Annotated in this window: 49 protein-coding genes (1 of these 49 running past the window's edge); 27 read left to right on the top strand and 22 right to left on the bottom strand. The window is 43.3% G+C overall.

The window, feature by feature from the left end; translation table 11 throughout:
* Positions 1 to 2,452, bottom strand: the 5' end (the start) of a protein-coding gene (locus tag DRB05_RS05945; RefSeq protein ID WP_128726103.1) for a non-ribosomal peptide synthetase. 7,298 nt of this gene lie to the left of the window's left edge; only the first 2,452 of its 9,750 coding nucleotides appear in the window; the start codon lies at positions 2,450 to 2,452; its stop codon lies beyond the left edge, outside the window.
* A 3-nt stretch (positions 2,453 to 2,455) separates the two neighbouring features.
* Entirely contained in the window at positions 2,456 to 5,452 is a 2,997-nt protein-coding gene (locus tag DRB05_RS05940) for a salicylate synthase (RefSeq protein ID WP_128726102.1), read from the bottom strand.
* A gap of 518 nt (positions 5,453 to 5,970) precedes the next feature.
* Between DRB05_RS05940 and DRB05_RS05935 the strand changes: the two genes are divergently transcribed.
* The 3 genes from DRB05_RS05935 to DRB05_RS05925 are packed head-to-tail and all read left to right on the top strand — an operon-like array spanning position 5,971 to position 10,776.
* On the top strand, positions 5,971 to 7,785 hold the full coding sequence (locus tag DRB05_RS05935; RefSeq protein WP_128726101.1) for an ABC transporter ATP-binding protein: 1,815 nt from the start codon (positions 5,971 to 5,973) through the stop codon (positions 7,783 to 7,785).
* On the top strand, positions 7,786 to 9,537 hold the full coding sequence (locus DRB05_RS05930; protein ID WP_128726100.1) for an ABC transporter ATP-binding protein: 1,752 nt from the start codon (positions 7,786 to 7,788) through the stop codon (positions 9,535 to 9,537).
* Between the two features lie 36 nt (positions 9,538 to 9,573).
* Positions 9,574 to 10,776 (top strand): MFS transporter, encoded by a 1,203-nt coding sequence (locus tag DRB05_RS05925; protein ID WP_128726099.1) that lies wholly within the window; start codon positions 9,574 to 9,576, stop codon positions 10,774 to 10,776.
* Positions 10,777 to 10,901: 125 nt separating this feature from the next.
* Here the strand turns inward: DRB05_RS05925 and DRB05_RS05920 are convergent, their stop codons facing one another.
* From DRB05_RS05920 to DRB05_RS05905, 4 genes are read right to left on the bottom strand one after another with little or no spacing between them, the layout of a single operon-like run.
* Entirely contained in the window at positions 10,902 to 12,140 is a 1,239-nt protein-coding gene (locus DRB05_RS05920) for an ATP-binding protein (RefSeq protein ID WP_128726098.1), read from the bottom strand.
* A gap of 7 nt (positions 12,141 to 12,147) precedes the next feature.
* Complete coding sequence (locus DRB05_RS05915) at positions 12,148 to 12,837, bottom strand: response regulator (RefSeq protein ID WP_128726097.1); 690 nt, start codon at positions 12,835 to 12,837, stop codon at positions 12,148 to 12,150.
* Entirely contained in the window at positions 12,837 to 13,226 is a 390-nt protein-coding gene (locus DRB05_RS05910; protein ID WP_128726096.1) for a DUF3019 domain-containing protein, read from the bottom strand. The genes DRB05_RS05915 and DRB05_RS05910 overlap by 1 nt, the downstream gene beginning before the upstream one ends.
* Positions 13,216 to 14,091 (bottom strand): MipA/OmpV family protein, encoded by an 876-nt coding sequence (locus tag DRB05_RS05905; RefSeq protein ID WP_240036215.1) that lies wholly within the window; start codon positions 14,089 to 14,091, stop codon positions 13,216 to 13,218. The genes DRB05_RS05910 and DRB05_RS05905 overlap by 11 nt, the downstream gene beginning before the upstream one ends.
* Before the next feature lie 228 nt (positions 14,092 to 14,319).
* Here DRB05_RS05905 and DRB05_RS05900 point away from each other — a divergent pair, with 228 nt between their 5' ends.
* Positions 14,320 to 16,320, top strand: a complete 2,001-nt coding sequence (locus DRB05_RS05900; protein WP_128726095.1) for a beta-propeller domain-containing protein — start codon at positions 14,320 to 14,322, stop codon at positions 16,318 to 16,320.
* Between the two features lie 209 nt (positions 16,321 to 16,529).
* Here DRB05_RS05900 and DRB05_RS05895 read toward each other — a convergent pair whose 3' ends face one another.
* On the bottom strand, positions 16,530 to 19,565 hold the full coding sequence (locus DRB05_RS05895; RefSeq protein WP_128726094.1) for a TonB-dependent receptor: 3,036 nt from the start codon (positions 19,563 to 19,565) through the stop codon (positions 16,530 to 16,532).
* 311 nt (positions 19,566 to 19,876) lie between these two features.
* On the opposite strand from DRB05_RS05895, the gene DRB05_RS05890 reads away from it, so the two are divergent.
* From DRB05_RS05890 to DRB05_RS05880, 3 genes are all read left to right on the top strand, one after another.
* Entirely contained in the window at positions 19,877 to 21,982 is a 2,106-nt protein-coding gene (locus tag DRB05_RS05890; protein ID WP_240036214.1) for a winged helix-turn-helix domain-containing protein, read from the top strand.
* 84 nt (positions 21,983 to 22,066) lie between these two features.
* Positions 22,067 to 22,540: a peroxiredoxin gene (locus tag DRB05_RS05885; protein ID WP_128726093.1), complete on the top strand. Its 474-nt coding sequence runs from the start codon at positions 22,067 to 22,069 to the stop codon at positions 22,538 to 22,540.
* A 231-nt stretch (positions 22,541 to 22,771) separates the two neighbouring features.
* Positions 22,772 to 23,518, top strand: a complete 747-nt coding sequence (locus tag DRB05_RS05880; protein WP_128726157.1) for a phytanoyl-CoA dioxygenase family protein — start codon at positions 22,772 to 22,774, stop codon at positions 23,516 to 23,518.
* Positions 23,519 to 23,758: 240 nt separating this feature from the next.
* Here DRB05_RS05880 and DRB05_RS05875 read toward each other — a convergent pair whose 3' ends face one another.
* The 3 genes from DRB05_RS05875 to DRB05_RS05865 form a co-directional block, all read right to left on the bottom strand.
* Positions 23,759 to 24,175, bottom strand: a complete 417-nt coding sequence (locus tag DRB05_RS05875; protein WP_128726092.1) for a hypothetical protein — start codon at positions 24,173 to 24,175, stop codon at positions 23,759 to 23,761.
* Positions 24,176 to 25,038: 863 nt separating this feature from the next.
* Positions 25,039 to 25,479, bottom strand: coding sequence for a GNAT family N-acetyltransferase (locus DRB05_RS05870; protein ID WP_128726156.1), 441 nt, complete (start codon positions 25,477 to 25,479; stop codon positions 25,039 to 25,041).
* Positions 25,480 to 25,642: 163 nt separating this feature from the next.
* A complete protein-coding gene (locus tag DRB05_RS05865) occupies positions 25,643 to 28,387 on the bottom strand; it encodes a methyl-accepting chemotaxis protein (RefSeq protein ID WP_128726091.1) in 2,745 nt (914 codons plus the stop codon).
* A 197-nt stretch (positions 28,388 to 28,584) separates the two neighbouring features.
* On the opposite strand from DRB05_RS05865, the gene DRB05_RS05860 reads away from it, so the two are divergent.
* Positions 28,585 to 29,310: a YebC/PmpR family DNA-binding transcriptional regulator gene (locus DRB05_RS05860; RefSeq protein WP_010375669.1), complete on the top strand. Its 726-nt coding sequence runs from the start codon at positions 28,585 to 28,587 to the stop codon at positions 29,308 to 29,310.
* Positions 29,311 to 29,370: 60 nt separating this feature from the next.
* Here the strand turns inward: DRB05_RS05860 and DRB05_RS05855 are convergent, their stop codons facing one another.
* Positions 29,371 to 30,189: a hypothetical protein gene (locus DRB05_RS05855; protein WP_209319191.1), complete on the bottom strand. Its 819-nt coding sequence runs from the start codon at positions 30,187 to 30,189 to the stop codon at positions 29,371 to 29,373.
* A 173-nt stretch (positions 30,190 to 30,362) separates the two neighbouring features.
* Between DRB05_RS05855 and DRB05_RS05850 the strand changes: the two genes are divergently transcribed.
* The 9 genes from DRB05_RS05850 to DRB05_RS05810 all read left to right on the top strand — a co-directional run bounded on the left by DRB05_RS05850 (position 30,363) and on the right by DRB05_RS05810 (position 34,108).
* Positions 30,363 to 31,289, top strand: coding sequence for a hypothetical protein (locus DRB05_RS05850; RefSeq protein ID WP_128726089.1), 927 nt, complete (start codon positions 30,363 to 30,365; stop codon positions 31,287 to 31,289).
* 18 nt (positions 31,290 to 31,307) lie between these two features.
* A complete protein-coding gene (locus DRB05_RS05845) occupies positions 31,308 to 31,679 on the top strand; it encodes an SH3 domain-containing protein (RefSeq protein ID WP_128726088.1) in 372 nt (123 codons plus the stop codon).
* 568 nt (positions 31,680 to 32,247) lie between these two features.
* Complete coding sequence (locus DRB05_RS05840; RefSeq protein WP_017218756.1) at positions 32,248 to 32,469, top strand: calmodulin; 222 nt, start codon at positions 32,248 to 32,250, stop codon at positions 32,467 to 32,469.
* A 59-nt stretch (positions 32,470 to 32,528) separates the two neighbouring features.
* The gene (locus tag DRB05_RS05835) at positions 32,529 to 32,750 is read left to right on the top strand and encodes an EF-hand domain-containing protein (RefSeq protein ID WP_128726087.1); all 222 of its coding nucleotides are present in this window, start codon (positions 32,529 to 32,531) and stop codon (positions 32,748 to 32,750) included.
* 87 nt (positions 32,751 to 32,837) lie between these two features.
* Positions 32,838 to 33,059, top strand: coding sequence for an EF-hand domain-containing protein (locus DRB05_RS05830; RefSeq protein WP_010375681.1), 222 nt, complete (start codon positions 32,838 to 32,840; stop codon positions 33,057 to 33,059).
* A gap of 68 nt (positions 33,060 to 33,127) precedes the next feature.
* Positions 33,128 to 33,349 carry a calmodulin gene (locus DRB05_RS05825; protein WP_017218753.1) on the top strand — a complete coding sequence of 74 codons (222 nt, stop codon included), beginning with the start codon at positions 33,128 to 33,130 and terminating at the stop codon, positions 33,347 to 33,349.
* A 50-nt stretch (positions 33,350 to 33,399) separates the two neighbouring features.
* Positions 33,400 to 33,621, top strand: coding sequence for an EF-hand domain-containing protein (locus DRB05_RS05820; RefSeq protein ID WP_010375683.1), 222 nt, complete (start codon positions 33,400 to 33,402; stop codon positions 33,619 to 33,621).
* Positions 33,622 to 33,670: 49 nt separating this feature from the next.
* On the top strand, positions 33,671 to 33,892 hold the full coding sequence (locus DRB05_RS05815; RefSeq protein ID WP_010375684.1) for a crotonobetainyl-CoA--carnitine CoA-transferase: 222 nt from the start codon (positions 33,671 to 33,673) through the stop codon (positions 33,890 to 33,892).
* Between the two features lie 9 nt (positions 33,893 to 33,901).
* Complete coding sequence (locus DRB05_RS05810; protein ID WP_128726086.1) at positions 33,902 to 34,108, top strand: EF-hand domain-containing protein; 207 nt, start codon at positions 33,902 to 33,904, stop codon at positions 34,106 to 34,108.
* Between the two features lie 103 nt (positions 34,109 to 34,211).
* Here the strand turns inward: DRB05_RS05810 and DRB05_RS05805 are convergent, their stop codons facing one another.
* Positions 34,212 to 34,727, bottom strand: coding sequence for a hypothetical protein (locus tag DRB05_RS05805; RefSeq protein ID WP_128726085.1), 516 nt, complete (start codon positions 34,725 to 34,727; stop codon positions 34,212 to 34,214).
* A 93-nt stretch (positions 34,728 to 34,820) separates the two neighbouring features.
* Positions 34,821 to 35,264, bottom strand: a complete 444-nt coding sequence (locus DRB05_RS05800) for a GNAT family N-acetyltransferase (RefSeq protein ID WP_128726155.1) — start codon at positions 35,262 to 35,264, stop codon at positions 34,821 to 34,823.
* Between the two features lie 166 nt (positions 35,265 to 35,430).
* Between DRB05_RS05800 and DRB05_RS05795 the strand changes: the two genes are divergently transcribed.
* The 5 genes from DRB05_RS05795 to DRB05_RS05775 all read left to right on the top strand — a co-directional run bounded on the left by DRB05_RS05795 (position 35,431) and on the right by DRB05_RS05775 (position 40,153).
* Entirely contained in the window at positions 35,431 to 36,462 is a 1,032-nt protein-coding gene (locus DRB05_RS05795; protein WP_128726084.1) for a nitronate monooxygenase, read from the top strand.
* A 159-nt stretch (positions 36,463 to 36,621) separates the two neighbouring features.
* A complete protein-coding gene (locus tag DRB05_RS05790; protein WP_128726083.1) occupies positions 36,622 to 37,584 on the top strand; it encodes a phosphatidylinositol transfer protein in 963 nt (320 codons plus the stop codon).
* A gap of 242 nt (positions 37,585 to 37,826) precedes the next feature.
* Positions 37,827 to 38,744, top strand: a complete 918-nt coding sequence (locus tag DRB05_RS05785; RefSeq protein WP_128726082.1) for a triacylglycerol lipase — start codon at positions 37,827 to 37,829, stop codon at positions 38,742 to 38,744.
* Entirely contained in the window at positions 38,741 to 39,589 is an 849-nt protein-coding gene (locus tag DRB05_RS05780; RefSeq protein WP_128726081.1) for a lipase secretion chaperone, read from the top strand. The genes DRB05_RS05785 and DRB05_RS05780 overlap by 4 nt, the downstream gene beginning before the upstream one ends.
* Positions 39,590 to 39,700: 111 nt before the next feature.
* Positions 39,701 to 40,153 (top strand): hypothetical protein, encoded by a 453-nt coding sequence (locus tag DRB05_RS05775; RefSeq protein WP_128726080.1) that lies wholly within the window; start codon positions 39,701 to 39,703, stop codon positions 40,151 to 40,153.
* Between the two features lie 30 nt (positions 40,154 to 40,183).
* On the opposite strand, the gene katG is transcribed toward DRB05_RS05775, so the two are convergent.
* The 3 genes from katG to DRB05_RS05760 all read right to left on the bottom strand — a co-directional run bounded on the left by katG (position 40,184) and on the right by DRB05_RS05760 (position 45,570).
* Positions 40,184 to 42,406, bottom strand: a complete 2,223-nt coding sequence (gene katG / locus DRB05_RS05770; protein WP_162847782.1) for a catalase/peroxidase HPI — start codon at positions 42,404 to 42,406, stop codon at positions 40,184 to 40,186.
* Positions 42,407 to 42,689: 283 nt separating this feature from the next.
* Complete coding sequence (locus DRB05_RS05765; protein WP_128726079.1) at positions 42,690 to 43,463, bottom strand: class I SAM-dependent methyltransferase; 774 nt, start codon at positions 43,461 to 43,463, stop codon at positions 42,690 to 42,692.
* Between the two features lie 88 nt (positions 43,464 to 43,551).
* Entirely contained in the window at positions 43,552 to 45,570 is a 2,019-nt protein-coding gene (locus DRB05_RS05760) for a S9 family peptidase (protein ID WP_128726078.1), read from the bottom strand.
* A 170-nt stretch (positions 45,571 to 45,740) separates the two neighbouring features.
* Between DRB05_RS05760 and DRB05_RS05755 the strand changes: the two genes are divergently transcribed.
* Positions 45,741 to 46,154, top strand: coding sequence for a VOC family protein (locus tag DRB05_RS05755; protein WP_128726077.1), 414 nt, complete (start codon positions 45,741 to 45,743; stop codon positions 46,152 to 46,154).
* Positions 46,155 to 46,472: 318 nt separating this feature from the next.
* Here the strand turns inward: DRB05_RS05755 and DRB05_RS05750 are convergent, their stop codons facing one another.
* The 4 genes from DRB05_RS05750 to DRB05_RS05735 are packed head-to-tail and all read right to left on the bottom strand — an operon-like array spanning position 46,473 to position 50,398.
* On the bottom strand, positions 46,473 to 47,003 hold the full coding sequence (locus DRB05_RS05750; RefSeq protein WP_128726076.1) for a GNAT family protein: 531 nt from the start codon (positions 47,001 to 47,003) through the stop codon (positions 46,473 to 46,475).
* A 47-nt stretch (positions 47,004 to 47,050) separates the two neighbouring features.
* Positions 47,051 to 47,779 (bottom strand): 5-oxoprolinase subunit PxpA, encoded by a 729-nt coding sequence (locus DRB05_RS05745; RefSeq protein WP_128726075.1) that lies wholly within the window; start codon positions 47,777 to 47,779, stop codon positions 47,051 to 47,053.
* 9 nt (positions 47,780 to 47,788) lie between these two features.
* Complete coding sequence (locus DRB05_RS05740) at positions 47,789 to 48,589, bottom strand: DUF1445 domain-containing protein (protein ID WP_128726074.1); 801 nt, start codon at positions 48,587 to 48,589, stop codon at positions 47,789 to 47,791.
* Positions 48,590 to 48,601: 12 nt separating this feature from the next.
* Entirely contained in the window at positions 48,602 to 50,398 is a 1,797-nt protein-coding gene (locus tag DRB05_RS05735) for a glycoside hydrolase family 3 N-terminal domain-containing protein (RefSeq protein WP_128726073.1), read from the bottom strand.
* Positions 50,399 to 50,881: 483 nt separating this feature from the next.
* Here DRB05_RS05735 and DRB05_RS05730 point away from each other — a divergent pair, with 483 nt between their 5' ends.
* From DRB05_RS05730 to DRB05_RS05720, 4 genes are all read left to right on the top strand, one after another.
* Positions 50,882 to 51,226 carry a VOC family protein gene (locus DRB05_RS05730; protein WP_128726072.1) on the top strand — a complete coding sequence of 115 codons (345 nt, stop codon included), beginning with the start codon at positions 50,882 to 50,884 and terminating at the stop codon, positions 51,224 to 51,226.
* Positions 51,227 to 51,760: 534 nt separating this feature from the next.
* Complete coding sequence (locus tag DRB05_RS05725; protein ID WP_240036213.1) at positions 51,761 to 53,986, top strand: EAL domain-containing protein; 2,226 nt, start codon at positions 51,761 to 51,763, stop codon at positions 53,984 to 53,986.
* 276 nt (positions 53,987 to 54,262) lie between these two features.
* The gene (locus DRB05_RS22825; RefSeq protein ID WP_205125721.1) at positions 54,263 to 54,475 is read left to right on the top strand and encodes a hypothetical protein; all 213 of its coding nucleotides are present in this window, start codon (positions 54,263 to 54,265) and stop codon (positions 54,473 to 54,475) included.
* A 109-nt stretch (positions 54,476 to 54,584) separates the two neighbouring features.
* Positions 54,585 to 55,100: a hypothetical protein gene (locus tag DRB05_RS05720; protein WP_128726071.1), complete on the top strand. Its 516-nt coding sequence runs from the start codon at positions 54,585 to 54,587 to the stop codon at positions 55,098 to 55,100.
* A 201-nt stretch (positions 55,101 to 55,301) separates the two neighbouring features.
* Here DRB05_RS05720 and DRB05_RS05715 read toward each other — a convergent pair whose 3' ends face one another.
* Positions 55,302 to 55,733 carry a hypothetical protein gene (locus DRB05_RS05715; protein ID WP_128726070.1) on the bottom strand — a complete coding sequence of 144 codons (432 nt, stop codon included), beginning with the start codon at positions 55,731 to 55,733 and terminating at the stop codon, positions 55,302 to 55,304.
* Between the two features lie 55 nt (positions 55,734 to 55,788).
* Positions 55,789 to 56,745 (bottom strand): glycerophosphodiester phosphodiesterase family protein, encoded by a 957-nt coding sequence (locus DRB05_RS05710; RefSeq protein ID WP_128726069.1) that lies wholly within the window; start codon positions 56,743 to 56,745, stop codon positions 55,789 to 55,791.
* Positions 56,746 to 57,671 lie beyond the last annotated feature (926 nt).

Below are 57,671 nucleotides of genomic sequence, written 5' to 3'. Positions count from 1 at the left end.
AGCCTATCCAATCACCAGATAACATCACCTGCTCAAAGTGCAGCTGACGGCTATCTTGTTCCGCTGTGGTCAAAAGCATATCTAGTAATATCGGAACAGAGTTCCAAATAGTTACCTTGTGTTGGTGTACCAGCTCAAGCCATGCTTGTGCATCACGGCGTTGCTGCTCATCAATAACGACTAGTTGCCCGCCAACACTTAACAAACCAAAAATATCATATACAGAAAGGTCAAAATCAAGCGCTGAAACCCCGAGCACACAGCTATCTTGGTCAATTTGGTAGTCTTTATTGAGCTGATAAATGGTATTAGCAGTGGCCTGATGACTCATTTCAACCCCTTTGGGTTCACCTGTAGAGCCAGAGGTGAATATGATATAGGCGGGATTTGCAGGGTCTGTGATAACAGCTGATTCTAGTGGCTCAGCTAAAAGCGCTTGTTGAATATCAATACATTTTACTGCTGGGTCATGTTCTGGATCGTCACCAATAGCAATTGCTAGCTTGACCTCTGCGGTTCGATGGATCTTTTCTCGCCGTGATTGAGGCTGGTGAGGTCCTATAGGCACATAACAGCCACCGGCTGCCAGTACTCCAAGTATCGCCATGATCTGCTCAGCGCTTCTGGGTAATGTTACGGCTACAGGTTCTGCACCCTTCAGCCCTTGTTGCTTCAAATAAGCGGCTATACGTAGCGCTTTTTCAGCGACGGTACGATAGCTTAACCGTTCGGTGTTGAATATTAACGCAGTCTTATCAGGGTGTACCTGAGCACCTCTAAAAAATGCTTCATGCAATGTATGTGGGGTATAAGGTGCACCGGTGTTATTCGCTGCTTTGCGTTGGATTTGCTGATACTCTGGCAGGTCAATAAGATGTGATGCGTGCCATGCACTGCTATTTGTCGCTAGGTTTTCAAGTAATGCAACATAGCTTGCAAACATGGTATCAATCAGCAACTCTGGGAAAATCTCATCCACAGCATCCCATGCTAGCATCAAACCTTCATCGACTTCATACACTTGATGGTCTAACCAAACTTGTGGTGTTTGCGAGATCATGTAGTTAAATTGACCCAATACCGTGTCTTGTTGCGACAGAAGTGGGGTGCCTAAGTTACAGGCAAATACGATAGGTGCGCTTACACCCTGTGCATAACCGTGTTTTACTAAATCGCGTTGGATTTGAACTGCGGAATAATCACAGTGTGCGACGTTTTGGTGAAATTGGCTTTGTATTGTTTTCGCATGATCAATAAAACCTTTTTCTTCACTAAAATCACAATCTAAAAGCAATAGATTGGTGAAGTCTGCGACTACGTTTTCAATACCTGGGTGCTGAGTTTTGCGATCAAAAAGTGGTAAGTTCAGCGTGAATTTCTTCTCGCCACTAAATTTGGCAAGTACGTACGCATAACTAGTAACGAGCAACATAGCGGGTGTCACTTGATACTGTTGTGCGGTATTTTTAAGCGTCTTCCACTGGTTTTGGCTCAAGGTGTGCAAACGGCGAGAAAATGTTGGTCGAGTGATGGTTCGAGGGTCGCAACGAAGGGGAAGCTGTGGACCAGAGGGGAGGGTTGCTAAACGCGTTTGCCAATAAGCTTTGTCTGCTTCAAACTTATCTTTATTTTGCGCATTTTCATACGCTAAGTACTTTGCGAAGCTCCAGTTTGGATCAGTGTTGAGTGTACCGCCATGATAAAGCACGGCAAGATCTTTTAATAAGATATTTAAGCTCTGTACGTCAGCGATCAGTAGGTCTACATCAAAGTGGATCCGACATTTTCCTTCGGGGAGTAAACTCAACTCCAGCCCTAGGGTTTGACCATACTCAATACCTAATTTTCGATGTGATAGGCGGCTGCGAATTTGCTCTACCGCTTGAGTTGCCTCATCAAGAGTTAGTGACCTAAAGTCGTTAATTGCAAGCCCTGGTGTGGGTAGCTGTGAATGCACTTGCTGGGTACCAGACTCAGTAAACTGTGCACGTAGCATGGGATGATAGTGATAAAGTGCATGCCATGCTTGTTCGAGCCTTAAAGGATCGATATCTTTGTTGTCTACCTCCAGATAGGCGTGACAACCGACGCCACCCAGCTCTTGCTCATCTTGGCGACCAATCCAATAGGCATATTGCACGTCAGTAAGCTCAAACTCTGCGTAGGGGTCTATATCGGGTAGTTTAGGGGCTCCAATAACTTCGACATCAGTATCTGTTTGCATGCATAAAAGCGTTATCCACTCGCTAAGAACTGGTTGTTCAATCAGTTTTGAGAAGGTTACTTTTGCGCCTTGTTTTCGCCACTGGTTGACCAAACGCATCATATGCATTGAGTCTAAGCCAAGCTCAATAAGGTTGGCATCTAGCTTGTCTTCAAGCGGTGTTTTTACAAACGCTTGTACATGTTTTAACAGCTGTTTCTTATTTAGGGGGATCTTTACCTGTGCCATGTGTTAGCTCTGCGCCTCTTCTAACGTTTTTTCATCAATTAGGTAGTTGGCGATGCAACTGAGTTTTTCGATGGTTTCTGTCAATTCACGCTCAGGCTTAGATTGGTCAATGACACCAGCGCCAGCTTGCAGCCATGTAAGGTTATTGGCGCGATAAATTGAACGCAGTACCAAAGCTGAGTCCATAAACCCGTCATTATCTACAATCATTACACAGCCGCTGTACCAATCTCTGCGATTTGGCTCAAGGCGCAATATGGCTTCTATGGCTTCGCGTTTTGGGATCCCTGACGCCGTAACTGCTGGGAAAAGCGCTTGAAATGCATGCCATGGGTTTTTACCATTACTTAGTTGACCACAAACGCGAGAGGCTAGATGTTGTACACTGCCGCGACGGCGCACAGCCATAAATTCACTTACCGCAATTGAACTGGGTTCACATATTTGCTCCAATTCTTCTTGGGCTAATTTTACTGATACAGCGTGCTCCGCTATTTCTTTAGTATCGTTAAGAAGTTCTTCTCGTAGCTGCTGCTCTTCTTGTGGCGAGTTACCAAGTGAGCGAGTACCAGCTAGGGGCTGTGTGCTGATATATCCCTTGTTGCTGGCTTCAAGTAGGGTTTCTGGGCTGAAACCTGCAATTGAAAAGTCGTTTAACTGGTAGAGGAATGAGCGTGCAGGCGAATTATGTAAACGGCCGTAGCGGAAGCTCTTATTCAAACAAATGCTGTCTGGCACATGAATACGGCGAGACAAGATCACTTTTTGATATTGCCTGTTGCAAATTTCTTCGATGGCTTTAGCAACCGATGTTTTGTATTCATCTTTATATTGCGTGTTGATCTGTGGTGTTTGTAGAGGCTTAAGTGCAGCCGCACTTTCCGTTTGTACGCATGATGTATCTGCTTTTAAAACTAATGTTTCAAGCGCTTTGAGGTCAGCCTCAGTTAACGCGCGCAGTATCGCTTTATTTGCTTCAAGGCGTACCTCTAATTCTGGCACAAATAATTGTAAAGACTTTTCATGCTCAGTGCGTGTTTGAATACCGTGAAATACGCTAGCTAGTTCAAACTTGGCTACGCCATATAACCGCCAGTTTTCGAATTGAATACTTTGCAGTGCTTGCGCCATTAGCTCAGGAAAAGGTTTGCCATTAAACTGTTTTGTTTTTTCACCTTGTTGTAAGGTTATTTCGCTGCCGTTGGAATATAGTTCAGCTACTTTGCCAAGGCCAACAGACCAAGCAGACTTACACTCGTATATGGCTTTAAATGGATGACTACTGAGCTCAGAAATCCTCGGTGCTAACTGCATTGAAGTTGACTGGACAGAGATGGTTTTTTCAATATAGGGTATTGGTTTTAATTGGTTCATATTGGGCTCTACATACTCATCTTCAGCACGTTTAATCAGTGCTTTTTTATTGATCTTTCCTATAGCGGTGAGTGGCCAAAAACTGAGTGAAATGATTTGATCTGGATATTTGAAGCGTGCAACTTGCTGTTCTTGCAACAGCTGATAGACCTCACTGAGGGAAACGGGCTGACTAGAAATAATGCAGGCACAACTACGCTCGCCAAGATATGCGTCTGGTACAGGTACTAATATGGCTTCATCAATATAGGGGTGGGAGAGCAGTCGTTGTTCTATTTCTGCGACAGCGATTTTTTCTCCTGCTCGGTTAATCTGTTCTTTGATCCGCCCTTCAACAATTAGGTTACCAGCTTGGTTCACACGCACTAAATCACCCGTACGGTAAAAGCCATCGGTGGTAAAGGCTGTTTGGTTATGTGCTTGTGCTTTGTAGTAACCCGCGATGGTATAAGGACCTTTGGTTTGTAGCTCACCAACATCACCTTGCGCTACGGGGTTGTCTTGTTCGTCAACAATGCGTACTTTATCAAAGTCACAAAGTGGGCGGCCTTGGGTATGCACTACTTCATTTAACGGGTCATCCAAGCGGGTGAAGCACAGTAATCCCTCGGCCATACCAAACACCTGTTGTAGTTGACAACCAAGTACATCGGGCACTTGTATCGCTTGCTCGGCAGTGAACTTAGCACCACCCACTTGTAGCAGTTGCAGGCTACTTATATCGGTGTCATCCCATTGTTTAGCCTCAAGCCATAGTTTTGTTAAAGCGGGTACCAAAGCGGTGTGAGTAACTTTGTGTTGTTCTATAAGTGGAAACGCTTCGTCTGGTCCAGGTGTTGGACATAGCACCACCGTTCCACCCTGACAAAGTGTGCCAATGATCCCGGGGCATGCTAAAGGGAAATTATGGGCGATTGGTAAAACCGCTAAATAAGTGGTTTGCTCATCAAATTGACATAGCTCGGCAGAAGCCTTGGCATTGAAGTAATAATCATTGTGGCTGCGTGGAATAAGTTTAGGTGTACCTGTGGTGCCACCAGAAAGCAACATGAGAGCTGTGGATGTTGGATCGATATTAGAAACCTGCATGTGCTCGGTACTGTCTAACTGAGAAAGGGATGTATATGGAGTGGAGGTTGGTGTATCACTCGCGACCAAGATATGCTCAATACTTGAACATGCGGACACAATACGTTGGGCCATAGCAACATAGTCGTGCCCCAAATAACTGCTTGGTACTATGTATGCCACAGGGTTACTGAGTTCACACAACGCTGCAATATCGGACTCTCGCTGCGCAGGCATGGCCAAAATTGGAATGACACCTAATTGGAACAGTGCGAAGCAACTAATTATAAAATCGAGAGAATTGGGCAGTTGCATCATAACGTGGTCGCCCGCTTTTAAGCCTATATTGCGAAACCCAGCGCTGCGCGTTATCACGCGTTGCTCAAACTGAGCGTAAGTGAGTTCCGTTTCACCTTCTATCAGGGCGACGTTATCTGAAAATTGAGATCGCCAGTCGGCGACAAGGGAACCGAGACTTTGTTGCTGCCAAATATTCTCTTCAATATAGAGGTCTTGCTCAGCCTTCGGCCGGACTGGCGTATCAATTGTTGTTTTCACTATTATTCTCCGGTTATGAAGCACGATCGCGGTTGGTCTTTGAGCCTTAGTAACTGCGAGTGTTATTTGTCATGAAATTTTCTTGCCCAAAAAATATGTTTTTGGACAATTTGTTCCCACCCCAAAAAGTTGTTGTATGCCCCTATCGGTAATTTTTTCGGGGAAATTTGCTTGCATATCAGAGAACTTATACTTACTTCCGATCTGGGGGATATTGAACGGATATGGGGAGAGTTGCTTGGATTGCTGCAGTAGGCTTATCGCTATTTTTTATTGTGATTAGATAAATCACCGTGTGGTAAAAGTTGACGGCATAAACCAGAGATACAAACAAGGAATTTGTTCCGGCCTTTAATGGCTGACTCTGTTGTTCAAGTTTCACGTTTGGTTGATTTAAACCTGATATCTCGAAAAGCTAGCGGATCGGCAAGAGCATATTTGTTTGGTTGCTCCGTGTTAATGTCGCTTCGGGTTAGTTTATACGACCTATTTTTAACCGCATTTAACGGAGTAGGTATATGCGTGTTGAGTCGCATGAAACCGACGGACATTGCAGTCCTTGGTCTATCATTTTTACTATCTGCGCACCTTATAAAGGCAAGATGTTGATAGCTTTTAGCTTAATGGTGTTTGTCACTTTGCTTGAAATCGTGCCTGTGTATTTGTTATTTCTTTCTATCCAAGCCTTACTTAACCCTTTATCGACCTCCATGGAACTATTGTTGTGGATTGCAGCAGGTACTTTTGGCGCGATTTTATTGAAGTCTGGGTGTGCTATGGGCGCCTATTACTTCAGTCACCAAGTCTCTTTTAAAGTGCTCACTGAAGTTAGAATGACACTCGCAAGTCAATTGGCAAATATGTCGTTAATATGGTTCAGTGCTCAAAACCCCGCCGTTTTAAAACAAAATATATTGCAAGATGTTGAGCATATTGAAAACTTTATAGCCCATCAAAGTGTAGAGTTGTTTAACGCAATCCTTACTCCTTTTGTGGTCTTTACGGTGATCGCTTTTATAGACTGGCGGCTTGCTCTCAGCACGGTTGCAGTTGTGCCGTTAGCATTTTTTATTAGTAGTTTATTTATGTATAAAACAGCTGGTCAGTATGAGCGTTTTAGCCTTGTGTCAGAGGATTTGACCACGACACTAAGTGACTATGTTAAAAATATGCCATTGATGAAGCTATATAATTTAGACAGTGAACGATTTGCCGTTTTAAATCGAAAGTTGGGTCAATACCAGAAGTTGGTGCTCGAACTCACCGGCCAAACGGTGCCAGGCTGGACGTTATACACCGCATTGCTGAGTGCATCTTTTGTTTGCTTGTTACCTGCTGCGATTAGTTTACATAGTGCGCAAAGTGTTACTACTGAGCAGGTTGTTTTAAGTATATTACTGGCTGTTGGGATGCTTAATCCAATCATCAAAGTGAGTCGCTTTTTTATGGAGGCAAATGAGCTACTAGCTGGTGTTAAACGGATCACACCTATCTATATGGCGCGCTTTTCTAATTCATCTAGCGCACCTGTTAAAGCCGATAAAAAGTTGCCTCTAATGCAGTTTCATAATGTGGATTTTGCTTACCATTCTCATCAGGTTTTAGCTGATGTGCACTTTAAGCTAGTGCCTAATTCATTGAATATTATAGTCGGTGCATCTGGTAACGGTAAATCTACGCTTGCTATGTTGGCATGTGGTTTATTGTCTCCTTCATCAGGTAAAGTGCAACTATTCGGGCAGGATGTGAATTTACTAAGTGATAGTGTCCGATCGCAGTTTATGAGTGTGGTAACGCAAGAATGCTACTTATTTGAGGGCACGTTACGAGATAATATTTTGTTTGGTCGCAGCCATGTTAGCCCCGATGGACTAGAGCGTGCCATTATGACTGCTCAAATAAAGCACTGGATAAGCCAATTACCTGAAGGTCTCGAAACACAGGTACAAGTGCGTGGACAAAATTTGTCTGGGGGAGAAAAACAACGTATTGCTATTGCACGTGCTTTGTTGGCCGCTCCCCCTTTGGTGATTTTAGATGAAGCTGCGGCGGCAATGGACAATGTGACACAATCCAAATTCTATCAGGCTATTCAAACGTATTATCCAAGCACTACTTTCTTGGTGATCACCCACAAGTATCTTGGCCTTGAAAGTATCGGTCAGATCCTTGTCTTGAAAGAGGGGAAAGTTGTCTCACAGGGAACTCATGACGAGTTGTTATCGAGTTGCGACTATTATCGCCGCAGTTGGTTGCTGCAACACGGCGAAGGAGAGCAACAACGTCTGGTAAACGGCTCGTCAGATTTCCAATCTATAAACTATGAGGCTTAAATGGACAGACAAGCATTATTGAGTATTGCTCGAGTAATAGGACACGCAAGCTCTGGTAAGTGGCGCTTTTATACTGGCGTTGTTTTTCGAGTGTTAGAACGTAGTGTAGCAATTGCACCGTTGCTATTATGTTTCCACTGGCTACAACAGCAGTTTTTAACCACGTCAAAAATGGTGCCTTGGCTTTCGACACCAATGGATTATTTTATGGCTCTAGGTGGTTGCTTTGTAATGCAACTGCTATGTGCATATATAGGCCAATATCAAAGCTTTGTAGGCAGTTATCAGGTTGTCCATGCGTATCGTATTAAATTGATTAATCATGTGCGACAACTGCCTCTCGGACGTATGCGGCGTACTCACAGTAGCGAGTTTTTAGAAATACTCACTGAGGATATAAAAAAAATTGAGAGTATTTTTTCCCATATCGCTCCCGATTTGATTTCTGCTTTGGTGGCACCTGTGATTGGTCTGGTGGTGATGTTATTTATCAATCCTATTTATGCCATTAGTACATTGATACTATTGCCTTTGGCATTTTGGGTGATGGAAGTGTCGAAACGAAAGTTTGTGCAAGTTGCTATGGCTAAGCAGCAATCATATCGCCAAAGTGCCAGCGCCATTACCGATTATATTGAAGCACTAAAAACCCTCAAGTTATATGACCAAGCACAAGTATGGTTGTCCCACCTCGCCAAGCAGTTAGAGAAAACAAAGCAGCATAGCCTACAAGTGGAAATGTGGGGAGCCGGTCCCGTATTAACCTATCGCATCGTGCTAAATATGGCGCTCAGTATGTTTGTGATAATGTTAGCCATAACCTTACCAGAGCACCGTTTTTCAGGTATAGATTTCACCACTATTCTATTTGCCCTGCTGCTAATAAAACTACTCGAGCCCCTTCAAGAAGTTGGCGAATATCTAACGGTTTTACGTCTGGCTATGCAGTCTGAGCGCAAGCTTGAGTCTATTCTAAATGAGCCTGTGCTGGCTGAGCCAGATAATCCCCAATTACCAAGCAATTTTGATATAGAGTTTGAGCGAGTATCGTTTCAACATGGGTCTAAAAAGGTCATAGATGATGTGAGTTTTTGTGTGCCACAAGGCACTACAATGGCCATTGTAGGCGCATCAGGTAGTGGTAAATCAACATTATTAAATTTGTGCGCACGCTTTTTTGACCCTAATTCAGGTTGTGTGAAAATCGGTGGCCTAGATCTTAAAAACATTGGCTCAAAGGGTGTGCATCAGTTAGTTGGTATGGTGTTTCAAGATATCCAGTTAATCGATGCCAGTATTGTTGAAAACATTCGTATTGGTCGGCTTGATGCCAGCGATGAAGAAGTGATAGAGGCGTGTAAAACGGCTAATTGCTTAGAGTTTATCGATAATTTACCAAATGGCATAAATACCCGAGTTGGCGATGGGGGCTTATTGCTGTCTGGTGGCCAAAGGCAGCGTATTGCGATTGCTCGAGCGCTATTAAAAAATGCGCCTATTGTACTGCTTGATGAAGCCACAGCCTCACTCGATCCTATTACTCAATCAGAGGTAATCATCGCCATGAAAAACCTGTTGCAAAATCGTACCGTGGTCACCATTGCACATCGGCTTTCTAGTATAGAAGGGGCTGATAACATTATCGTACTTGAGCAAGGTAAAATAGTGGAGTCGGGGTGTCACCATCGCCTGTTAGCGCATGGAGGGCACTACACGCACCTTTGGAATACACAGTCTATGCAACTTGTGTAAATGGAATACGTACTGGCATTATTAACAGGAAAGTAAATGAATAATTTAGTCAACAATGAGAGGGTGCAAGAGGCGGGTGATGCATTTAGTCTGAAGCCGCTGATGTTTGAGACATTTGTTTGTACTATGGCTGTAATGGGGTTTACTGCGTTAGCAGGTCCTATTGCTCATGTGATTGGGCTCAAAGCTTGGCAAATTGGCGCGGCGATGACAGTTGCTGGGATTGCTTGGGTTATTATGGCACGGTTCTGGGGAAGCCTTAGTGACCGAAAAGGTCGGCGCCCGGTGATACTCTTTGGACTGGCAGGTTTTGTCATTAGCTATGCATCGTTAGCAGCCTTTATCGACTTTGCGATGCAGACCGCAATAGTGCCCGTGCTTGCATTTGCAGGCATAGTGGTTGGACGTGGATTCGCTGGGATGTTTTATGCTGCGGTACCGGCGACCTGTGCTGCTCTAGTCGCGGATCATGTTGTGCCTAAACAACGTGCGGCAGCGATGGCGGGGATTGGTGCGTCAAGTGCAGCTGGTATGGTGATTGGTCCTGGGTTTGTTGGACTGCTTGGGCCTTTTAGCTTAAGCATGCCTTTGTATATTTCAGCAATGTTGCCCCTCATTGCTCTGATTGTTCTTTGGTGGGTACTGCCAAAGTACGAACGACATGTGAAACCCAGCAACAACCGGGTTCGTTTAACGGATGCAAGGTTACGTAGACCTGTTACTGTGGCTTTTATTGCCGCTTTTAGCGTGGCTGTTGCGCAGATCACGGTTGGCTTTTTTGTCCTTGATAGGCTTCAGCTTGATCCTGCTGAAACTGCGCGCGCTGCAGGTATTGCACTCGCGACTGTTGGTGTGGCACTGATTATCGCGCAAGTGGCACTACAGAAGCTTGAATGGCAGCCTGCGCGACTAATTCAATTCGGCGGAGTCATCGCTGCCGCTGGATTTGTTTCTGCGATTTTCGCATCAGCGCCCATCTTGCTCTGGGTTTGCTATGGTGTCGCTGGCTTTGGTATGGGATGGATATATCCGTCTGTCTCTGCTTTGGCTGCCAATTCGGTGGAGGCTGATGAGCAAGGTGCGGCTGCCGGAACGATATCAGCGGCGCAAGGAATGGGTATTGTTATGGGTCCGATTGTTGGAACTGCTATTTATGAAATAGAGATTGGGTTGCCGTATGGACTAATAGCAGGAATGTTATTGGTAGCAGCTCTGACACCAGCTCGTATCCGCACTTAATCGTCCAAAAATTGGGATAGCAACTGTAACTTGCTCTTTAGCCGTTGTTATCCCTTAGGGCTGCGTTGACCTCTATATGCCTCGAATACACGCATATAAGTTTGCAGGTGTGTGTATATTCGGGGTCAAGATGAAGAGCAGGGCAAAGTCAGAGTGAACTTCGCGCCGCCAAGTTCGGAAAACCCAACATGGCAACTGCCGCGATGCCAAGTGGCGATTTTGCGTACGATAGCTAGTCCTAGGCCATAACCACCATTATCTTTGCTGCGACTTTCATCTAAGCGAGAGAACGGAATAAAAACCGATTCCCACTGAGACTTAGGGATCCCATCGCCATCATCCTCGATATGAAGATAAGCGCTTCTTTTGTCACATTCAAGACTAATTTCGATGTTTGAGCGACCGTACTTATCGGCGTTTTGTACAATATTTTGAATGGCTCGAGAGAGGTAGTGAGCGTTACCTGAGACGATAACCTGCGTGCTCTTTTTATTAAGAGTTATTTGTTTATCGGTGAGCTTACTGAGTTTGTTTATCTGCTCGTCGACAAGCGCGCAAAGATCCAGTGGTGTTACTTCAAGTTTATCTACTTCAAATTCAAGGCGTGCGTAAGCCAGCATTTCGTCTATCATGGCTTCCATTTCGACCACATCATCTGCCATATCGTTTGCTTGTTCACGGCTTTGTTCTGGTAGCATGGCGAGAGCAAATTTAAGTCTGGCAAGTGGCGTGCGTAGGTCATGGGAAACGGCATTGACGAGTAACTTTTGGTTTTCAATTAACCTTGCTACTTGAGACGCTAAATCGCGGATCTGCTCGGTTAAATTTGAAATAGCAGAAAACCGGGAATGCCGGGCCGCATTGGGTAGCTGACCTTGAGTGAGGTTTTCGGTGATATATCTCAGTTGCAATAAATCGAGCCACAACGGCCTTATCCACAGCATAAGTAAAAACGCGAGCACGGCATACGAAAGCAGTTTGATAACCCATTCTTTATTAGCAGCGGAAGCCGCTGGCGCTAGTGGCCCCAATTGTAGCAATGAGGTTGAATTTGGTACTTTGAAAGTGAGCCATGCACTACCTTCATCATCAAAACTCGTCAAAATTCCCCCTTGCATTAATGTGCTGGCTTGCTCAGGTAGCCAAGCGACATCATCCATGTCGAGTACTTTCAGGGTTTCTGACTCTTGGGGTAAGTTGTGTGAGGAAATACTCGCTTTGAGCGTGTTGGCGACCGCTTTTGCGTGTCGCAACTCATCGGGCGCAGAATGCACCCAATGAGACCAGATGGCTTCGCTCACTTGATTGATCACGACGATGCTGGTAAACACAGCCAAATAAAGGCTGAGTAATAGCTTTAGCACGAATTCACTAATCCCAAGCAGACTTCGAGCAGAGGTAACCCTTGCCCCACACGGTGATAAGCCTTGCGGGTTGCTCAAGATTGTCGCCAAGTTTTTTTCGCAAACGGCTAATACGTACGTCAACGCTTCTGTCTAATCCGTCGTACTCGCGACCAACAACGTGTTTATAGATATAGTCTCGGCTAAGTGTTTCACCAGCGTGGCCAGCAAGCGTTTTTAGTAAGTCAAATTCATAACTAGTTAGTTCAACTTCATCGCCTGCTAAATAGACCTTACGGTCCGATTTATCTATTTGTAATTCGCCCAAGGTGATCGAATCTGAATGTACCTCATCATTTTGTGTGCGCCTTATAAGTGCGTTCAATCGAGCAAGTAGCACGTAGGGTTCAACAGGTTTGATGATATAGTCGTCAGCGCCAATTTCGAGCCCTTTTACATGGTCGAAGTCGCTATCTTTGGCGGTAAGGAATAGAATCGGCCCTTTAAATTCGCTGCGTGCCGCTTTACAAATAGAGAAGCCGTCAAGGCCAGGAAGCATAATATCTAAAATTAAAATATCAGGTTTCTCGGCTTCTATTGCCTTAATGGCGTTTATACCATTGTGCAATTGAACAACTTCAAAACCGTTATGGATTAAGAACTTAGCGGTTAACTCCGCTAATTTTACATCATCTTCGACAAGTAACACCTTAGCCATTAAAACACACTCCAATCGCTTCTAAGTTTACGTCTATATTGTTGATTGACGCTTGTGTGTACTTCAATATTTTGTTTTGCAACAACGTTATTTTTAGCATCTTTTAGGGTAAAGAGCATGGATTTTGAGAGGTGGATAATTTGTGTTGATTTTGCCTCCTTGGCGTGCTCCCAGCATTGCAATTTTTGTTGCTCTTGAAACAAGCATAAGCTCATTGAGGTCGGCGCGTACCAAGCAAATTTTGCGGTCATTTCACAACGTTGCCCAGCCTGTTTTACCATGCATGTAATCGGTTTTATTTCAAGACTGACATCATTGTTTTTTTTGGTTAAAGCTTGGCTAGACGTGCTGAAAATTATAATTATTATTGAATACAGCCTAAAATTCATATTTTCCCCCGACAAACACCGTCGCGGTATAACTGTCCTCGACAATCGGGCTATCTGTCATTGCATTATCTAGTTGTTGATACTTAGCGTTAAACTTGAATGTCCAAGATTTACTGACAGGGTAAGAGTAGGCAAAACTGATATAAGGTTGAAAGCTTGAACTACCTTTATACCACAGCGCACTATTTGCAATGTCTGCTTTGTCTATGCCGTAATAGTAGTCTATTAATTGTCGGCTCTTCCATTTTAGCCCACCTTTAATAAAGACATAAGTATTTGGGGAGCTGTCAAAACGAAAACGGTAGCTAACGCCAATATCCGCATTGTAGCCCTGATAAGTATTGGTTATATCGGTAAGCCATGATGCACTGACTTTTACTCTATCGTTTACCACCCAATGGGCTAAAACACCACCATCAACGGCCCATTTTCTCGACTCGATTTCATCCAAAGAAATAGCGGTTTGCTCTGCGGCAAATTCACCACCTGGTAATTGCTCGCTGGCGTCAAACCCCATCTTTTGTACGAAGATGTTACTCGGGTGGAACTTCTCAAAATAGGCTTGCTCAGTGTTAAAAGTCCCGATCAGACTGAGATCAAACTTATCGGAGTAATAAAAGGTGTAGCCCAAGGTACCATTATCTAAAAAGAGATGCTCGCCATAGTAACTAACGTAGGGAACGATGACTAAAGGGATATTCTCACCATCGTGAAGTGGGTTTGAGATCACCCCACCGCCAAGTGCAATGCCAAACCGCCATTTGTCGACTGGCGTGCATTCGCTGTCATTTGCATCACATGGCACCGCTGTGGCATTTACCTGAGTGGTAACCAACAAGGCTAAGGCCATTAAAAACTTATTCAACTGGAACTCCGGTATTGGGGTTGGGCTTTGCACTTTTTTTGCAGATATTTTTCTTTGACCAAACGTCTGTCAATTAAAGCACAACATCGCTACTAGTCTAATTTACCAGCCGTCGTACAAATTACCAGAAAGGGTAACATTAAATAACAAAACAAGTTGCGAAGATAACAGAAATTTTTAACTGAAAGTTTAGGCTTAGTTTGCACTTAACTTACAAGGAAACAGATCATGAAATGCAAGATGTGGCTCAGTCTTCCGCTTGCCGCTAGCCTATGCGCATGCGGTGGTAGTAGTGACAACAATGAAGACAAATTACCAGAACTTAACGCCCTGAATAATAGTTCGGCTCCGTTAAAAACGGCCTCTTCAGCTCAGTTTAGTCAGTTTATCAAAAACGGTATTTTCGTTGCCAGTGGTGGATTGAGTAATAGTGATGACTTGGAAAACCCATCAACAACGGATAGTGCGCCTTATTCCGGTACAAACCAACTGGTTGACGGTGTGTCAGAAAGTGATCGAATTAAATTTGATGGTCGATATCTATTTATTGCAGGCTCAACGGGTGTCGCATATCAAGATGCCGACAATAAGACCTTTGTGCGTATCTTGGACACCAATGCTGGCGATGTTCCTACCCAAGTTAATGAGTTAACAGTGTCAGACTCTGAATTTGCCAGCCAAAACCTTTATCTTCAAGACAATCAGCTTGTTAGTGTATTAATGGATTATGAGTATGATTTTGCTGATGATATGTCTGAGCTAGACGTTCAACCTGAGATAAATTATCAAGGAGTGATTGAACTTGCCTTTAGTGACGTTGCATTACCAGCGCAAGCGGAAGTTGAAAAACGTTTTCAAATCGATGGCTCATTAGTTGGTAGTAGGTTAATTGGTGACAAACTTTACGTTATCGCAGACCATACGCTGAGCTATAGTGATTTTAATCCTGCTGATAAAGTAGCAAGTTACAATCGTTTAATGAACACCAACATTAACGATTTATTACCTAAATTTAGAAACTTAACGCAAGGAAGTGCGAAGCCATTAGTGGCTGCAGATGGCTGTTTTTTACCAGCCGATGCCACTGCACAAGATGGCTATAATGGCCTAACAACAGTCACTGAAATTGACATTCGTAACCCTGATGATGTGAAGACAACTTGCGTCAGTACTCGAGCCTTTGGTTTTTATATGTCAGCGACCGCCGTGTACCTATACAATTATGCATTTAACGATAGCGATGATGATGTGAAAACTTCACTCTGGGATCCCTCTGGTATGGTATTACATAAATTGCTGTTAACGGATGAAGGGGTAACATATCAAGCAACAGGCGAGGTTGACGGCCAACTTTCGCGTGTCAGCGATTCTATGGCTGCCACGCGCTTTGATGAAAAAGATGGCGTGTTACGTGTGGTAACGAGTCAGTATGATACGGAGATTGGTAATAGCCATAAATTATATGTACTTAAACCAGAAGGTACAGAACTCAAAACTGTGGCTACGCTACCAAATAGTCAAAACCCAACACCTATTGGTAAAGTTAACCCGGATACTGGGCTTGTGGATGAAGACGTTTATGCAGTGCGTTATTTCAATGATACGGCTTACGTCGTAACCTTTAGGCAGGTTGATCCACTCTATGTCTTAGATTTATCTGATGTATTGCAGCCTAGAATGGTGGGAAGCTTGGAGGTCCCGGGTTTTTCTTCTTATCTGCACCCAGTTGGTGAAGGCTTATTACTGGGGGTAGGCCAGCACATTGGCGACCCTGATGGAAACGTGCAGCCGGGTACCAAAGTCAGTTTGTTTGACGTAGCAAATCCTGCCGAGCCAAAGTTACTCAAAGATCATACTTTTGCAGGGGGGTTTACGCCGCTAGAATACGACTACCGTACATTAGCCATTCTGAAAGACAATGAGTCCGTAACCAGATTCACATTGCCAGTTGTTTACTGGAATACGGAGCAAACGAGCGATAGCGATTACAGTTGGTTTGCGCAAAATGAGCTTGCTGCGTTTGAAATTATCCAAGGTATAGATTCAACGCTCACTTACCGTGGCAGTAGTCGCGCAGCTGTAGCAACTCCTATAGACAATGATAAAGCACTCGGATATACCGAGGCCGATAGAGGGTTAATCCAAGCTGATAAACTACTTTATATCCATGGTAACTATGTCTGGCAGAGCAACTGGTTGACACCAGCCGACAACAGCGGACCACATTAACCTAACTCCCTTTAAATATTAGGTTGTTGTACACTGTTTCGTTGCCAAGCGGTGAACTGTAGCACTGCTTAACACAGCTTCAGAGTTAACGTTACTTTTGCTGAGCCTGTATCAGCGAAACAGTGATTTTGGCCCCGCCTAGCGCGGGGCTTTTTTCATTTAAAGATAAGGGGCTACTCAGTGGTAGCCCCTCGGATCAATGCAGAAGTCTAAAACTGGTATTTTGCGCCTATAAATGCAAAGCGACCAACACCTGAGCCATAGGCACTATCAAAATTACCTGTGCCGCCAACGATAAATGGTCCTTTTTCATCGAATAAGTTGTTCACACCACCATAAAGTGAAAGTGTACGATTACCGTTTAGCGCCATACTATAGTTAACGCTCAAACTGTGAGTGGTAACCGACGGCAGCGCGCCTTGCCATAGCGGTTCTGGGTTGGTTATACAGGTTGTTTCGCCTTTTGCACAGCGCTCATTGTTCTTGGCGATAGCTGTTTGCCAGTCTTCGTATCTCGAGCGGCTCGCTTCGACTGCACCTTTATATTTTGTGCTCCAGCGTACACGCCAATCATCTTTATACCAAGTTAGTGAAATAGCACCTTTGTCTTCGAAAATATCTTCGTTTAGGTAGCCTTCATAAAGATCTTCGTATTGTCCATCGGGACCCGTACTGGTGATTGAGTATTCGATCACGTGTGTCCAATCGGCTTTCACCTTAAAGCTACCGTAATCGCTAGCGTCATACACATATTCTAGTGCGATATCGTAACCTTTAGTGCGGATCTCATCCGTGTTGATGACACGTTGATTAACTTCAAAAATCTGCCCTTCTTCATCGCGTTTAATATCACGACAAAACTCGTTACTGTCACCGAACTCCATCGATGAAGCGTAACAAAACTTTATGATATCTTCATTAGCAAGCGAACTCACCGCATCATCGATTTTGATGTCGTAATAATCTAGCGCAATTCTAAAGTCAGGTGCAAAGGAGGGCGCTAAGGATAAACCAATGGTGATGGTATCTGCGGTTTCCTCAAACAGCTCACTATTCCCTGAGTTAGGTGAGTAGCCGTTATTTTCGTCTTCAAAAGTCCCTTCAGCGGCAATAGCAGCTTGTATTCCCGCATCTTTACGGCAATTGTCGTGGCCTGCATCAGTTGATGTTGCAGTAACACCATCGCAGATATCATCAAAGCTATCATAGTCGCCGCGAGGTGGTGACATCAGCTCTGTTATTGTTGGTGCTCTCATGGCTCGAGCCCAGTTAGCACGAATGGAGTAACCTTCGATTGGCTCGTAAATGAAGCCTGCTTTATAGCTTTGGATTAAGCCTGTATTTGCCCAGCTATAATCAGCGATGCGAGCAGAGATCTCGGCGTTAAGAGATTTTGCCATTGGCGCATCTTTTAATAGTGGCAGCGACAATTCGCCGAAGATTTCATTAACACTTACATCACCTTCAAATGTGGGTACGTAGTTAAATGTTACGCCACCATTTGGTACGTTAGTTGATACGCTTTGCGTGTCCTTTCTATATTCAAAACCAAATGCTGAACCAACGGGGCCGGCTGGAAGTTCAAATAAATCACCAGTAATAAAGCCAGATACGGTCACTTGGTCTATATCAGTCGTAATGGAAGGGTTAGCGCGAATATAATTCGCCGCTTCGGGCGTGATTGAACCTTCGCCGAACAAATTAATTGGTACACAGCCTTCAGCCCGAGCTTGTTCGTCTTTACACTGAACCGTACCATCAACAAGGCGCTCAGCATGCAGAGCCTGCTTGACTCGCGCAACGTAAATTTCGTTGCTACGGCTCTGTTCTTGTTTGAATTTTCCGTAACCTACAGAAACATCCCACTCCCAGTCATCCCAGATGTAGCCGCGTAAGCCACCCCAAGATCTGATAGTCGTTCTTTCATTGCTATTGATGATGTTACCAACCTCGGTGAATAGCCTATCCCATTTTACGCCTTTTGAGCTAGCCTCTGCACGGATCGCTTCTGGCATATATGGATTATCATAAGGGATACGGCCCATGCAGTCTGAACCAAATTTATTACTGTTTGGGTCATAGGTCACAATCGCATCGCACTCATCCTCACTTTCTGGTGATTTAATATTCCGAGAGGTATTACGGCTGTATTGCAGCTGGAAATAAGCTTCTATACCAGAATCAAATTCGTACTCTGTTTTAACTGCTGCGGAGAGGTCTTTGTCGGGCACCTTAAGCATAGTAAATTGGTTGAAGTGGATACCATGAAGCTCTTCTTGCCAATCGTTACGTAAAGTTGTGCCGTCATACCAAAAGCCGGAGTTAGGTTTGGTACTGCTTGATTCATCGAATACACCACCGGGAATTGAGTCGCTCAAGCTAGCCCACTGTGATTTATCAATATCTCTCATGCAATGGTAAGCACTTTTTGTATCAGGATCGTAGTTGGCAGTGAGCATCACGTTACACATACGGTCGTTATCGTAATCCCAGCTGTCTTGCTGCTGAGCACGCTCTCTATCCCAGTAGCTTAGTCCCTTTTCTTCGTCGTAAGTGGCACTGACGAATAGGTAACCTTTGCCATTGTGGTAAGTCGTACCGTAGTCAGCACTTACTGTATACTCCTGAGCGCCGCCTTCAGTACTTTCACCACCTCTGACACTAAAAGTGGCACCCTCTTGGTCTTGCTGTGTAATTATATTTACGACTCCAGCTACGGCATCGGAACCATAGGCTGCTGATGCGCCACCGGTAATGATTTCTATTCTATCAACCATGCCTTTAGGAATGGTTGATAGGCTAACATAGTTGCCTGAATAGCTGTTTGATACTACTCTTCTGCCATCAATTAAAGTCAATGTTCTGCTTACGCCTAATTCGCGTAAGTCTATAGTTGAAAGTCCGGTATTTTGAACACTACCTTGTGAGTTACCGTTCCCCGTTCCTTCACTTACTTGAGGCATTTCTTCATAGAGAATTTCTGAAAGTGAACCAAAGCCTGAATCATTGAGCGATTCAGCCCCCATAGTTGCGATAGGTGTTGACACTGAAAAACTGTCGCGCTTGATACGAGATCCTGTAACGACAATCTTTTCCAATGACTGATCCTCACTTTGCAATTTAGCAACTGTATCACTTTGTTCAACCTGCTGAAGATCGATTTGTTGTTCGTTTGCAGCAGCCGTATTGCTGCAAGCGAGCGCGATAGATAGGGCGAGTAATTTAATATTATTGTTAGGTGACACGGGAGTCCCTCTTTTCTGATTGTTGTTGGTTTTTAGGGCTGACTGAGAAAGATAAATAACCTTGTTTGTTATTTATAATATTTGAGCAACAAAGAAAGCTACTCTTCACTCAGTACACTCTCACTAGAGCTGCAACTGATGCAATAAGTTAGATATCTATTCTTTGACGTTTTTAACTCTATTTAATATCTTTGTGAAAATAAGTAATAAATACAGATTGTTATGATGATTTTTGTCGTGTGTGTAATTTATATCAAGGCGTCTATCGCGTTACTTTTGTCTTTTGGTGACTATTTTAGGTATGATTTACAATGTATTTACTCTTGGTTGGAAAAATGCGTCAAGGCACAACTTACAAGTTATTAGAAGTAAACGTTGATACAATCGGCCACCTGTTATCAAGCGGTAGGCAAACTTGTTGTGTTCAGCCGAAATTTATTGAAGTGCTCACTGTATTGGCGCGTGCTTATCCAAGGGTTGTAACTCGAGAAGAGATTATTGAGCAAGTTTGGGACGGTAACTTGTTTGTTGGAGAAAAGGCCCTTACTAACGCGATTTGGCACCTTCGCAAAACCTTTAAAACACTACTTGCTATTAGTGAAGAGGAGAGAGAGGCGTCCGAGCTAGAGATAATTGAGACGATAAGAAAATCGGGATACAGATTAAAAGTAGCACCAACTTTTACAAACGCTAGGATTAATTCAGATCCACACGATATGCAACGCCCCTCCTTAAAGGCCAAAATAATGGCTGTAGTGACTATCTTACTGTTTGTATTATTTGCTTTTTTTTATTTTTTTGTCGGCCAATCAGCACTTAAACCAACGCCTCAACTTGAAGAGGTAACCGACTACCCAGGGCGGGAGCTTTTTCCTAGTGTTTCACCGAACGAACAGTTTTTGGTATTTGCTTGGCGTAAGCTTGGTAGTCATTCGGGGCTCTATCTAAAGCATTTAGCGCAGCCAGAATTACCCATTAAAGAGTTGACCAATGGCCCCGGAAACGCTTCAGTTTCGGTGTGGAGCCGAGATAATCGCACGCTTTTTTATATCGAGAAGCGAGCAGGCCAGTGTGAGATAAAGTCATTGGATGTTATCACTAAGGTGCAGTCATACATTGCAAATTGCGTTTCGGATACGACAACGACGTTGACTTATTCGGTAAGAAATAATGTGTTGGGATTTATTGCGGACAAAGACCAAACAGGTGAGGCTCGGGTTACGCTATTAAATTTGAATGATCGAACGTCAACGGAGCTCGGTTGTGAAATAGACTGTGAAGGAAGTGAACTTGAAAGTGTAGAGTTTGCACCGAATGCAGCACAAATTGCAATCACTCGTAACTTACCTAATGGACTTGAAAATCTATACTTAAAAGATTTAGAAACAGGCAAAGAAATCAAAATACTAAATGGGCTTGATGATTTAAGGGGAATTAGTTGGCATCCTTCTGGCGATTATTTGGTTATCTCGTCTATTGAGCATGGTACACGTAGCGCATATAAAATTAGTCCTGAAGGCAAAACATTGGGCATCTTGCCTTTTGATGGGTTAAGTTATCCGAGTTTTAGCCGTTCTGGTCGATTGTATTTCCACGATTGGAATATCAAAACTTCTATTATGAAGTTAGATTTAAATGCACAGGTTGCAAGCTCCCCTTTTCCATTGTTACAGTCTCCAGTTAGTTTTCGATACCCTAATTACTCGCCTTTTTCCGAACGTATTGTCTTTGTATCTAACCAATCTGGCTTTGACGAAATCTGGACTTCCAGCTTGACTGGCGATAAACGTGAACAAATGACGACGTTGTCGTTGCAAGCCCTTCATCCTATCTGGTCGCCAGATGGTACAAAAATTATTTTTTTAACAAAGTCTCAGCAAGGAAGCCAACTTCAGCTTTTGGATGTCAATTCTAAGCAGGTCACTCAAATCGATACTGGACTTGAATATCATGGTAAGCCAAGTTGGTCTTCAGATGGAAGCGGTGTCTATGTTTCTGATGGCCGTGACTTGTATCATTTACCACTTAGTTCTGAGAGTGCTCCTGTTAAGCTCACCAAAGGCGATGTTGCTTATGAGCAAGAAGGATTGCTTTACGTGTATCGCGGCGAATTGCAAGAAATGTGGTATATGGATCTGGCAACGGGAGTAGAAACGCTATTATTTAAAAATGCACATTTGGCTTCCAGTGCGAGTTGGTCGGTGTCACACTCTGGTATTTACTACTTATATGTGTGGCGAGGGGACTTTCGCATCAGCTATTTTGACTTTGCTAGTAAAGTGCATAAAGATATCATCCGTGTGCCAGAACGCAGCTTTAGCCGTAGTCGTGGCCTTGCCTTTATTGCGGAAAAACAGTGGTTACTTTTTACAGGCTATGAAACCCCGCAAGTTGACATTAAACAAGTCGAAATGTAGTCACTGATAATAGTTTTTTGGGTGATGTACTACTATAACAAAGGGCCTTGAAGGCGCTTAACTCTTAAATGAAGGAATTAAACAATGATTGAAGTTGGACAAAAATTACCACAAGTCGAATTGAGCGAACTCACCTCTGACGGTATGGTTAATCATGACGTAACAACGTTGTTCGCTGGTAAAAAAGTGGTGCTTTTTGCGGTTCCTGGTGCGTTTACACCAACTTGTTCTGCATCTCATTTACCTGGCTTTGTTGCAAATGCAGATAAATTTGCCGAAAAAGGCATTGATATCATCGCATGTGTATCGGTAAACGATGCTTTTGTAATGAAAGCTTGGGGTGATGCGCAAAACGCAGAAGCAATTATGATGCTTGGAGATGGCGATGCAAGCTTTACCAAGGCGCTAGGACTTGAAATGGATACTGGGCCTTTTGGCGGTGTGCGTTCGCAGCGTTACGCTATGGTTATTGAGGATGGTATCGTGACATCACTCAATGTAGAACAACCTAAACAATTTGAAGTAAGTAAGGCGGAAGCCCTGTTAGACGCCCTATGAACGTTTAGGGAAGCTACACCAGTTCGCTTTGGTTCGCCAAAGAGGCGTTTACCTTAGCGAATGGGTATGAAAAAGAGCGACGACTTTTCTTGTCAAAGGCTAGGGCCAAATGGGTCGCATCAAAAATATACGTTATTGTTGGAGCCGAATACTTTTCGACTCTATTTCAAAACTGTATGGAATCAATTTAGTTACAGGAGCTTGACCGGCAATGCCAGAGGTCAATATGTGATGGTAAAATCAGCACATAATTTTGATAAGTATGGTTATCTAGTAAAGCCTAGTTTTATATCGCCCCGCGAGCTTAACAAAGTCAAGCAAGTCGTTTTAGCATTTCATCATGCGTGGCTGGCTGACAATTATGACTTTTACCAGAGTCGAGCAATCAATTCTGCCTACCTTACTGCACCAAAGTACCTTGATGAACAGCAAAGGCTTACCCTTTTCCAATTCATTGCGTCAGGTTCTCTTGTATCACTAGCTTCGTCCATATTTTCGCGTGAGTTTCGATTTATGAATACTCAGCTATTTTTTAACCCCGCGAACACCACTCAACTCAATTACTGGCACCGAGATCCACAATATCATTTAACCATTGAAGAGCAAAAACAAGCATTGTTGTTAGGGCCTGAAGTTATTCACTTTCGATTGGCACTGGAAGATGAGCCCGGAATAGAATTGATCCCAGGCACTCACAAACGGTGGGACTCACCTCAAGAGTTAAACGTTAGGTTAGAACAATCAGGACATAATAACCATGAATGTTTGCCGGGAAGTAAAGTCATTCCCTTGGTCGCAGGTGATCTCCTTGCATTTTCAGCCAATATGATACATCGCGGTATTTATGGTAAAAATCGTCTAGCATTGGATGTATTATTGTGTGAGAAACGCTCTGAACTTGCACGCTTTGTGAGAGAAGATTGTTTGCCAAGTAACATAATGCTTGCTGAACTGGATTGTTCTGATTTATTTTTTTAGTCTGTGCATATTAAATGAGAAAGAAGCTTTGCAGTGATACCAAAGCTTCTTCCCATACTACGACCTAATCTGCCTTGCCGTACAAGATAAGATTTGAATACATATCTTTGATATTGTTCCAAGTTTTGTATTTCTATACAATCTTTAGACTTTTACCCTGAGCTAACGGTAAGTGTGACGAATGCTTTGATCGCGATAAGCTCTAGAGTATTGATATCAAACTTTATATACACCAAATTCTTAGAATGGATTGCTAGATTGTTTCGAGTAATGTCCCGTGGCACAGTGTTTGGTATTTTCCCATGTGCCATCTTTGTAAAGTACCCTTGTTACACAAGCTGATGCATCATAAAACACGTCATGGTTTTGTCTGCCACTATCACGAAAGTGGCAGTATGAACCGTTCCCGCATTCCCAGTTCCCGGTAGCTGATGCACTATATGACCAAACCACATCGGCAACATCTTTATCTGCAATAAATCTAAATGCAACTGAAGGGCGGTTTGTGTTAGCCATCGCTGAGCAGAAGTCGGGCTCAAAAAACTGTTGTGTACTGGTTCCGCCAATCAAACACTCGACGTGTGCTGCTTCAGCTTGCTGTGAGTAGGTAGTGGTAGCGAGTACAAGTAGTGCACTTGAAATTATTGCTTTTTTCATTTTTATATTCCTTATATTACAAGTTTTTATTGGTTTGTGATGAGCTCTAGAACCTAGAACCTAAGTTATAAATTGCAGTTGCACATTCGTTCATACTTTTCCATGTACCATCTTTGTAAAGTACTCTTTTTACACAGGCCGTAGCGTCGCGAAAAGGTGAATTATCTTCTCCATCGTCATAAAAAACACACTCTGTACGATGTGCGCCACAATCCCATCTACCAGACAGTGGTGTGCTGAATTGCCACGTTATATGCTCTACGGGTTTAGATGGTTCAAATAGAAAATGTACGGACGGTCTCGAGGAAGTTACTTTTTGGCTCCCGCAAAAACCCGGTTTCATTTCCTGGGGGGTACTTGTGGGGCTCACAGCGCACAGTACTTGATCTGCTAGTGCATTAGTCGAACAAATTGCTAATCCGAATAGAGTGGAAGTAAGTAATAACTGTTTTATCATTTTTCTCTCCTTGTTTTTGTTTTGTTACATTTATTTTATTTTGTGCGCAATTGTCAATTTAACTTTAATTTAATGAGCTTGGGCTGGTTGCTTTTTGTACTGGAAAACGGGATTTTAGGTTGAGAAATATCCAATTTAGAGGTGGAGATAAATGTTATTGTGCCTCTTACTTAAATAGTAAATAATTGTAAATAGTCTGCGTTTTTTCTAACGATAAATGGACGGTCTTAATAAAAGTGATTAGCTAAGATAACTAATGTTTGTCAAGCAGGTAGCTTTAGTACGTTTACTATATGCAATGTGGTTATATTGAGTTTTTGCTTTAAATTTCAGTATTTTATTTTTTCTAAGTGCTATGACTAGACAAGAGTAAATGATGGGCCCGTTGTGTAGGCCCATATTTGAATTAAGCTGACGTTAGAAGTCGCATTCGTAGGGTTGGAAAAGGCTTTCCCATATCGTCAGTTGGTGAGCGTTCATATACCTTAAAGCCTTTTGCTTCATAAAAGCCGACGGCTTCTGGGTTTTGCTCATTGACATCAACGAACTGCACATTTTGTGTTTCAAGCGCAAAGTGAAGCAGCTCAGTTCCGACACCTTGTCCTCTGCTTTTCGCGAGTACAAACAACATCTCGATCTTTCGGTCATGTACACCAATAAAACCGACAATATCCGCGTCGCTATTTTTTACACAGTGCAGCGTAACGTTTGGAAACGCCTGTTCAATAATAATAGGTTTAAAATAAGCGATGTCCGCCTCAGTGATAAAATCATGAGTGGCTCGCACAGAGTCTTCCCAAACAGCCAGTAGTTCCTGGTAATCGCTTGGTGTAACTGGACTTATCATCATTTTTCCTTTTGTCTAATAAAACTGTCCAAATGGGGTAAAGCGATAAACAAAAGGGAGACTAACCAGTCGAACGAGCTTAACATACCCGATGCATCAAGGGTACAGCGGGTATACTCAGATAAATTACTTATATGTGGTTGTGTAGATAATGCACCCTTAACTATTCATCTAGTTGAAAAAATGCAACTTGATCGGTAAGGAGCTTGGCTTGATTTTCCATATTTCTACCTGAACGAGATGTTGTTTCAACTAGAGTAACGTTCTGCTGAGTAATATTATCCATTTGTGCGATGGTGGTGGAAACCGCAGCTATCCCTTCAGCTTGCTCTTTCCCCGCGTTATCTATGTCTGCCACCATTTTGCTCACCTCGGCAATTGATTGCATTAGCTCATCGAAAGTCGTACCAGACTCGTATACAAGTTTGCTGCCTTGCGCCACTGCATCAACGCTATTTTTGATCAGTGCTTTGATTTCACGTGCCGCTGATGCGCTACGTTGAGCAAGGTTTCTCACCTCTCCGGCAACCACGGCAAATCCGCGTCCAGCCTCACCAGCCCGGGCTGCTTCAACGGAAGCATTGAGTGCTAAGAGGTTGGTTTGGAAAGCGATTTCGTCAATGACACTGATAATATCAGAGATTTTCGTGCTGTAAGATTCGATTCTACCTACTGCGGTAATGGCATCATCAATCGATGCTTTACCTGAGTGTGCTTTTTCTCTAACAATAGTCGCTTTCTCAGCGGCATTACTTGCGCTACTCGCATTCTTTTTAACCGTAGCGGTAAGCTCTTCCATAGTGGCGGCAGTTTCTTCTAAGCTCGCCGCTTGATTTTCAATGCGGCTATTGAGTTCTTCGTTGTTATTCGCGATTTGTTTAGCCACATCAAACACTTGCTCTGCACCATTGTTTATGGTGTTAACTAAGTCGCTTAATTTATCGAATAAGCCGTTCATTGCTTGTTGTAGCACCGAGAACTCGCCACCTATGTGGTGGGTGATCCTATGCCTTAAATCACCTTGCTCCATTGCCAAGATAGCATCTTTAATATGTTCAACCGCTTGTTTTTGTTCTGTGATATCCGTTGCATATTTAACGACTTTAAAGGGGCGACCTTGTTGATCGAGAATAGGGTTATAAGATGCTTGGATCCATACCTCTTGACCTTGTTTTGCCAGCCTCAAGTATTGTCCTGAGTCGAACTCACCTCGGTTGAGCTTTTGCCAAAATTGCTGGTATTCAGAACTAGTGGCTTGTTCGTGTGTAGCAAAAATACGGTGATGTTTACCTTTGATTTCGTCAAGTGAGTACCCCATCGTATCTAGGAATGGCTCGTTGGCCCATAAAATAGTACCATCCATTGCAAACTCAATGACGGCTTGTGATTTACGAATGGCTTGAAGCTGACCATCAAAATCAGCAGCAATGGCTTTTTGTTCGGTAATATCTGTCGCAAATTTCACGACTTTTAGCGGTTTCCCTTGCTCATCTAAAATTGGGTTGTAAGTGGCACGAATCCAAATTTCTTTGTCACCTTTCCCTCTGCGTTGAAACTCACCTGTTTCAAATTGGCCTTGTTTTAAACGTTGCCAGAATGCTTTGTATTCGCTGCTTTGCGCGTAAAAACTGTCAACGAACATGCTGTGATGTTTGCCAATGACTTCTTCTTTCTTGTAGCCCATTACAGATAAAAAGTTTTCATTTGCTTTTAAAATATTACCTTGCAAATCAAACTCGATAACGGCTTGCGAGCGATTGATGGCTTTGAGTTGCCCGGCAAAGTCGAAAGACGCCAGCTTTGCTTGAGTAATATCCGAGGCATATTTGACGATTTTGCCCAACTGGCCATTTTCGTCATAGATGGGAGTATAGGTTGCTTGAATCCACAGAGTGTTTCCTGATTTCGTTAGGCGTTTAAACTCACCGGATTGATGTTTACCTTGTCGTAAAGCGTGCCAAAAGTCTTGATATTCGCTGCTCTCAGCCTCTTCTTGTGCCACGAATAATCGATGGTGTTGACCTTGTATTTCACTTAATGTGTAACCAACCGCATTTAAAAATAGCCTGTTTGCAGTCTTTATGTTGCCGTAAGGGTCAAACTCAATAACGGCTTGAGTTTGTTTGATGGCATCAACTTGCCCTTGAAAGTCAGCGGCTTTCGATTTTTGTGCGGTGATATCTGAGGCATATTTTACGACTTTGATAGGCCTATTCTGTTCATCAAAAATTGGATTATAAGTGGCTTGGATCCATATCGTTTTACCTGATTTTGTTTGCCTTGCGAATTCACCTTCAAAAAATTCGCCATTATTTAGGCGTTGCCAAAATGCTTCATACTCCGCGCTTGCAGCGTAGTCATCGCTAACGAATAAGCTATGATGCTTACCTTGTATTTCCTCCAAGTCATAACCCATAACTGACAAAAAGTTTTCATTGGCGTCCAGTACTTTACCGTGCATGTCGAATTCGATAACCGCAAAGGACGCTGATAACGCACGTAAATTTGCACTCATGTTGGCGATAGTTGTGAGGTAATCATCGATGTCTGTCGCAATAACTAAAATTCTACCTTCTTGAGTACGCGATAGCTCCAGTAATAACTTCTTCGGCTTGTTGTCACTCGCTGTATTGAGAGAGACTTCTACCTTTACATGTGCTTGGTGCTCAAGTTGAGCGAGCCCACGCTTGAGTGTGGCTGCATCCGTTGAAGTATGACATAGAAAACTTAGAGATTTCAGCTCGTGGCTCGTCGGGTGTCCGAGTAAGCGATTGAAAGCCGAACTACCCTGAACAATATCTGTTTGATAATCCACTTCTAAGTAAGGGGTTGTAGCCTTAAAGTGTTGAAAGAGCGCAGCATCTTGTCCATTTTGCTTTTTTGCTTTTCCCAAGCCAAACATGATCATACGTAAGCCACCCATAGCGGTAAATTTAAACAGTATTAACTATAGTAAAGTTGTTTAGGTTCGCCACAAAATAGTTGCAGAACAAGTATATAATCTTGTTGCTTGAAGCAAATTATCATCACGGATAATAAGGGTATAGCCGTAACTCAAATGTCTTGGTAAAATCTTCGCCAATTTTTATAAAAACGAGCATTAAGATGGGCAGAGCATTTGAAGTCCGCAAAAACGCCATGGCAAAAACGGCGGCGGCAAAAACAAAAGTAAACTCAAAATACGGAAAAGAGATTTACGTTGTTGCTAAAAATGGCGGCGCAGATCCTGAAACGAACTTGTCATTACGTCGTTTAATCGACAAGGCAAAGAAAGATCAAGTTCCTGCACACGTTATTGATAAAGCAATCGAAAAAGCGGCAGGCGGTGCGGGCGAAGATTACACTCCTGCGCGTTACGAAGGTTACGGTCCAGGTAACAGCATGATCATCGTTGACTGTTTAACAGACAACATGAATCGTACTATCAAAGATGTTCGCTTACCGTTTACCAAAACTGGTTCAAACTTAGGTAATCCTGGCTGTGTGGCACATATGTTTGACCACTTTGCGATCTTAGGATTTGCAGGTGATGACGACGAGTCAGTTTTGGAAGCGCTAATGATGGCTGATGTTGATGTTACTGACGTAGAAGTTGAAGACGGCCAAGTTTCTGTTTTCGCACCTCACACTGAGTACTTCAAGGCGAAAACTGCATTGACAGAAGCGTTTGAGGGGATCACTTTTGAGGTCGACGAGATCACTTGGGTTCCGCAAACTCACGTAGAAATCGAAGATCCAGAAGCAATTGAGACATTCGAAAAGCTAATCAACATGCTTGAAGATGTGGATGACGTACAAAACGTTTACCACAATGCGATTGTCAAAAGATAAGCCGCTTATCGATATAGCGCATAAATAGTTAAGGCCGACATCGTTCGGCCTTTTTGTTGCCTAAGCCTTAGGTGTAATAACATTAGTTTTTATCATGGCAACAGGAAACAATAATAGTAACGTTTGCGAGCCAATATAGATGACCCAATTAACATGCCTCGCAATAGGGAAGTAACCATTCCCTTGGTTTGCGAACAGCCAAAATTGACCGATGATAGCATCCGCTAACATAGCTAGGATAAAGCCGATGGCAACTGCGTAGTTGGTTTGTTCATTGAGTTTAATGTTTTGAATAATAAGCCAAAAACCAAAAACACCAAGCAAGGTCACTATTAAGCTATAACTTGCGCTCAACAGCAGAGAGTATTGGCTTATCGTAGGTAGGTACATCATTTGATAGCTAAACAACGATAACGCCATAGACACAACAACCAACACAGTCGCGGTTGCTAATGTTAATGAGAATTCTCGCCTTAAAAACCGAATAAGCAGTCCAAATAAAAGCCCATAACCAAGGGCAAAAAACCAAATAGAGTCGATTAGGTAGTCATGCTTTATGGTTTGATCTTGGCGATGGTAAAGCTCGAAGAGATTGAAGTTGACGATATCTCCGCCAGTACATAAGAGCAGAGCAACCCAACAGAGTTTTATGTCTGTGTGTAAAGTACAGGGACTTACTGCCAGGCTTGTTTGGCGAACATGCCACCCTAATCGCAACACAAGAAGTAGTGAGGCTGAGGGCAAAATCCATTGAAATAAGGCTTGGTGACTTTGCCAAAGTAGGCTGCTGCCAAGCAAAGACGTCACTGTCGCAATACCAAGTAAAAGCAATGTGATGGGTTTATAGTGGACAGTTTGCAGTATATTATTCACGGTCATTCCTTGTTGGCAATCATTTCAATCTGTTTGGAAGCTAGTTTTGGCTACCCTGTGCAAAGTGTAATAATTCTTGACGTAATTGCCTCTTGCTGTATCAATTTACAGTACAATCATTTACAGTATTTGTCTTGCAGATCTATTACATTGCTACTTTTTATAAGGGTAACTCGTTCATGTCTAATCTTAAACTCAATATAGCGCTTTCATGCTCAGTTCTTGCATTGGCTTTTTCTGGGTTTAATGTCATTCAAACCAAATTAGCAACCTCTCCTGTAGCACCACATGCGTATCAGAGCCCTACTCAACAGCCTCACTATAATGCAACTCAATATACGCAGGACACTCAGATTTCAACTGACGAGCCTGAACAAATCGCTAAGTTAATGGCTCGGATCAATAAACTTGAAACGAGGTTACAGGCATTGTCGATGGAAAAGTCAGACTTACTCTCTGAGCAGGCGCCGGATGAGTTTGAGTCTCTAATCTTCTCGTTGATAGAAAAACGTGAACAACAAAAAATCGATGAGATGAAAGCTGAAAACCCAATTTATGGCTTTTATGAAGACTTACCCGAAGACTACGAAATGCGGATCAAGACCGATCCTGAGTACGCGAGTCAAATCAGCAACGATTTAAAGCAGAAAATTCTGAATAGCAGTTTACCAGCGGCGGAACGTTTAGCGGCGATGAGCCAGCTACAAATGAACATGTTTATGCTAAATCGCAATGAATTAGAGCAATATGATTATCAAGCGGTAGAATCTATCCTCAATATGACGCATAACATGAGTGATGAAAAGTTGAGGCTACAGGCGCTTGAGCTCGTGTCGCGCACACCTATCGTTGATGAGCGTTTGTCACAGTCGTTTGTGAAAATGTTAGAACAAGAGCCCAATGATTACGTGAAAAGCCTCGCAGCAGAAGGACTGATGTCACAGTATTTCCAGTCAGGCACGGATCCAAAACAGCAACAACGGATTGCGCAAGATTTGCTTTCTCTCTACGAAAATGCCTCGGATCCCAAGGTTAAAGCCATCCTTAAAAACTTGATGGGTGATGAACGTATGCTAGAAGAGCTAAAACGCCAGTCTAATGGCTGACGTACATGGAGTTAAAACTTGGAAAATAAGCAGTTAGATATCGAATATCAAGTAATCAAGGAACATATCAATGAGTTTCCGACCCCCATCACGTTTAAACAAGGTGCCAGATTGACCGTTGGTGAAGAGTATGAGGGCGAAGAGGGGTGGGACAATTGGTTTTTCTGCGAAACTGAGGAGCAAGTGTCTGGTTGGGTACCTGCTCAAGTGTTTCGCTTAGTCAATCCCAAACAAGGTGTTGCATTAATGGACTATACTGCTCAGGAGTTATCGGTAGTTCAAGGTGAACACTTATTGGGGCATAACCAACTCAATGGTTGGGTGTGGTGCTCAAGTAAAAAGTCAGCGCTGCAAGGTTGGGTACCGCTCCGTAATCTAATACAAATCTAGCGTGTGTTGCTTTTTAGCAACACACCTCTCTTTTCTCTGCTACTTTTTTAAAATACTTCTGTTTTTCGTCAGCTTACTGCCCACTCAGCCACTTCTATAGCAATTTTCCCAAGATGAAATTTGATTTTAATATACTGATTATTAAAGTGTTTTATCGATTTGCTGATTTTCTAGGAAAGATAAGAAAAAATTTTCGATATTTTTATAAAAATTTTTTCTGACTACTCCACTCCATACTGAATGTGAATGCTTTTTGCACGAAACTTAACCGCTTTGGGCGGCACTTACATCCTAGTTTTTTATGGTGTTGCTTTTATGCGACAGTTTAACTTATTGAAAATAAATAAGTTTTAATTTTATCTCCAAATCACCTGTTGCTAAATGGCAACAATCTCACTGAATCCATCCTTAATAAAAATCCACTTTGGTTTTTAACTTGTTGATTTTTATATTCTTTTAAACTTTGGCATCAAAGTTGGAATAGTTATCTCGAAAGCAAAAAACATTCGCTTCAACGCAAACCAACGCAGAGAAGCAGAAACGACAAGTTATATGAGAGGAACTGATTATGAAAACTTTAGCAATCGCACTATCAGCAGCTGTACTTTCTTTCGCATCAGTAGGTGCTCACGCAGACTCTGAGTTTGATAAATACGATGTTGATGGAGATGGCTACATCTCATTAGGCGAATCAAAAGCGAATCCAAATTTAATGGCGCAGTTTAAAGACCTTGACGCCGACCAAGACGGCCAATTAAGCCAGTCTGAGTTTGATAACTTTGAAGGCTAATAACGAGCCGATAACGTAATAGCAGATTTTTAAATATACCCCAAGTTAAGGAAAAGATTATGAAAAACGTACTAGCAGCACTATCAATCGCAGGTTTATCAATGGTTTCAGCATCAGCACTTGCTGGTGATGACTTCGCAAAATTGGATACTGATGGCAACGGCTCAATCAGTGTAACTGAAGCGAGCGTAAGCGCGTCATTGAGTGAGCAATTCGCGGACTTAGACGTTAATGCCGACGGCGAGCTAAGCAAGTCTGAATACGCAAATTACGAAGGCTAATTTGGCACTGGATCGAGTAATGAGTTAAGGAGCTGGGCCGCATGCCTAGCTCATCAGAACAAAATGACACAATTGAAGGGTTAGATTATGAAAAATGTACTAGCAGCACTATCAATCGCAGGGTTATCAATGGTTTCAGCATCAGCATTTGCTGGTGGCGATTTCGAGAAACTAGATACTGATGGCAACGGTTCAATCAGCGTTACTGAAGCAAGCGTAAGCACTTCGTTAACTGAACAGTTTGCAGACTTAGACACGAACGCCGATGGCGAGCTAAGCAAATCTGAGTACGCGAACTACGAAGGTTAATCGCTAGGTGGGCTTAGCGCCCACTGCCTTTGACGCCATAACGAACACGACAGAAGGATTGGACTATCATGAAAAACGTATTAGCAGCACTTTCAATTGCAGGTTTAACATTCGCTTCAGCTTCTGCATTAGCTGGTGAAGATTTCACTAAATATGATACTGACGGTAACGGCACCATCAGCATGACTGAGGCAAAAGTAAATCAGTCGCTTGCAGAGCAATTTACGCAACTAGACAGCAATGCCGACGGTGAGTTAAGCGAGTCTGAATTCGCAAATTACCAAGGCTAATCAAGCCGCCCAAAAGCAAATCATATTTAGGAAATTTTAGGAGCAGAATGATGAAAAATGTACTTATCGCACTATCAATCACAGGTCTAACATTGGCTTCAGCAAATACTATTGCTGGTGAAGATTTCGCAAGCTATGACACAGATGGCAACGGTGCTATTAGCATGAGCGAAGCAAAAGTAAATACAGCGCTTATCGAGCAGTTTAAAGACTTAGATGTAAACGCTGACGGAGAACTAAACGAAACTGAGTTCTCTAACTTTAAAGGTTAATTTGCGACTAGAGCCGCAATGAGAGACGGGCATAGTGAGGAGAATGGCTATGAAACTTAGAACGGTATGTGCAACGACCATAGGTGTATTGGTGAGTACGATGGCACTGGCAGCAACCTTGTCATTTCAAGATGTAGACAAGGACAAAGACGGGCAGATCAGCCAGCAAGAAGCATCAGTATCATCAACACTACTTGGTCAGTTCGAGAAGCTAGATGCAGACAAAAATGGTCAGCTAAGCGCTTCTGAATTCTCTAACTTTAAAGGCTAGGAGGTCACAATGAAAAAGTTAGCAACAGCAATCACAGCCGCCACAGTACTTTTTGCCGGCTCAGCAATGGCAGCAGAATTTAACGATTTTGATTTAGACAAAGATGGCTTTATCTCTAAAAGCGAAGCGTCACTGTCAGAACCTCTTGCTTCAATCTTTGATAAGCTAGACAGCGACGGAGACGGCAAACTGTCTGAGAAAGAATTTAATCAGTAAGCAAGTGGCAATCCAAAGCGCCACGCCTCCCCAAGCTCGACTTTGTAGTCGGGCTTTTTTATTTCGAGCTGCTAGGCTGCTTAAGGTTTAAATGGGGAATGAGCTAACTTAATTCATTGATCCAGCGATGCGTTCTTATCCATTTTTGCATCTTGGGGAAGCCTTCTCTTGGACAAGTCATATCCCAAGCGGTAAGCAGGGGTTGACCAAAAAGGCCACCAGTATTAAAGGCGTCAATCAATGACTCTCTAGCATTTTTGTAGGCTTTTTCATGGAATACAACTTCAATGGGCAAGTTGAGATAGCTAGTAGCAGCAACTGACCAAGCCGTCGCTGCTATTTCTTCACCATGCATTGCCTGTTTTTCGCGCCCATTTTTGAGGCCATTTTTGTACACATCACCATTAAGCTGAGGGCGAAAAATAGGCTCACAAACTGCAATATGTCCGGCTTCATGCAGAATATCCCCCGGGTAAAGCAGCTTTTCATTATCAATGTATAGGGTGCCATTCACTGTTTTTAAACCGGGTAAGAAGGAGTCAGTTTCTACGTCTTTAAACCGAAAAGGTAGATTGATTTCGGTAAGAAAATCACAAATGCGCTTTGTATGCTCATGCATGTTAATTCGGATTCCTTTGAGCAGCTTAACTTACATTGTCAGTAAGTTTAACCTACGTTTCCATTTGCGCAAATTACCGAAGATTACAACTTGTTATAAAGGAAGTTTGATCACCGCTAGCATCTCACCATCCTCTTCATCGATTCCAACTTCTTCAAAGCCAAAGCTTGCGTAAAACGATTTTGCAACGGGGTTGCTCGGTATATAACAGATTTCTATGGTGGTAAGGTTTAGTGTCTGCTTGATTTCTTCGAGTGCGAGGGTGAGTGCTTTACGCCCAATTCCTTGTTGCTGAAATTGTTGATCAACCATAAAGCGCCAAATGGAAATACGTTCTATACTCTCTTGTACCCACATTAGCATCCCAACAGCTTCATCATCGTGATAAATTGCGCGTGTGGTATAGCCATCATTAAATTTTGATTCCACGATGGAAAACATGTTGCAGGCTACCAAATCTTGCTGTCCAGGGCTGACATCTAAATCGCAAATGGCTTCGTAGTTGTGTTTATCAATGGCTCTTAGAGAAATATTCATCATGGCGTCCTTGTATTGTTATAAAAACACTATTTCAAACATGGTTGTTTTGGCAAGAGAAAGTTTGCTTTATTAAACGCACAATCATTGACCGTTAAGCGCTTATTCCTCACACTGGAAAACACCTTCGGCTTTATGTCGTTTTGCCTAAAACAAGGACCTTGTGATGCAGCTCACCGAATTACTTAATATTTCTATACCTATGATCCAAGCGCCGATGGCAGGCGTGCAAAATTGGCGCTTAGCGGCCGCAGCAACAAATGCCGGAATACTCGGTTCAATCCCTTGCGGTATGTTAAGTAAAGAGCAGGTTGTTGCAGAAATTGAACATTTCAAAGTACATGCTTCAGGCTCATATAACCTTAACTTTTTTTGCCATAAAATGCCGGAACTTGACCCTTATCAACAAGGTAATTGGAAGAAAAAGCTGGCTCCATATTACGATGAGCTGGAGTTAACACCTAGCGATGATATGGGAGTCTTAAGACGCCCATTTGATAGGGAAATGGCCGAGGCCATTGCCCCTTATAAACCTCCCGTGATCAGTTTTCATTTTGGTCTTCCTGATGCCGAATTGGTCGAGTTGGTAAAATCGTGGGGGACGACTATTTTATCTTCAGCAACGACCTTGGAAGAGGGGATATGGTTAGCTGAAAATGGTGCTGACATCGTGATAGCACAAGGGATTGAAGCGGGTGGGCATAGAGCAACCTTCACCGAGACAAAACTTGAGTCTCAGCTGCATACTCGTCAATTGGTAACGATCCTCGCTGATGCGTTATCCGTACCTGTAGTGGCTGCAGGTGGTATTGCTTCTCATCATGATGTCACTATGATGCATGAACTGGGTGCATGTGGAACGCAAATAGGCACTTGTTTCTTACTATGTGATGAAGCTAACACTTCTCAGGTACATCGAGAGGCACTCAAATCACTGTCTGAGCCGTCCGCCGTAACCAATGTGTTTTCTGGTCGCCCTGCACGTGGGATTGAAAATCGGTTAATGATAGAGCTGAATTTCATTAATGAAGATGTACCTACTTTCCCATATGCATCAGCCGCTTTGACACCATTACGCGCCGTAGCTGAAAAGCGAGGAAGCGGCGATTTTAGCCCCCTATGGTCCGGGGTTAATCGCCAAGGCTGTATGGAGGTAAGCACTCAAAAAATGGTAGATAATTTATGGAATGTTAAATAATAACTCTTTGATTAACAAATTTGACACATTCTGAGTTTATGCTCTAGCGTTTTATGACAAGGCCAGTTCGTTGCGCCTTGTCCCTTGTTGCCTGAACATGCGTATTTTTATGTTTAGGTGACGTATTCGCTATTGAAAATAATAAACACGGAGTCGTGCATGAGACATTCTATTTTAACAGCAGCGTTATTCGCTTCTTTTTCTTCGCTGGCAACCCCTACTTGCCCAAGTATTACCGCATTAGAAACCCAATATGCAGCACCAAATATGGTCAAGCGTAGCTTTTCTAGCTCGTTTAACAAATACTTATCTTGGCTACCAAGTTATCATATGGTGCATGATCAAGTAACCGCTGCTGGAGCTGTCACTCAGATCACTGCTAAATTTGACTACGGTAGCATCACCCATAAAGACTTGGAATTCGAGTCGGTGGAGTTTTACTACCGTGCTGAGTCGGACACAAATTGGCAGTATCTTGGTGAGCAAACAACCAATGGCGATGGTAAGGCGTTTATCACCTTGCCTGAACTGCCGGCAGGTCAGTATCGTGTATACGCAGGCGTGCCAGCTGATGGGACTGGTGCACAAGGTTATGTCACAGTCGTTGAGCCAGGTACTCAAGCGGTCCTGTTTGATATCGACGGCACGCTAACCGAATCTGATGCCGAGCAAATTGGCGACTATACAGGAATAGATCATGCCGACCCCAAAGATGGCGCTTATGATTTAGTTCGTCACTATCTTGATTTGGGCTATCAACCCGTATTCTTAACAGCCAGAGTGTATTGGTATGCTAAAGGGACGCGCGGTTGGTTGAGTTGGATGGGTTTACCACAAGGCTTTTTACGCACATCACTTAGCAATGAAACCAGCCTGTTTAAAACGGCAGAATATAAAACTGCGGAGATTAATCGCTTAAAAGCGCAGGGTATTGAAGTCGTTCGTGCTTATGGCAATGCCAAAACAGATGCTGAAGCCTTTATCAAAGCAGGGATCCCAGCTTCTGAGGCGTTTACTATTGGTTCTGATGCCGGGCATTACGGTACCACAGCTATTACCGGCAATAGTTATCAAGTGCATTTAGGTGAACTCACAACTTACCCTCACGCTGACTGCTTGTAGACCTTACCTTCGATTGATTCTAATTTTTTAGGAGTTCGCAAAAGGAGCCGTATTTTGGCTTCTTTTGGGGCATTCTGTGTGTACTAACCTCTGGGCCTAGGTACTAACTTACACTCCCATCATTTACGTTTGTTTACGTAATATTCATTAAAATTTCATTTTTTACATTATTCTGGCTTGACCTCTGACCATTGTAATCTAAAGTTTGTTTGTTACTAAATTGTAATAATTGGAGCAAGTACATGAAAAGGTTAATTCTCAGCGCCCTGCTTGGGTTGCTATCGGTCGTCACTTCTCCCGCTCACAGCGGTGAGGAATTAGAGTATCCCGTGGTATTAGTTCACGGTCTGTTTGGCTTTGATAATCTGCTCGGAGTAGATTATTTTTATCGCGTACCACAAGTGATCCAAGATGAAGGTGGGCAGGTTTATGTTGCAGAAGTATCATCAGCCCATAATTCAGAATTGCGTGGTGAACAACTACTAGAGCAAGTTGCGTTGGTTCGAGCATTAACGGGTAAAGGCAAAGTTAATTTGATTGGTCATAGCCAAGGCGCGCAAACTATTCGCTACGTCGCCTCAGTTAAACCTGAGTGGGTGGCCTCGGTGACTAGTGTTGGTGGCGTAAACTGGGGTAGCCGTTTTGCTGATGTTGTTCGTGGTGGAGTAGACAGTGGTTCATTTTCGGAGCAGTTTTTAGCATCGCTTGCTAACGGCCTTGCGGGATTGATTGATTTGTTATCTGGTAAAGCAACCGCACCAAAAGACGCACTCGAAGCGCTAAGTGCTTTGACCACGGCTGGCACATTAGCATTTAACCAAAAATACCCAGAGGGTATACCAAGCAGTTATTGTGGCGAAACCCAAAGTCTAGCAAGCAATGGTGTGCATTATTTTTCATGGAGTGGCAGCAAAGCATGGACCAACGTATTTGACCCTGCTGATAATGCACTCGCACTGTTCTCTCAAGTTTTTGATGAGGCCAACGACGGCCTAGTCTCAGCTTGTTCTAGTAATTTAGGTCAGGTGATCAACAACCAATTCAAAATGAACCATTTAGATCAGGTAAACCACACTATTGGTATTCATCACTTGTTCGAAACAGACCCATTAACCGTTTATCGCCAGCATATTCGCCGCTTAAAAGGTCTGGCGCTATGAAAAAGTGGGGCCTTTTGCTAATCATTTTGACTATGCTGTCGCTGGTTTATATCGAGAGTGAACAGCAAGAGATGCCGCGTCATCTTCCCCGGTTCGCGGTGCTATCAGAGCAGCAAAGTGATGCGCATAAGGTCCCACAACCCACAAGGAGTGCATCTGCAAGCGTACGTTGTGAGACTATTAATAAACAGCATAAGCATCAAATCGACGATTGGCTTTTTGATCTACAAAACAATAACCAAGCCGAGCAGTGGCAAGCTTATCTGGAATTATTACCACAATGCCTTCACGAAGTTGCAGATCTCTACGTGCAATTTAAGCAGGCCTTAATTGATGTGGATACGCATCTTAACCTACAAGAACGTGTTGAGCTGCTACACGCACTGCAGCGGCAATTTTTTACAGATGAAGTGATCGCTATTTGGTTTGAAGGTGATAATGCGTGGGATATGCAAGCTTTGATTCGCTGGCAAATTTTGTCAGACGCATCTATATCTGAGTCGCAAAAGCAGCAATTAATTGAGACGCATGTCAGTGGGCTTCCAAAGCGTGAACAAGTGTTATTTCACACCTCAGCTCAGTTGCACACCCTAAACGCAAACTGGCAGCAAAAACACTATAACGAATTAAGTGCCGAATTTGGTGATGAAGCGGCAACTCGTATTCTTGAAGTCCAGAAGCAGCAAAATCATTGGCGGCAAAAACTACAAAGCTTTATGCTGCAAAAACAAAATATTTTAGCCGAGCTTGGTGATAGCCAAATTGCAAAAGAAAAAGTCGAGTCACTACTCAAACAAACCTTTACGGAGAACGAGCAAAAGCGAGTCGCTGTATTGGTTAAGTGATAATTTTTTAGTTATTGATAAGATGTACAGGCCGGTTACATGGAGCAGCCAAACTTTCAGCCATGAGCCCATCTTGGCAACTGGTAAATACAATCAAACAAGCAGTAAAACATGAAAATTGAACCAAACCTGTGGCAGCTTTATTTACAAGTATATTTTCAACCATTACAGCAAATCGGCTTTGATTCTCGGGGCGCTGTCTTAAGTCTGTGGAATCCACATGGAAAGGTACTCTGTGAAGATAAAAATCAACGCTTATCACGATTTTGGCAAGGGGCTTTACAGCGCGCAAATGTGCCTTATCAGTTGCTGTGGGGCGGTGATCAGCAAATGCAATATCGAGAGTTAAGTGTTTATATAAAGTGTGATTTAGCATCGGGATATCGATGGGCGACACGATTAAATCAACTGGGATTTTATTTCGTCGAAGATAATCAATTGCACCTCTATAACAGTAGCGATAAAGCGCAAAGCGATGTGGTGACGGATAACTTCGTATCTCGGTTTTGCTTTGCCAAAATACCAAAGCAGAACCAAGCCATACAACCAAAAAACAGGGCCTAAACTAGGCCCTGTTTGCTGTACTTCATTGGTTTATTTTAAGTCAAAGCGGTCTAGTTGCATTACCTTCACCCAAGCGGCGATAAAATCGTCTACAAACTTCTGTTTGGCATCGTCCGATGCATAGACTTCGGTAATTGCGCGAAGTTCAGAGTTAGAACCAAAGATTAAATCAACCGGGGTTGCCGTCCATTTTATCTCTCCAGTTTTACGGTCACGACCTTCGTATAAGCCTTCTTGCCCCTCTACCTTTGACCATTTAGTCGACATATCTAGCAGGTTAACAAAGAAGTCGTTGCTCAATTGACCTGGTTTGTCAGTAAATACACCGTGCTCTGTGCCTTTGTAGTTTGCGTCTAAGCTACGTAGGCCGCCTAATAGTACTGTCATTTCAGGTACGGACAGGTCCAGCATATTGGCTTTGTCTACTAACATTTCAGTTGGTGACATAAACGCTTCATCACTGTAATAGTTACGGAACGCGTCTGCTTTTGGCTCCAGATAGCTAAATGATAAGACGTCCGTTTGTGCTTGTGAGGCATCGGTACGGCCCGGCTTAAACGCTACATTTACTTTGTAGCCTGCGTCGTTTGCGGCTTTTTCAACTGCTGCAGAACCACCTAACACAATCAAGTCGGCAATAGAGACCGCTTTTTTGCCAGCACGCTTATTAAAGCGGGTTTGAATATCCGTCAATGTAGCTAGCACTTTGTTGACCTCGTCAGGGTTGTTTACCTCCCAACTTACCTGAGGCTCAAGGCGTAAACGGCCACCGTTTGCACCACCACGCATATCAGTAACTCGGTGGCTAGATGCTGCCGACCATGCCGTTCTGATCAGTTCTTGTTTTGTTAGACCTGAGTTCAAGATTGATTTTTTCAGGGCGCTTATGTCCTTGTTATCAATCATCTTGTAATCCGCTTTTGGAATTGGATCTTGCCAAGTCAGTACTTCGCTTGGTACTTCTGAACCTACATAACGGGCTCTTGGACCCATATCACGGTGAGTCAACTTGAACCAAGCCTTCGCGAACGCCAACTCATATTGCTTTGGATCTTTGCGGAAGCGTTCAATGACCTTACGATATTCAGGGTCAAATTTTAATGCCAAATCCGTGGTGAACATTATTGGTGCGTGGCGTTTACCTTCAATGTGGGCGTCTGGTACTAGATTTGCCGCAGCTTTGTTATCTGGGATCCACTGGGTCGCACCAGCTGGACTTTTGGTCATTACCCAATTGAAGTTCATTAGGTTGTCGAGATAATTGGTTGACCATTGAGTTGGTGTAACCGTCCAAGCCCCTTCTAAACCGCTTGTTGTGGTGTCTGCACCTTTACCCGAGCCGCATTTATTTTTCCAGCCTAGCCCTTGCGCTTCAATTGCTGCAGCGGCTGGTTCTTTACCCACACAATCAGATGGCTTTTTCGCGCCATGTGCTTTACCAAAGGTGTGACCACCCGCGATAAGTGCGACCACTTCTTCGTCGTTCATTGCCATACGGCCAAATGACATGCGAATATCTTTTGCGGCAAGTAGTGGATCTGGTTTACCGTGTGGACCTTCAGGGTTGACATAAATAAGTCCCATTTCTACAGCTGCTAATGGACCTTTTAGCTTACCTTTTTTGTCACGACGCTCGTCTTTTAGGAAAGCATCTTCTGGCCCCCAATAAACTAAATCAGGTTCCCAATCGTCTTGACGGCCACCTGCGAAACCAAAGGTCTTAAAGCCCATTGACTCAAGTGCAACATTGCCTGCTAAGACCATTAAGTCTGCCCAGGATAGGCTACGACCGTACTTTTGTTTAATCGGCCACAATAATCGTCTTGCTTTATCTAGGTTTGCGTTATCTGGCCAGCTGTTTAACGGATCGAAACGTTGTTGACCACCTGCAGAGCCACCACGGCCATCGTGTACACGATAAACTCCGGCACTATGCCATGCCATACGGATCATAAATGGACCATAATGACCCCAGTCAGCAGGCCACCAGTCTTGTGAATCGGTGAGTGTTTGCTCGATGTCTTTTTTGACTTGCTTAAGATCTAGTTTGCTAAATTCAGCGGCATAATCAAAGTTTGCGCCGTAAGGATTGGACTCTGGGCTGTGTTGTCTTAATGGGCTTAGGTTTAGTTGTTCTGGCCACCAAAATTGATTAGTTTTTGCTTCACTCATTGCAGCAAAGCTCTGGGCTGATAGCGTTGTTGTTACTGCGAGCGCGACGGCAGACAACATCGTTCTAGATTTTCTATTCATGGGGTTTTCCCTCGTAATTAAAGTGTGTCTCAAACTGCGTGTTAAACTTTAGTTCACAAATTAAAAAGAGAAAATCCAGAAAAACAAATTGGTGTGTTCGGAAAAATAAATCGATAAAAAATCTATTTTATCAAAGTGTTATATTTGTTTTTTATCGCGAGAATATTTTTGAAGTAAAACTTGAATTTAGTATTTTGCAATAATTAACTTAAAACACAAAACTTTTGTAAAAATTCTCGTAATTGTATTGGGTATGGAAATATATATGGTGGAGTAGTGAGTCCTACTCCGCTTTATTCGCTAATATTGAAAATAGCAATGGTACTTGATGCCCTTTACTCAATAACTGAAAACCGTGTCCGGACACCGCCTCCAAACCTTCAAAGCAGTTATATGGACTGTAAGGGTGCTCATCAAAGTGAGTGATTGTAAGACCTGCTTGCATTAATGACTGCATCACTTCGGCGATTGAGTGCGGCCAAGTCGCAATGGTTTGTTTGGTATCTTGGTGGTTCTCGGTATAGGTTGATTCTTCGCTAATATCCGGCTGAGTTTGTGGGAAGTAAGGGTAGCCCAAATGAAGGTCAATACTTGGGTGAAACTCCACGAGACAAAACTGACCGCCGGGTTTCAATGCGCGGGCAATAGTAGCAGCCCATTGAGATAAATCTTGCAACCAGCAGATGGTGCCATAGGATGCAAAGACAATGTCGAATTGTGTGCTATTCTCAAGCCCAAATTGCGTGATGTCCTGACAGATAAAGCAGGCGTCAAGCCCAGTTTGTTGGGCCAATGTACTTGCTCGGGTAATGGCTTCTGTCGAAAAATCAACGCCAGTCACCTTAGCCCCCAGTCTTGCGAATGACAGGCTATCTAAGCCGAAGTGACATTGTAGGTGAAGCAGACTCTTGCCTGATACATCACCCAGTAGCTCACATTCAATGGGATTGAGTGAAGAGGTACCTTGTAAAAAGCGATCGACGTCATAAAACTCAGAGTCAAAATGTGCCTTGGCTCGTTCTTCCCATGCTGCACGATTGAGAGAGACATAATCCATATTGCATTCCCTATTTTTGTGGATTTGCTTTAATAATAACGAGTAAATAAACCGAGGCAAGACTGCCCCGGCTTGGTTGGGATCCCGTTTATTTCTTCGGATCGTGTTTGTCGAACCACCACTGAATATAAGCCACTTTGTTTAGTAGGTTGGATGGTCTTTTGGTGATTCCGTGTGAGGCATCTGGAATTCTGACCATAGCTGTTTCTACACCCTGTAGCTTAAGCGCTTGATAATACTGCTCAGTTTCTGAGATTGGCGTACGATAATCCGCTTCACCTGTCAGTAGCATGGTTGGGGTTTTTACATTACCGACATAGCTGATAGGAGAGCGTTTCATATAATGTTCCATATGCTCCCATGGTTTTCCTGGGAACCAGTAGTCCGCAAAAAATGGATAGAAATCTGCAGTTAACACAAAGCTATACCAGTTTATCACCGGCTTTGCTACGACTGCTGCTGCGAATCTATCCGTGTGACCGACCGTCCACGCGGTGAGTACGCCGCCACCTGAACCGCCAGTAACAAACAAGCGGTCTTTGTCTATATAGCCCTCGCCGATCAGATGATCCACACCTGTCATTAGGTCGTCAAAATCATGGCTTGGGTAGTTGTGGTGGATAGTTTGAGCAAACTCTTTGCCGTAGGAGTCGCTACCTCGTGGATTCATGTAAAGCACTACGCTGCCTTGGGCGGCAAAAAGTTGTACCTCGGCGCTAAAATGTGGGCCGTAGTTTGCGACTGGGCCACCGTGGATCTCAAGTACCAGCGGATACTTTTTAGATTTATCGAACCCGGGAGGGTAGGCGACCCAAGCTTGAATTGGCAGTTGATCGTGCTTCGACTTTAGCCAAACTTCTTCAACTTTTGCCAGTGTTTTATCGCCAAGGGCATCTTCGTTAAGCTTTGTAATTGGTCTTGGCTCGCCGCGTTTTACAATTGCGACATCGGCAGGGCGCTGGGTATCTGCGAGTGTAAAAGCCACTAATCCGCGGTCACTGATGGCATAGTCACCACCTGAATAGGGGCGACCAAAACTCACACTACCAATGGCATCCGTTATCTGCTCAAAACGCCCTTTTAACGGCTGATAGCCAAGTGTGGTTTTCCCTTCACTGTCGTAACTTACATAGACGCCACGGCTGTTGGCGGCCCAAGTGACAGAGGCAAGGCTTCTATCTAAATCGGCTGCATAGGTTTTGGTTTCGCCTGATTTGAGATCTTTGATATAGAGTAGGCTATTCTCGTAATTGGTTTTTTTATCATCATAACCAAGGTAAGCCAGATAGCGGCCATTAGGTGACACCTCTGGGTGAGTATCTGGGCCTACTCGGTCAGTTACCGCTGTGATTTCAAGCGAGTTTAGGTCTAGCTTATAGACTTCGCTGTTGGTTGGGTTTAATTGGTTATCCTTGTGGCGATTAGCCGAAAAATACAGTGCCTTTGCGTCATCAGCAAAACTCAGTTCACCGCCATGATCAAAGTTGCCTGAGGTTAACTGTTTTGCATTGCCACCGTTGGCATCAATTTTGAAAATATGATTAAAGCCCGGTTCGGTGTAACCAGCACCGTCGGCGCGATAATATACCTCATCGATAAATACGGGTGGTTTTGCCCATTCAGCTCCTTTGGGCTTCCCTGCAACAGATATCGGTGGAGCCTTTTGGCTGGGAACAAACTGGCTAAAGTATAGGCTTTTACCATCTGGAGACCAATGTAGTCCCGATGGTCCGTGAGCTAAATTACTGATTTTGGCAATGGCTCCAGTTGCCAACCATTTCACATAAATTTGGCTGCTACCGTCGCGAGTAGAAATAAAAGCGATGCGATCATTACTAGGCGACAGCACAGGAGAATAATCCATGTGCAATCCAGAGGTAACTGGCTGCATTGCATTGGTAGCAAGGTCTACAGACCAGATATTACCGACTTTTCTATCACTTTTGATATCCATGCGGTTGCGTACGAAGAAGACTTTGTCACCGTCATTGGTGATGTCAATTTGATTAGCATATTCAAGATTAAATATATCGGTTGGCTCAAGAGGTGCGGCTTGCACAGCGCAAGCTGAGCTTGCAATCGCGACGCCTGCTAGAAAGTATTTCATGACTCATCCTGTTTCTAATTATCATTTCCACTATGCGCCATATTGCAGCTTAATCAACTCTTTGCGGTGAACAAATTAAAAATCCATAAAAAAGTACTTTACCTCAACTTAACTTGCGGTTTTATCGTTGCCTCCAGTTAGCGGAATTTACAAAGAAGAGGATGATATGTATGTACTTAGAACACGTAAATTTGGTAGTTAGCGACCTAGAAGAGATGCTCCACTTTTATCGCGCCGCATTTCCTCATTGGAAAGTTAGAAGCAAAGGGCAAGGCGAGTGGTACGGCAAAGCACGAACATGGCTGCATTTTGGAGATGATTATCATTATATAGCGTTTAGCGACCACGGTGAGGGCCAAAACAGGGCACTCGAAGGTCATCAAGTCGGCTTGGCACATTTTGCCTATGTGGTTCAATGTGTCGAGCGTGTCGTCAATAGGTTAACCGAAGCAGGTTATGTAGTCGATAAAGTCGGAGCGCAGCATCCACACCGAAAAAACGTTTACTTTATTGATCCTGCGGGATATGAAATTGAGTTTGTGGAATATATGAGTGATCTGCCTTCTGAGCGCAATAGTGATTAACTTGCTAAGAAGCGTGAGTATTGCCCATGTTATAGCTATAGCGGGTGGTTAGAATGAGGGAGGTCTAGCGTTTTTAAAAACAAATGATCCGCCCTCATTTGGTGAGTACAGCTCTGTGATTACTTAACCTGAGGTTTGGATAAGGAATGAGCTAACTCATTGTTTTTTAATCACCTTAAACTATCTTCTTATCTAGCCAGAGAGTTTTAGGGATAACTAGGCAAATTTACGCACCAATAGCTGGCTATTGGAAGTGAACTCAACGCAGTTAGCGCTAAAACTGGCTGCTAGAAAGGCATTAATTATCCGAAGCTCAGGTTACTTTAGCAACCCAAACTTCTCGTCATTCACCCACTTGCCGTTAATTTGGTAGTTATGTTTTAGCGTGCCTTCGAGCTCAAATCCTAGTTTCTTGAGTAAATGGTGAGAGGCATGATTTCCTTGGGTAACGGTGGCGATGAGCTTGTGGTAATTACATTCATACAAGGCAAAGTCAATGACGGCTCTAGAAGCTTCAAAGGCGTAACCCTTTCCTTGAAATTCGGGGGAAAGCATAAAACCTAACTCAGCCTGTTGAAACGGCGTCCACATACTTAAAAATCCGTGTAGCCCGATTGGGGTCGCTGTGGCCGTTTCTTCAATCACTAAGGTGAGCCAAGTGTTATCTTCTTTGTGCCACTGGCCAAGTCCAGCGCTTAAACCACGGTTGAACTTTTCACGCAGCGTAGCTTCATTGGTAATCTCACCGACAAAACGCATGACATCTGGATGTTGATGAAGTTCTACCCAAAGCGGCCAATCTGTATTAAGTATAGGTCTTAAGGTAAGTCTTTCTGTTGTGAACTGCATGTAAAGTCCTTTCGCTTATTAAACATGTACGGCCAGACTATCACAAATTATTGATTTATCACGTTTCTTATTTCTTCAATTAAGGCAATGCTCGCCTCATTGTCACCATGAACGCATAAGGTGTCGGCGCGTAAGGAAAGCGACTTCCCACTTGCAGTTGTAACACTACTTTGCTGGTGTAATTGCTTAACTTGTGTAAGTAGCGCTGACTTATCATGCACTGCGCCCGGTTCAGAGCGGGGAGTAAGTAAGCCTTCATCGGTGTAGAGTCTATCGGCAAAGGCTTCAAAAATCAGTGATACATTATGGTGGTCGGCGAGTTGTTGGTGGTTGGCTTGTTGCGCAGTGGCTAGTACCATCAACTTAAGCTCACTTGGGTAGCGCGAGATGGCCTTGATAACACAGCTTAATAACGGTTGTGACTTCATCATATCGTTATAAAGTGCACCGTGTGGTTTCACATAGCTTAGCGTCAAGCCTTGCACCTTTGCCATCCCTTCAATTGCGGCAATTTGGTAATGTAAGGCGTTGGTGATTTCTTGCTCAGAAAGCTGCATTGAGCGGCGGCCAAACCCTTGGCGATCTGGGTAGCTTGGATGTGCGCCAAGCGTTACTCGATGCGTGTTGATCAGCTGTAGTGTTTGCGCGAGTACATCAGGATCTCCTGCGTGAAAACCGCAAGCGACATTGGCCATGTCGATATGGGGCATTACATGTTCGTCTAACCCCATTTTCCAGGCGCCAAAGCTCTCACCCAAGTCGCAATTTAATAACATGTTTATTTCCTACTTTGTTACTGCAAGCTCTAAATCTTGTTTATCTGTCACCAATAAATGGTGTGGACTATTCATAATACAAAACTCAGGTGCCGCTTTTGCTATGGCTAACTGAGCTGTCAGACTGGAACCCCAAAAAACCGGAAGCTGCCCCTCTTTACAAGTTAATGGCTCGCCAAAATTAGGCTTGCTAAGATCTTTGATCCCAACCTCACTAGGCTCACCAAAATGAAGTGGTAACGCATAGGGAAGTCGGCTTAGTGTTGCCGCTTGAATGGCACTAATAAGATTTTGCTTGGTTAATGGGCGCATCGCCAGTATTTGATTTGCCTCGTATTTATCTACTGAGTTGCATGGCAAGTTGCTGATGTAGAGTGGTAAAGGTGTGGTTGGGTTCGCCGATGGTGGATTTATTCCATACTGCGCGAGCAAGTTATCAAAAGAAAGATAACTGGCAAAAGCAAAGGTAACTAAATCGTCGCGCCAGTGCTCTTCTATGTTGTGGCATTCTTGGGCGAGCTGGCCATGTTTTAAAATCTGATACTTGGGGAGGTGGTAGCGTATGTCTATATCTTTCCCCAAAGTGTCAAAGTTGAAATTACCCGGCTCGCTGGGCGGAATAATCAGCTTGCAAACGGATTGATTACTCTCACAAAAACGGAAGAATGAATATGCTTCGCTTTGTGGCAAAATAATCACATTACATTGTGTGAACCCAGGCACGAACCCTTTAGTAGGGCCCGTATAATCACCATCCTTGATCATTTTTCTTATTGCATGTGGTGCACTTAAAGAAGCACTGGGATCCATAGATTCCTCCAATTAGTGGTTTACTGTAACAGGCAGTGAACCTTCCGCTTTCGCTATTCCTAAAATCACTTTGGCCAGCGCCGTATAGGCAGGCCCAGTTACTTTTTTATCACGATTTACGTCTACATTATAAGCATAACTTGCTAATACTGCGTTACTAAGAGGTCCAAAGGTACTAATTTCGTATGGTGCTCTTAGGCTGATAAATAGCTGCTTTTTGCCCAGTTTTTGACCGTATTGCAGTAATGCTTTCAGCGCCTCAGGTTGCACATTACGCGCCACACCATGCTCTCGTAACTTTTTCACATCGTCCATGCCGCCAATTTCAACCGCGCTTTGCGGTGGCGATGCATGTGCGGCGATTATCACGTCGGCCTGTTTAATTGCATCATGTGCAATGTCTGGGTCGTAGGCTTGTAGGCTTGTACAAGAAAGTGTGAGCGAGTTTTTACTGTATGTTTGTAATGCTTGCTCAAGTGCAAAACATTTTTGCCTATCTGGCATGATAAGGTGAACAACTTGTGCGTTATCTCTGAGCGGCAATACACCATCGTTTTTTACTTCAGTAATAGCCGCTAGTGCAAGCGCTGCTTCTAAGCGACGATGGCTTGGATTACCCAGTGTTGAATTGGCAATGGCCAAAGAAGCACTTGATTGTGGCAGCTTTGTCTTGAGCTTAGCGATACGCGCCATAGAACTGTTAAGTTGCTCTTGGTTTAGTTTATTGGTATCAAGCGCTTCGGTTAGCTCAGCCATATACTGCTCAAAGCGTTTGATGTCTGCACGATTGCGAATAGCAATAGGCATTAGCGCGATATCCACGCCGGCGTTAAACGTTTCAATGGTTGCATCGACTGGATTAAAAAAGTCGCTGATCCCAGCCATATCTAGCGCATCGGTGACGGTCACGCCTTGGTATCCCAATTCGTGTCTTAGTAGTTGTGTCATGATCTGATAAGACATAGTCGCGGGCCTTATCATGCTCTCACCTTGAGAGTTAACAACTTTACTGCTGTCGAGCGCCGGATATTGAATATGGGCGGTCATTACCATGCCAGGAGGTGATGTTTTGATTATCTCGGCAAAGGGCAATAAATCTTGCTGGTTAATTTTGTCGCGGTCGTGATCAACACGAGGTAGTCCCGTGTGGCTATCAACATGTGTATCACCGTGGCCAGGAAAATGCTTTAGCGCAGAAAGTACACCTGCGGCCTCAAATGCTTTTACCTGAGCTAGACCTAATTCGGCGACCACTTTCGGATTTTCCGAGAATGAACGCACATTGATCACCGGATTGTTCGGGTTGCTGTTCACATCTACCGTTGGGGCGAAGTTTACGTTGATCCCTAAGCTATTTAGCTCCTTTCCAATTGCGCTTGCCACTTTGGTTGCGTAAGTATCGCCCTGTTTTGGATAGGTTGCTCCAATACTCATATTGCCGGTAAACGACGTTGCTTGTTCACGATTAATTCGGGCAACACGGCCACCTTCTTGGTCGATGGCAATAAATAAAGGAAGTTGACTTTTACTTTGTTGTGCTGCACTTTGTAACGCATTGGTTAGACTGACTATTTGCGCTGTGTTTTGCACATTTTCGGCAAACAAAATAGCGCCGCCGATGTCGTATTTACTGATCAACTCGGACAGTTCAGGCGGTAAAGTTGTCATCGCTGCTCTACAATCTCTACTTGGCTTTTTGCTTTCACCGCAGTAATAGCGAAAATCGAGCATAAGCTTTTGTCCAAGCATTTGCGAAGTGGTCAGTGGCACTTGTGCTGCTGTTGCGTGAGCTGAAGTGATGAAACTCATGAATGTGATAGTTCCTAAAGTAGTGAGCAGAGATAATAATCGCACAATCAATAATAAACGCTGAATAAAATTGTCTACACTTTAACATTGATTTAGAAGCGACTACAAAGTGCTTTCTATTAGGGCCTGTTGATCTTTCAAGTTTGTTTTTACAGCAGTTTGATTGGTATTTATACAAGGCAGAGCCAGCGTAGCATAGTCATTCTATGTAAGTCTGGCGATAAAGACTTTGTGCTCCTGCAAAGTCACCTTACCCCACATCCTTGTGGGGCAACACAGAGAAAATGCTAATCAAGCGCTGCCCTTTGGGTTCATCTGAGTGCGCTTTGTTCATTGTTGCTCAACTTTTGCCTAGATTACTAGGCGGCAAGTCGAGCGTCGCGACCAAAACACACTCAGAAGAACAAAAATCAAACAGCAAAGGTCAACATGCCCTAGGCGATAACAGCATAAATTAAACACAGATTTTAAAGGGAGTAAAAAATGAACAACCATATAAACTATGTAGAATTAGCAGCAAAAGACTTAGTAGCAACACAAGCTTTCTTCGAGCGGGTGTTTGATTGGCAATTTGAATCTTACGGGCCTGATTATATTGCGTTTGCAAATTCAGGCCTGGACGGCGGCTTTTTCCGAGCCGATGTGTCTTCTAAACAAGCGCAAGGTGGAGTTCTCGTGGTGTTGTACAGCGACGAATTGGAAGTCGTGCAAAGCAAAGTAGAGCAAGCGGGCGGAGAGATCAGCAAGACTATATTTGAATTTCCTGGCGGTCGTCGCTTTCACTTTATTGAGCCGAGCGGCAATGAGTTTGCGGTATGGTCTAAATAACCTAAGTTTCGATAATTAATGCCTTTCTAGCAGCCAGCTATAGCGCTATCTGCATTGAATTCACTCCCAATAGCCAGCTATTGGTGAGTAATTCTCCTTACCTATAGGAAATAGGTACCTTAGCGAGAGCGGGGCGCAGAAGCTGTATTAACCACAAAACTCTCTGGCAAGGTAAGGAAATAATTCAACATGAGTTTAAAAATAATTAGTTGATACATTCCTTATTCAAATCCCAGCTTAAATAACCAAACTGCGTGTTGTAAAGGCCCTTTACAGCACACGTAAACGCAGAGGTTTTACTGCAATCATCTTTCGTTTTCAGATTAGATAAAAACTTGAATTCGTTGCTATTGTGAACAATAGTTATTAAACACTGATGCTAAACTTCTTTGTGTTTGATACCTGCTTACCACGTAATCAACCTACAGATCAATTTAACCGGTCTAGGTTTAGGGCAGTAGTACTGGTGATAAGGGTTGTTATTTAAAAAACACCACTAGACGCATCATCACCATACTTAGGTTTGATTAGGCAATGAGACGGACATTCTTAGTTGTTGGTACTTTACTCTCCTTAACCATGCTTATGGCCGATAAATTGGGCCTATTTTTGCTGTCACCCGTGACTTTTATCATCATCAGCACTTTAGCTTTTTTGTTTGTAGCACTGCTTTGGTGGCAAGCTCAAGATCCTATAAAAATCACCGTTGATGATGGTTCTACCGTGCCACAAATGGTGTTAGATAGTGATGGCGTTATCCTACAAGCTAATGACCAAATGCAATCCATACTGGGTGTTGGCAGCAACGTATTTGGATTAAAAATTGAGGAATTAATCACCGTGAACGGTAGTGTCAACAGTGAAGGGAAGAGCGTGGCAACGAGCAAGTTCGACGCGCTTGTTACACAAAGCTATGGCAACTGCACGGTTGTTCACAGTGGTAAAGTTATCAGCCCAGTTACTTTACCACTAAAAGTCGCTGATACCGTTACGGGGTATCTCTGTTATTTTAATACTAGCAATAGAGAAAATCGTCTCGCTCAGGCATTGGAAGAAGAAAAAGAATTGCTTGAAGTGACGTTGAGCTCTATTGGTGATGGCGTGATCTGTACAGATGTAAATGGTGTTATCACTTATATTAATCCGGTCACAGAAGCCATTCTCGCGATGTTAAATGAAGAAGTGGTCGGGCGGCGATTTGATGACGTTATGTCTATGTATCATGAAGAGACCAAAGCTTCGATTAATAAATTCCCTGAACTTTGCCTAAAGCAAGGTCATACTATTTGTTTGCCTGAACTCACCTCAATTACCAATCACCTCGGTCTTACCTTTGCAATTCAAGACTCCTTTTCTCCTATTATTGCTAAAGATGGCAGCTACCTTGGCACTGTAATGGTTTTTCAAGACGTTACTGAGTCGAGATTAATGGCGAAAAAAATGAATCACCTTGCCCATCACGATGCATTAACTGGGTTACCCAATCGCTTATTGCTGCATGACCGTTTAGTGCAGGCTTGTAAACGAGCTAAACGCATGAGTCATCAATTTGCGTTGGTCTTTATTGACGTCAACAAGTTCAAAAAAATCAACGACTCACTGGGGCACGATCACGGCGACTTATTACTCAAAGAGATTGCAAGCCGACTAACTCAGCAAATTCGAGGGTGTGACACCGTTGCTAGAATGGGGGGCGATGAATTTGTGTTACTCATTGATGGTATCCGAGATAAAAAATATGTACGTAAGGTGGTGAGTAAGGTCTTGAACAGCGTTAACGGACAATATTGTTTACGCCAAGTTAGCCTTAAAGTCACGGTGAGTGCAGGCGTTGCAATTTACCCCGACGACGGTGACAACACTGAAGCTTTGTTAAAACATGCTGATACTGCAATGTATCGAGCTAAAAAAGCCACACAAACGGAGTTTCAGTTTTATAACGCGCGTTTAGACCATGAGTCAGAGCAGCGTTTGTTGCAAGAAAGTCGGATCATTCAGGGGTTAGAAAATAGAGAGTTTATTCCTTATTTCCAGCCTATTGTTGACGCACACACGCGTAAGATTAAGAAACTTGAAGTACTTGTAAGGTGGCAACAAGACCAACAAATATTGGAACCTAAAGACTTTTTTGAAACGGCATGTGATGGCGACCTGATAGTAGAAATTGGGCAGCAACTCAGAGCACAGGCTTTCCATGCAATGAAGAGATGGTTTTGTGAATACGATAACCTTGTGGTTAGTTTCAACCTTTCGCTTACTGAGCTTACCAATAAAACAGTAATAAAAAACTTTATGGATCAAGCTGTACAGCACCAGCTGTCACCTAGGCAAATTGAAATAGAAATCAAAGAAGTTGATCTGATAGAATTACTTGATAAAGCACCTGAGGTGATGGCAGAACTGGAGCAGTCAGGCGTGCGGATTTCAATTGATCATTTTGGTGTTGGGCATACCAGCATGTTGTACCTACAAAGGCTCACATTTGAAACTATTAAAATTCCACCTGCTTTCCTTGCTACCCCTCAGTCAGTTGCCTCACAAAATGATATTGCAAAATTGATTGTACAGATGGCAAAGAGCTTGGACGTAGAATGTGTAGCGGTAGGTGTTGAAAGCGCGTTGCAAGCCAAGTCTCTTAACCTCAACGGTTGCCACCTTATCCAAGGCAACCACCTTTTTGCTCCCGCCCCAGAGTCCGAGATAACCCCCATTCTCAGTACCCACATGAGCGTAGATAGGCGCAGATTAGGTCAAAACTAGCACTGATTAATTTATCTAAAAATATTGCTAAAACTTTCCCTTCTTTCGTTTATAGGTGTACAAAGCTCAACTCACTTGCTCTGGCAACAACAAAAGAGAAGGGAATGCCATGAGCAACAACACACCTTGTTATAATACCAATTGAATTAATTCTCTAATCAATTTGAAGGGTGAAATAGCATATTAGCTTCGTTAAAAATTTCTCATTTAGAACAACTAAATAGCAAAATTTTTGCCTTGCCTATATGGATATAGGTACCTTAGCGGTAGCAGGACGTGAGAGCGGTGCTACTAAAGCTATTTCCCCGCTTCAAGATAGATCATTTACTTAATACAACTGGTATATCAAACCACCTTATTGTGCTTGCTATCAGTAGTGCGTTATTCCAAACCGAGTTTGATCCACTCCCGCTCACGGTGTATCACGACGTATTCTCGCGGCTATCTCTTGGTCGCGCCAGCGAACTCTCGCTAAGTTATCAGTTTTAAGCGAAATCGTTATTATCCGAGCAATTCTATTTCTTGACTTAAAGTTAACTTGAAGTTGTATGCTCCTCTTAAACGAATGATAGTGAACAAACGGTAAGAGGTAGAGGTAATGCAAAATAGCTTAGATAAAATCGTCAATGATATAAAAGCCAACTGGAGCGGGCTAAATTCAAGCACCACAGTAGCAGTACGTGAGTTACTCAGTGAGCTTACTCAGTCTCCACCGCACGAGCCTTGGCTTGAGAGCATTATGCGTGAAAGGTTGGCATCAAAAACACTCTACCAAGACCCTGAATATGGTTTTATGCTGCTAGTTCATGCCGAAGAAAAGGGCACGTACCGCCCACCTCATGATCATGGCGCAGGTTGGGTATTTTATGCCGTGCAATCTGGCGAAATGGAAATGACAACTTACAAACCCGTTACTACAGCAAGCGGCGAAACCCATCTCGTATCCCGAGGAACAGACACGCTCAAAGCCGGCGATTGCCGAGTGTTTCTACCCGGCGATATCCACGACACCCGATGCTTAACAGATAACTTCGTTCAATATCGTTTAACCAGTTGTGACTTTAAAGAAGAGAAGCGTTCAGGTCGGATGATTCAGTATCTGAGAGCGGTGTAGTGGTTTGCAAAACTCAAGGCGATAGTTGGTTTAATCGCCGTCGTTTACATCTAATCAAGCCGCTTTGAAGGGGCTATGGCTGCTAAGAGCGAGGAACAGGCGGTCGATCTAACTCATTTTTTGGGGCCAGAGTGTAGGAGCGAAGCGACGGAACGGAGGTCCCAGCCGCAACGCGGCGACAACAGCGCCTTGTTATGGCTTTTACTGTTTATTAGCACGTTTCATTTTATCAAATAGTGAATTCGGTTTGTTTGATGCTTTAATTTCAGCACGGCCTAGATTACCCTCTTTAGGCTTAATGTACTTCATTAACACGACAGGCATATTGCTAACATTATTTGCCAACCTTACGAATTCATTAGAAGCTGACTTTGTCGTAAATTCGTACTTAATAGTTACATCTCCGTCCTTTCGAAGTACATCAATTATCTGTATTGATGATGATTTTTCAGATCGAAGTCGACTTACCCAATCAATGCTCTTGGACTTGAGTGTAATTCTTTCTTCGGCTACCCCTGCAGTGCATGGTTTATCATAGAAACCAAGTTTTCCGTCTGGTTGTATACACTTATAAATTTCCGCTGAAACAAGAAATGGAAACAGCAATAGTAATGTTGGAAATATGTGCTTCATATTTAGTTACCTATAAATCTGGTTGTAAGCCATAACGCCCGCGTAATGGCGCGAGCTAGCGAGCGCCCAGATTGACGCGTTTGTTAGCTTGTGTTGCACGAATAAATTTAAGATCACTAGTGATCACTCCAATACCCGATGCGACAACGTCATCGTAGGGTTGGGTGATCGATTCATGTCGAGACCAAAGATAAACATCCGAGCCATAGCTCTGTAACCTTGATGCGAGGCGCTCAGGATAGCCCCAAAAAAACTTTGTCATCGAGGGAGGTATAAAAAGAATGGTGTTCCTACAGGACTCAGGAATTAATCCCGCCCATCCAACTAAAAGATAATCTATTCCGCAACTCTTTACACTACCAACGCTTGCTAACCGTAAAGACGAATCCTTGTTTCGAAACCACTCCATACCTTTTGAAGAGGTAATTACAATATGGTTAGATTTTTTTCCAGCTAGATACTCATATAGAGTTTCGAATGAGCGTATGTCGTTATTCTTTAGGTTTAGCCAAAACTCATGCTTTGGATACCGTTCGTAAAACGCCTCTAACTTGGAAATCCTAAAACCTTTTCCTCTAAATGGGAAAGTCGCACCATCATCAAACGTATATCCATATCCTGCATCAATACTTTTCAACTGCTCAAACGATGTTTTATGTACCGGCCCAGACCCGTTTGTAGCACAATCTAACGTCCAGTCATGAAAAACAACCAGTTGATCATCACGTGTTCTGTGAACATTTAGATGAATTACGTTAGCTCCGGCTGCAACGGAAGAAGCCACAGCTTCTAGTGTATTCTCAACTGAATTGACCCTTGATGCGTTTATTGAAAGGGAGGTACAGCCAGTTTTTTTTAATTTTTCATAATTAACTGCGCTTCCGCCTCCTCGATAGGCCACGATCTCGCCATGTCGCTGTAGGTCAGGAACGAACACATAAGCATTAAAAACTCCTAGAGTAATTATGCAAGACAGAGAAACCAAAAATGTCTTAACTATTTTTATAAACATTTATTACCTGAATCCTTGGTCGATGAAAGCTAATATTTTAGTATTTATGCTACATGCTGTTTGTGCTGCATAATCACTGGTTGGACTGAGCCGCTACCTGCTCGGTGTGTCAGAGTTGGTGTTGTTTATGCTAGGGCTTACTTGGAAAAAACAGGCTTGTTGGAGGTTCTCACCTTCCTAGCTAGTGTAATCAGTTTAGCTAGTTTTATGTAAGCTTTCCCTGCATTGCTCAGCGCTTGCTATGTATTCATTACACCTAAACTTTCCTTAATAAGCAATTATATTTTTACGTGTGCAGAGGTCGCTAGCCTGTACAATTAAGTAGGCTAACTACTTGATTTTATAAAGCAGCCCTAATCAAGCATCCCCTCCTTGGCTGATATCAAAGCGCATCCAAGCGCTTCTCGTGCACTCTTTTTAAACGACGCGATCGAGCGAACCAAGAAAACGTCGCCCCAGCATCACACTCAATCCTCAAATCTTAAGCTGATATAGTGCAACCGTCTTGTAAGGCACGTCCATGATGCCAGATAAGACTTGGCCGACATCCTGTCGGCAAATTGCATATCGACTTATGCTTTTCGGGTGTGATGGGGGGGAATTGCGCTGTCTGTTAGTTCTGGTTTTATCCAGTAAAGTAGATGATTAGCTTATAAGCACCACAAAAACGATCGGTGTGAACTCCTAATTAACAGCCTAAATCGTTTTGTGGGAGGCGGTTCACCCGCCGAGAAGTTATGCTCTTCTGGTGTAGTTAAGGAGAATTAGTATTGACTGCGAGTGCTAGTTTTTCTCTCAAAAGCAGCAAATTTGCCTGCAAGCACCAAAAAAGCTCTTAGCACCGTTTTCCTCCCTCATCACACCCGAAAGTAAAGTGCCAATGAGTCATTTCAACGCATGGATGCGTGAAAAGCGGTGACAGGGCC

Origin of the sequence: Pseudoalteromonas sp. A757, from assembly GCF_004103285.1 — a bacterium.
GTDB lineage: Bacteria > Pseudomonadota > Gammaproteobacteria > Enterobacterales > Alteromonadaceae > Pseudoalteromonas > Pseudoalteromonas galatheae.
The sequence above is the reverse complement of the archived record's forward strand: the minus strand, read 5'-3'. Positions and strand labels throughout refer to the sequence as shown.

What these genes read in the sequence shown, in the direction of transcription:
- DRB05_RS05865 (WP_128726091.1), bottom strand. Translation starts at nt 28,387, where the DNA reads ATGATCATGTTTGGCTTGGGAAAAGCAAAAAAGCAAAATGGACAAGAT.
- DRB05_RS05755 (WP_128726077.1), top strand. Translation starts at nt 45,741, where the DNA reads ATGTACTTAGAACACGTAAATTTGGTAGTTAGCGACCTAGAAGAGATG.
- DRB05_RS05820 (WP_010375683.1), top strand. Translation starts at nt 33,400, where the DNA reads ATGAAAAATGTACTTATCGCACTATCAATCACAGGTCTAACATTGGCT.
- DRB05_RS05880 (WP_128726157.1), top strand. Translation starts at nt 22,772, where the DNA reads ATGGTAAAATCAGCACATAATTTTGATAAGTATGGTTATCTAGTAAAG.
- DRB05_RS05810 (WP_128726086.1), top strand. Translation starts at nt 33,902, where the DNA reads ATGAAAAAGTTAGCAACAGCAATCACAGCCGCCACAGTACTTTTTGCC.
- DRB05_RS05780 (WP_128726081.1), top strand. Translation starts at nt 38,741, where the DNA reads ATGAAAAAGTGGGGCCTTTTGCTAATCATTTTGACTATGCTGTCGCTG.
- DRB05_RS05900 (WP_128726095.1), top strand. Translation starts at nt 14,320, where the DNA reads ATGAAATGCAAGATGTGGCTCAGTCTTCCGCTTGCCGCTAGCCTATGC.
- DRB05_RS05710 (WP_128726069.1), bottom strand. Translation starts at nt 56,745, where the DNA reads ATGTTTATAAAAATAGTTAAGACATTTTTGGTTTCTCTGTCTTGCATA.
- DRB05_RS05930 (WP_128726100.1), top strand. Translation starts at nt 7,786, where the DNA reads ATGGACAGACAAGCATTATTGAGTATTGCTCGAGTAATAGGACACGCA.
- DRB05_RS05840 (WP_017218756.1), top strand. Translation starts at nt 32,248, where the DNA reads ATGAAAACTTTAGCAATCGCACTATCAGCAGCTGTACTTTCTTTCGCA.
- DRB05_RS05735 (WP_128726073.1), bottom strand. Translation starts at nt 50,398, where the DNA reads ATGAGTTTCATCACTTCAGCTCACGCAACAGCAGCACAAGTGCCACTG.
- DRB05_RS05910 (WP_128726096.1), bottom strand. Translation starts at nt 13,226, where the DNA reads ATGAATTTTAGGCTGTATTCAATAATAATTATAATTTTCAGCACGTCT.
- DRB05_RS05730 (WP_128726072.1), top strand. Translation starts at nt 50,882, where the DNA reads ATGAACAACCATATAAACTATGTAGAATTAGCAGCAAAAGACTTAGTA.
- DRB05_RS05795 (WP_128726084.1), top strand. Translation starts at nt 35,431, where the DNA reads ATGCAGCTCACCGAATTACTTAATATTTCTATACCTATGATCCAAGCG.
- DRB05_RS05775 (WP_128726080.1), top strand. Translation starts at nt 39,701, where the DNA reads ATGAAAATTGAACCAAACCTGTGGCAGCTTTATTTACAAGTATATTTT.
- DRB05_RS05815 (WP_010375684.1), top strand. Translation starts at nt 33,671, where the DNA reads ATGAAACTTAGAACGGTATGTGCAACGACCATAGGTGTATTGGTGAGT.
- DRB05_RS05850 (WP_128726089.1), top strand. Translation starts at nt 30,363, where the DNA reads ATGTCTAATCTTAAACTCAATATAGCGCTTTCATGCTCAGTTCTTGCA.
- DRB05_RS05870 (WP_128726156.1), bottom strand. Translation starts at nt 25,479, where the DNA reads ATGATAAGTCCAGTTACACCAAGCGATTACCAGGAACTACTGGCTGTT.
- DRB05_RS05725 (WP_240036213.1), top strand. Translation starts at nt 51,761, where the DNA reads ATGAGACGGACATTCTTAGTTGTTGGTACTTTACTCTCCTTAACCATG.
- katG (WP_162847782.1), bottom strand. Translation starts at nt 42,406, where the DNA reads ATGAATAGAAAATCTAGAACGATGTTGTCTGCCGTCGCGCTCGCAGTA.
- DRB05_RS05835 (WP_128726087.1), top strand. Translation starts at nt 32,529, where the DNA reads ATGAAAAACGTACTAGCAGCACTATCAATCGCAGGTTTATCAATGGTT.
- DRB05_RS05760 (WP_128726078.1), bottom strand. Translation starts at nt 45,570, where the DNA reads ATGAAATACTTTCTAGCAGGCGTCGCGATTGCAAGCTCAGCTTGCGCT.
- DRB05_RS05825 (WP_017218753.1), top strand. Translation starts at nt 33,128, where the DNA reads ATGAAAAACGTATTAGCAGCACTTTCAATTGCAGGTTTAACATTCGCT.
- DRB05_RS05715 (WP_128726070.1), bottom strand. Translation starts at nt 55,733, where the DNA reads ATGAAGCACATATTTCCAACATTACTATTGCTGTTTCCATTTCTTGTT.
- DRB05_RS05720 (WP_128726071.1), top strand. Translation starts at nt 54,585, where the DNA reads ATGCAAAATAGCTTAGATAAAATCGTCAATGATATAAAAGCCAACTGG.
- DRB05_RS05800 (WP_128726155.1), bottom strand. Translation starts at nt 35,264, where the DNA reads ATGAATATTTCTCTAAGAGCCATTGATAAACACAACTACGAAGCCATT.
- DRB05_RS05790 (WP_128726083.1), top strand. Translation starts at nt 36,622, where the DNA reads ATGAGACATTCTATTTTAACAGCAGCGTTATTCGCTTCTTTTTCTTCG.
- DRB05_RS05860 (WP_010375669.1), top strand. Translation starts at nt 28,585, where the DNA reads ATGGGCAGAGCATTTGAAGTCCGCAAAAACGCCATGGCAAAAACGGCG.
- DRB05_RS05805 (WP_128726085.1), bottom strand. Translation starts at nt 34,727, where the DNA reads ATGCATGAGCATACAAAGCGCATTTGTGATTTTCTTACCGAAATCAAT.
- DRB05_RS05885 (WP_128726093.1), top strand. Translation starts at nt 22,067, where the DNA reads ATGATTGAAGTTGGACAAAAATTACCACAAGTCGAATTGAGCGAACTC.
- DRB05_RS05875 (WP_128726092.1), bottom strand. Translation starts at nt 24,175, where the DNA reads ATGAAAAAAGCAATAATTTCAAGTGCACTACTTGTACTCGCTACCACT.
- DRB05_RS05785 (WP_128726082.1), top strand. Translation starts at nt 37,827, where the DNA reads ATGAAAAGGTTAATTCTCAGCGCCCTGCTTGGGTTGCTATCGGTCGTC.
- DRB05_RS05935 (WP_128726101.1), top strand. Translation starts at nt 5,971, where the DNA reads ATGCGTGTTGAGTCGCATGAAACCGACGGACATTGCAGTCCTTGGTCT.
- DRB05_RS05830 (WP_010375681.1), top strand. Translation starts at nt 32,838, where the DNA reads ATGAAAAATGTACTAGCAGCACTATCAATCGCAGGGTTATCAATGGTT.
- DRB05_RS05765 (WP_128726079.1), bottom strand. Translation starts at nt 43,463, where the DNA reads ATGGATTATGTCTCTCTCAATCGTGCAGCATGGGAAGAACGAGCCAAG.
- DRB05_RS05740 (WP_128726074.1), bottom strand. Translation starts at nt 48,589, where the DNA reads ATGGATCCCAGTGCTTCTTTAAGTGCACCACATGCAATAAGAAAAATG.
- DRB05_RS05855 (WP_209319191.1), bottom strand. Translation starts at nt 30,189, where the DNA reads ATGACCGTGAATAATATACTGCAAACTGTCCACTATAAACCCATCACA.
- DRB05_RS05915 (WP_128726097.1), bottom strand. Translation starts at nt 12,837, where the DNA reads ATGGCTAAGGTGTTACTTGTCGAAGATGATGTAAAATTAGCGGAGTTA.
- DRB05_RS05890 (WP_240036214.1), top strand. Translation starts at nt 19,877, where the DNA reads ATGTATTTACTCTTGGTTGGAAAAATGCGTCAAGGCACAACTTACAAG.
- DRB05_RS05745 (WP_128726075.1), bottom strand. Translation starts at nt 47,779, where the DNA reads ATGTTATTAAATTGCGACTTGGGTGAGAGCTTTGGCGCCTGGAAAATG.
- DRB05_RS05750 (WP_128726076.1), bottom strand. Translation starts at nt 47,003, where the DNA reads ATGCAGTTCACAACAGAAAGACTTACCTTAAGACCTATACTTAATACA.
- DRB05_RS05925 (WP_128726099.1), top strand. Translation starts at nt 9,574, where the DNA reads ATGAATAATTTAGTCAACAATGAGAGGGTGCAAGAGGCGGGTGATGCA.